This window comes from Promicromonospora sp. NPDC050262 (assembly GCF_040655935.1).
Taxonomy (GTDB): Bacteria; Actinomycetota; Actinomycetes; order Actinomycetales; family Cellulomonadaceae; genus Promicromonospora.
Map to the genome: position 1 here is coordinate 224,852 of NZ_JBFAKX010000003.1, position 56,067 is coordinate 280,918.

57 protein-coding genes (2 of these 57 only partly in view) are annotated in these 56,067 nt (G+C 72.9%); 43 read left to right on the top strand and 14 right to left on the bottom strand.

From position 1 onward, the window contains the following. The 3 genes in view from AB0I29_RS06470 to AB0I29_RS06480 are tightly spaced (each overlapping or abutting the next) and all read left to right on the top strand, a layout consistent with a single transcriptional unit that may run on beyond the window. Nucleotides 1-738 carry the 3' portion of an N-acyl homoserine lactonase family protein gene (locus tag AB0I29_RS06470; protein WP_285104590.1) on the top strand. The gene continues 141 nt to the left of window position 1, outside the view, so the window shows 738 of its 879 coding nt (coding positions 142-879); its start codon lies off the left edge, out of view; the stop codon is at nucleotides 736-738. Further along, the gene (locus AB0I29_RS06475) at nucleotides 735-1,205 is read left to right on the top strand and encodes a MarR family transcriptional regulator (protein WP_357479458.1); all 471 of its coding nucleotides are present in this window, start codon (nucleotides 735-737) and stop codon (nucleotides 1,203-1,205) included. The genes AB0I29_RS06470 and AB0I29_RS06475 overlap by 4 nt, the downstream gene beginning before the upstream one ends. After that, the gene (locus tag AB0I29_RS06480) at nucleotides 1,202-1,603 is read left to right on the top strand and encodes an SRPBCC family protein (protein ID WP_357479461.1); all 402 of its coding nucleotides are present in this window, start codon (nucleotides 1,202-1,204) and stop codon (nucleotides 1,601-1,603) included. The genes AB0I29_RS06475 and AB0I29_RS06480 overlap by 4 nt, the downstream gene beginning before the upstream one ends. A gap of 61 nt (nucleotides 1,604-1,664) precedes the next feature. On the opposite strand, the gene AB0I29_RS06485 is transcribed toward AB0I29_RS06480, so the two are convergent. Together AB0I29_RS06485 and AB0I29_RS06490 are read right to left on the bottom strand one after the other, a co-directional pair. Next, the gene (locus tag AB0I29_RS06485) at nucleotides 1,665-2,057 is read right to left on the bottom strand and encodes an ester cyclase (protein WP_285104595.1); all 393 of its coding nucleotides are present in this window, start codon (nucleotides 2,055-2,057) and stop codon (nucleotides 1,665-1,667) included. A 510-nt stretch (nucleotides 2,058-2,567) separates the two neighbouring features. Then, entirely contained in the window at nucleotides 2,568-3,506 is a 939-nt protein-coding gene (locus AB0I29_RS06490; protein WP_357479465.1) for an AraC family transcriptional regulator, read from the bottom strand. Nucleotides 3,507-3,645: 139 nt separating this feature from the next. Here AB0I29_RS06490 and AB0I29_RS06495 point away from each other — a divergent pair, with 139 nt between their 5' ends. Further along, complete coding sequence (locus AB0I29_RS06495) at nucleotides 3,646-4,398, top strand: SDR family oxidoreductase (protein WP_285104601.1); 753 nt, start codon at nucleotides 3,646-3,648, stop codon at nucleotides 4,396-4,398. 61 nt (nucleotides 4,399-4,459) lie between these two features. Here the strand turns inward: AB0I29_RS06495 and AB0I29_RS06500 are convergent, their stop codons facing one another. The 4 genes from AB0I29_RS06500 to AB0I29_RS06515 form a co-directional block, all read right to left on the bottom strand. After that, the gene (locus AB0I29_RS06500; protein WP_285104603.1) at nucleotides 4,460-5,014 is read right to left on the bottom strand and encodes a DinB family protein; all 555 of its coding nucleotides are present in this window, start codon (nucleotides 5,012-5,014) and stop codon (nucleotides 4,460-4,462) included. A 59-nt stretch (nucleotides 5,015-5,073) separates the two neighbouring features. Beyond that, the gene (locus AB0I29_RS06505; RefSeq protein ID WP_285104605.1) at nucleotides 5,074-5,829 is read right to left on the bottom strand and encodes a DUF2071 domain-containing protein; all 756 of its coding nucleotides are present in this window, start codon (nucleotides 5,827-5,829) and stop codon (nucleotides 5,074-5,076) included. 45 nt (nucleotides 5,830-5,874) lie between these two features. Then, a complete protein-coding gene (locus AB0I29_RS06510) occupies nucleotides 5,875-7,005 on the bottom strand; it encodes an SLC13 family permease (RefSeq protein ID WP_357479876.1) in 1,131 nt (376 codons plus the stop codon). Between the two features lie 138 nt (nucleotides 7,006-7,143). Then, nucleotides 7,144-8,184, bottom strand: coding sequence for an SGNH/GDSL hydrolase family protein (locus tag AB0I29_RS06515; protein WP_285104607.1), 1,041 nt, complete (start codon nucleotides 8,182-8,184; stop codon nucleotides 7,144-7,146). Nucleotides 8,185-8,573: 389 nt separating this feature from the next. On the opposite strand from AB0I29_RS06515, the gene AB0I29_RS06520 reads away from it, so the two are divergent. Then, nucleotides 8,574-9,224: a hypothetical protein gene (locus AB0I29_RS06520; RefSeq protein ID WP_357479470.1), complete on the top strand. Its 651-nt coding sequence runs from the start codon at nucleotides 8,574-8,576 to the stop codon at nucleotides 9,222-9,224. A gap of 82 nt (nucleotides 9,225-9,306) precedes the next feature. Here AB0I29_RS06520 and AB0I29_RS06525 read toward each other — a convergent pair whose 3' ends face one another. After that, nucleotides 9,307-10,068, bottom strand: a complete 762-nt coding sequence (locus AB0I29_RS06525) for a DUF427 domain-containing protein (RefSeq protein WP_357479473.1) — start codon at nucleotides 10,066-10,068, stop codon at nucleotides 9,307-9,309. Between the two features lie 295 nt (nucleotides 10,069-10,363). Between AB0I29_RS06525 and AB0I29_RS06530 the strand changes: the two genes are divergently transcribed. From AB0I29_RS06530 to AB0I29_RS06620, 19 genes are all read left to right on the top strand, one after another. Then, nucleotides 10,364-12,736: a hypothetical protein gene (locus AB0I29_RS06530; protein WP_357479476.1), complete on the top strand. Its 2,373-nt coding sequence runs from the start codon at nucleotides 10,364-10,366 to the stop codon at nucleotides 12,734-12,736. A 40-nt stretch (nucleotides 12,737-12,776) separates the two neighbouring features. After that, nucleotides 12,777-13,526 (top strand): hypothetical protein, encoded by a 750-nt coding sequence (locus AB0I29_RS06535; protein ID WP_357479478.1) that lies wholly within the window; start codon nucleotides 12,777-12,779, stop codon nucleotides 13,524-13,526. A 74-nt stretch (nucleotides 13,527-13,600) separates the two neighbouring features. Further along, on the top strand, nucleotides 13,601-14,872 hold the full coding sequence (locus AB0I29_RS06540) for an AI-2E family transporter (RefSeq protein WP_357479480.1): 1,272 nt from the start codon (nucleotides 13,601-13,603) through the stop codon (nucleotides 14,870-14,872). Next, entirely contained in the window at nucleotides 14,859-16,073 is a 1,215-nt protein-coding gene (locus AB0I29_RS06545; protein ID WP_357479482.1) for an AI-2E family transporter, read from the top strand. The genes AB0I29_RS06540 and AB0I29_RS06545 overlap by 14 nt, the downstream gene beginning before the upstream one ends. A gap of 87 nt (nucleotides 16,074-16,160) precedes the next feature. Next, nucleotides 16,161-16,802 carry a GNAT family protein gene (locus AB0I29_RS06550; RefSeq protein WP_357479484.1) on the top strand — a complete coding sequence of 214 codons (642 nt, stop codon included), beginning with the start codon at nucleotides 16,161-16,163 and terminating at the stop codon, nucleotides 16,800-16,802. 9 nt (nucleotides 16,803-16,811) lie between these two features. Then, nucleotides 16,812-18,254 carry a replication-associated recombination protein A gene (locus AB0I29_RS06555; protein ID WP_357479487.1) on the top strand — a complete coding sequence of 481 codons (1,443 nt, stop codon included), beginning with the start codon at nucleotides 16,812-16,814 and terminating at the stop codon, nucleotides 18,252-18,254. Nucleotides 18,255-18,453: 199 nt separating this feature from the next. Further along, complete coding sequence (gene rpsD, locus AB0I29_RS06560) at nucleotides 18,454-19,080, top strand: 30S ribosomal protein S4 (RefSeq protein WP_182615637.1); 627 nt, start codon at nucleotides 18,454-18,456, stop codon at nucleotides 19,078-19,080. A 213-nt stretch (nucleotides 19,081-19,293) separates the two neighbouring features. Continuing rightward, entirely contained in the window at nucleotides 19,294-19,710 is a 417-nt protein-coding gene (locus AB0I29_RS06565) for a DUF948 domain-containing protein (RefSeq protein ID WP_285104624.1), read from the top strand. After that, on the top strand, nucleotides 19,707-19,961 hold the full coding sequence (locus AB0I29_RS06570; RefSeq protein ID WP_285104626.1) for a hypothetical protein: 255 nt from the start codon (nucleotides 19,707-19,709) through the stop codon (nucleotides 19,959-19,961). Before AB0I29_RS06565 ends, AB0I29_RS06570 begins: the two co-directional genes overlap by 4 nt. A gap of 169 nt (nucleotides 19,962-20,130) precedes the next feature. Continuing rightward, nucleotides 20,131-22,824: an alanine--tRNA ligase gene (gene alaS / locus AB0I29_RS06575; RefSeq protein ID WP_285104628.1), complete on the top strand. Its 2,694-nt coding sequence runs from the start codon at nucleotides 20,131-20,133 to the stop codon at nucleotides 22,822-22,824. 4 nt (nucleotides 22,825-22,828) lie between these two features. Further along, nucleotides 22,829-23,389: a Holliday junction resolvase RuvX gene (ruvX, locus tag AB0I29_RS06580; RefSeq protein WP_357479492.1), complete on the top strand. Its 561-nt coding sequence runs from the start codon at nucleotides 22,829-22,831 to the stop codon at nucleotides 23,387-23,389. 165 nt (nucleotides 23,390-23,554) lie between these two features. Then, nucleotides 23,555-24,580, top strand: a complete 1,026-nt coding sequence (gene mltG / locus AB0I29_RS06585) for an endolytic transglycosylase MltG (RefSeq protein WP_357479495.1) — start codon at nucleotides 23,555-23,557, stop codon at nucleotides 24,578-24,580. A 316-nt stretch (nucleotides 24,581-24,896) separates the two neighbouring features. Next, entirely contained in the window at nucleotides 24,897-25,922 is a 1,026-nt protein-coding gene (locus AB0I29_RS06590; RefSeq protein ID WP_357479498.1) for an endolytic transglycosylase MltG, read from the top strand. 1 nt (nucleotide 25,923) lies between these two features. Further along, entirely contained in the window at nucleotides 25,924-26,886 is a 963-nt protein-coding gene (locus tag AB0I29_RS06595) for a shikimate dehydrogenase (protein WP_357479500.1), read from the top strand. Between the two features lie 119 nt (nucleotides 26,887-27,005). Beyond that, nucleotides 27,006-28,235 (top strand): chorismate synthase, encoded by a 1,230-nt coding sequence (gene aroC, locus AB0I29_RS06600; protein WP_285104638.1) that lies wholly within the window; start codon nucleotides 27,006-27,008, stop codon nucleotides 28,233-28,235. Continuing rightward, on the top strand, nucleotides 28,232-28,891 hold the full coding sequence (locus tag AB0I29_RS06605; RefSeq protein WP_357479503.1) for a shikimate kinase: 660 nt from the start codon (nucleotides 28,232-28,234) through the stop codon (nucleotides 28,889-28,891). Before aroC ends, AB0I29_RS06605 begins: the two co-directional genes overlap by 4 nt. Beyond that, entirely contained in the window at nucleotides 28,888-30,045 is a 1,158-nt protein-coding gene (gene aroB, locus AB0I29_RS06610; protein ID WP_285104640.1) for a 3-dehydroquinate synthase, read from the top strand. Before AB0I29_RS06605 ends, aroB begins: the two co-directional genes overlap by 4 nt. A 119-nt stretch (nucleotides 30,046-30,164) precedes the next feature. Next, the gene (locus AB0I29_RS06615; protein ID WP_357479506.1) at nucleotides 30,165-31,112 is read left to right on the top strand and encodes a hypothetical protein; all 948 of its coding nucleotides are present in this window, start codon (nucleotides 30,165-30,167) and stop codon (nucleotides 31,110-31,112) included. A 170-nt stretch (nucleotides 31,113-31,282) separates the two neighbouring features. Continuing rightward, nucleotides 31,283-32,053, top strand: coding sequence for an excalibur calcium-binding domain-containing protein (locus tag AB0I29_RS06620; protein ID WP_357479509.1), 771 nt, complete (start codon nucleotides 31,283-31,285; stop codon nucleotides 32,051-32,053). A 66-nt stretch (nucleotides 32,054-32,119) separates the two neighbouring features. Here the strand turns inward: AB0I29_RS06620 and AB0I29_RS06625 are convergent, their stop codons facing one another. The 3 genes from AB0I29_RS06625 to AB0I29_RS06635 all read right to left on the bottom strand — a co-directional run bounded on the left by AB0I29_RS06625 (nucleotide 32,120) and on the right by AB0I29_RS06635 (nucleotide 34,542). Beyond that, nucleotides 32,120-32,893, bottom strand: coding sequence for a glycerophosphodiester phosphodiesterase (locus AB0I29_RS06625; protein ID WP_357479512.1), 774 nt, complete (start codon nucleotides 32,891-32,893; stop codon nucleotides 32,120-32,122). A gap of 47 nt (nucleotides 32,894-32,940) precedes the next feature. Beyond that, entirely contained in the window at nucleotides 32,941-33,912 is a 972-nt protein-coding gene (locus AB0I29_RS06630; protein WP_357479515.1) for an alpha/beta hydrolase, read from the bottom strand. A gap of 90 nt (nucleotides 33,913-34,002) precedes the next feature. Next, nucleotides 34,003-34,542, bottom strand: coding sequence for a TetR/AcrR family transcriptional regulator (locus tag AB0I29_RS06635; protein WP_285104650.1), 540 nt, complete (start codon nucleotides 34,540-34,542; stop codon nucleotides 34,003-34,005). 112 nt (nucleotides 34,543-34,654) lie between these two features. Between AB0I29_RS06635 and AB0I29_RS06640 the strand changes: the two genes are divergently transcribed. The 3 genes from AB0I29_RS06640 (at nucleotide 34,655) to AB0I29_RS06650 (ending at nucleotide 38,749) form a co-directional block, all read left to right on the top strand. Next, a complete protein-coding gene (locus AB0I29_RS06640; protein WP_357479521.1) occupies nucleotides 34,655-35,713 on the top strand; it encodes an SDR family NAD(P)-dependent oxidoreductase in 1,059 nt (352 codons plus the stop codon). Between the two features lie 80 nt (nucleotides 35,714-35,793). Continuing rightward, nucleotides 35,794-37,185 carry an alpha-hydroxy-acid oxidizing protein gene (locus AB0I29_RS06645; RefSeq protein ID WP_357479525.1) on the top strand — a complete coding sequence of 464 codons (1,392 nt, stop codon included), beginning with the start codon at nucleotides 35,794-35,796 and terminating at the stop codon, nucleotides 37,183-37,185. 115 nt (nucleotides 37,186-37,300) lie between these two features. Then, on the top strand, nucleotides 37,301-38,749 hold the full coding sequence (locus AB0I29_RS06650) for an MFS transporter (protein ID WP_357479529.1): 1,449 nt from the start codon (nucleotides 37,301-37,303) through the stop codon (nucleotides 38,747-38,749). Here AB0I29_RS06650 and AB0I29_RS06655 read toward each other — a convergent pair. After that, a complete protein-coding gene (locus AB0I29_RS06655) occupies nucleotides 38,746-39,912 on the bottom strand; it encodes a sigma-70 family RNA polymerase sigma factor (protein ID WP_357479533.1) in 1,167 nt (388 codons plus the stop codon). The two genes, AB0I29_RS06650 and AB0I29_RS06655, sit on opposite strands and share 4 nt — an antisense overlap. Nucleotides 39,913-40,081: 169 nt before the next feature. On the opposite strand from AB0I29_RS06655, the gene AB0I29_RS06660 reads away from it, so the two are divergent. Continuing rightward, nucleotides 40,082-40,450 (top strand): DUF2568 domain-containing protein, encoded by a 369-nt coding sequence (locus tag AB0I29_RS06660; protein WP_357479536.1) that lies wholly within the window; start codon nucleotides 40,082-40,084, stop codon nucleotides 40,448-40,450. Nucleotides 40,451-40,464: 14 nt separating this feature from the next. Here AB0I29_RS06660 and AB0I29_RS06665 read toward each other — a convergent pair whose 3' ends face one another. The 3 genes from AB0I29_RS06665 to AB0I29_RS06675 form a co-directional block, all read right to left on the bottom strand. Then, nucleotides 40,465-40,821 carry a DUF1801 domain-containing protein gene (locus tag AB0I29_RS06665; protein WP_357479539.1) on the bottom strand — a complete coding sequence of 119 codons (357 nt, stop codon included), beginning with the start codon at nucleotides 40,819-40,821 and terminating at the stop codon, nucleotides 40,465-40,467. A gap of 354 nt (nucleotides 40,822-41,175) precedes the next feature. After that, nucleotides 41,176-42,573, bottom strand: a complete 1,398-nt coding sequence (locus AB0I29_RS06670; protein WP_357479542.1) for an MFS transporter — start codon at nucleotides 42,571-42,573, stop codon at nucleotides 41,176-41,178. Beyond that, a complete protein-coding gene (locus tag AB0I29_RS06675) occupies nucleotides 42,570-43,673 on the bottom strand; it encodes a zinc-binding dehydrogenase (RefSeq protein ID WP_357479545.1) in 1,104 nt (367 codons plus the stop codon). Before AB0I29_RS06675 ends, AB0I29_RS06670 begins: the two co-directional genes overlap by 4 nt. 112 nt (nucleotides 43,674-43,785) lie before the next feature. On the opposite strand from AB0I29_RS06675, the gene soxR reads away from it, so the two are divergent. The 15 genes from soxR to carA form a co-directional block, all read left to right on the top strand. Next, nucleotides 43,786-44,274: a redox-sensitive transcriptional activator SoxR gene (gene soxR / locus AB0I29_RS06680; protein WP_285104663.1), complete on the top strand. Its 489-nt coding sequence runs from the start codon at nucleotides 43,786-43,788 to the stop codon at nucleotides 44,272-44,274. 100 nt (nucleotides 44,275-44,374) lie between these two features. Then, the gene (locus AB0I29_RS06685; protein ID WP_357479552.1) at nucleotides 44,375-45,016 is read left to right on the top strand and encodes a hypothetical protein; all 642 of its coding nucleotides are present in this window, start codon (nucleotides 44,375-44,377) and stop codon (nucleotides 45,014-45,016) included. Between the two features lie 102 nt (nucleotides 45,017-45,118). Continuing rightward, nucleotides 45,119-45,577, top strand: a complete 459-nt coding sequence (locus AB0I29_RS06690) for a type II 3-dehydroquinate dehydratase (RefSeq protein WP_357479555.1) — start codon at nucleotides 45,119-45,121, stop codon at nucleotides 45,575-45,577. A gap of 173 nt (nucleotides 45,578-45,750) precedes the next feature. Next, complete coding sequence (locus tag AB0I29_RS06695; RefSeq protein ID WP_357479558.1) at nucleotides 45,751-46,503, top strand: hypothetical protein; 753 nt, start codon at nucleotides 45,751-45,753, stop codon at nucleotides 46,501-46,503. Nucleotides 46,504-46,609: 106 nt separating this feature from the next. Continuing rightward, complete coding sequence (locus AB0I29_RS06700) at nucleotides 46,610-47,329, top strand: hypothetical protein (RefSeq protein ID WP_357479561.1); 720 nt, start codon at nucleotides 46,610-46,612, stop codon at nucleotides 47,327-47,329. Nucleotides 47,330-47,443: 114 nt separating this feature from the next. After that, entirely contained in the window at nucleotides 47,444-48,007 is a 564-nt protein-coding gene (gene efp / locus AB0I29_RS06705; protein WP_285104671.1) for an elongation factor P, read from the top strand. A 148-nt stretch (nucleotides 48,008-48,155) separates the two neighbouring features. Then, on the top strand, nucleotides 48,156-48,572 hold the full coding sequence (gene nusB, locus AB0I29_RS06710; RefSeq protein ID WP_285104672.1) for a transcription antitermination factor NusB: 417 nt from the start codon (nucleotides 48,156-48,158) through the stop codon (nucleotides 48,570-48,572). A gap of 25 nt (nucleotides 48,573-48,597) precedes the next feature. Continuing rightward, the gene (locus AB0I29_RS06715; protein ID WP_357479564.1) at nucleotides 48,598-49,884 is read left to right on the top strand and encodes an MFS transporter; all 1,287 of its coding nucleotides are present in this window, start codon (nucleotides 48,598-48,600) and stop codon (nucleotides 49,882-49,884) included. Between the two features lie 143 nt (nucleotides 49,885-50,027). Further along, nucleotides 50,028-50,501, top strand: a complete 474-nt coding sequence (locus AB0I29_RS06720; protein WP_357479566.1) for an SRPBCC domain-containing protein — start codon at nucleotides 50,028-50,030, stop codon at nucleotides 50,499-50,501. Beyond that, entirely contained in the window at nucleotides 50,495-50,911 is a 417-nt protein-coding gene (locus AB0I29_RS06725) for a helix-turn-helix domain-containing protein (protein ID WP_357479569.1), read from the top strand. The genes AB0I29_RS06720 and AB0I29_RS06725 overlap by 7 nt, the downstream gene beginning before the upstream one ends. A gap of 208 nt (nucleotides 50,912-51,119) precedes the next feature. Then, nucleotides 51,120-51,773 carry a bifunctional pyr operon transcriptional regulator/uracil phosphoribosyltransferase PyrR gene (gene pyrR, locus AB0I29_RS06730; protein ID WP_285104859.1) on the top strand — a complete coding sequence of 218 codons (654 nt, stop codon included), beginning with the start codon at nucleotides 51,120-51,122 and terminating at the stop codon, nucleotides 51,771-51,773. Beyond that, nucleotides 51,770-52,807 carry an aspartate carbamoyltransferase catalytic subunit gene (locus AB0I29_RS06735; RefSeq protein WP_357479572.1) on the top strand — a complete coding sequence of 346 codons (1,038 nt, stop codon included), beginning with the start codon at nucleotides 51,770-51,772 and terminating at the stop codon, nucleotides 52,805-52,807. The genes pyrR and AB0I29_RS06735 overlap by 4 nt, the downstream gene beginning before the upstream one ends. Beyond that, the gene (locus tag AB0I29_RS06740) at nucleotides 52,804-54,174 is read left to right on the top strand and encodes a dihydroorotase (protein WP_357479575.1); all 1,371 of its coding nucleotides are present in this window, start codon (nucleotides 52,804-52,806) and stop codon (nucleotides 54,172-54,174) included. The genes AB0I29_RS06735 and AB0I29_RS06740 overlap by 4 nt, the downstream gene beginning before the upstream one ends. After that, a complete protein-coding gene (locus AB0I29_RS06745) occupies nucleotides 54,171-54,809 on the top strand; it encodes a hypothetical protein (RefSeq protein WP_357479577.1) in 639 nt (212 codons plus the stop codon). Before AB0I29_RS06740 ends, AB0I29_RS06745 begins: the two co-directional genes overlap by 4 nt. Before the next feature lie 23 nt (nucleotides 54,810-54,832). Further along, a protein-coding gene (carA, locus tag AB0I29_RS06750) for a glutamine-hydrolyzing carbamoyl-phosphate synthase small subunit (RefSeq protein WP_357479879.1) crosses the window boundary here: on the top strand, nucleotides 54,833-56,067 show its 5' portion. The gene runs 91 nt beyond the window's last position; 1,235 of the gene's 1,326 nt are visible here — the first part of the coding sequence; it begins with the start codon at nucleotides 54,833-54,835; its stop codon lies beyond the right edge, outside the window.

Here is a 56,067-nt window from a genome sequence, read left to right on the forward strand (position 1 = left end):
ATCAACGTCTACGTGATCGAGCACCGTGACGGCCTCGTGCTCTTCGACACCGGACAGGACCGGGCCTCCGTGACCGACCCCGACTACTTTCCCCGGGGCCTCAACGGGCTGATCTACTCCCGGCTCGCGAAGTTCGAGATCGGGCCCACCGACACTCTCGAGGCGGGCCTGTCAGGACTCGGGCACCGCCTGGAGGACGTGGACAAGGCAGTGATCTCACACCTGCACCAGGACCACATCGGCGGACTACCCGTCCTGGGCGGGGCCGAGATCCTCGTGAGCGACCAGGAATGGGACAGCCTGAGCGAACCACTACCTGAGGCGCGCGGCCTGCTGCGCTCCCACATCGACCTGCACGGGCTGCGCTGGAACCGGGTCGCCCCGGAACCGCTGACCGACCCCGCGCTCGCGCCGTTCACCCACGGACACGACCTGTTCGACGACGGCAGCCTCGTGCTGCTGCCCACCCCCGGCCACACGCCGGGCTCGCAGTCCCTCCTGGTCCGACGCCCGGGCCACGCACCGCTGCTGCTCGTGGGCGACCTCACCTATGACGCCCGACTGCTCGCCGCGGGCAAGCTCCCGGGTATCGGCGACAAGGGCCGGCTCCGCGACACCGTGGCCAAGGTCGACGCACTGCGCGAGACCCAGCCCGGCCTCGTGATCCTGGCAGCACACGACCCTCGCGCGGCGGACCTCCTCGCCGAGGCGCTCGCGGAGACGGCCGCGCGCTCATGAGGCCCGCCGAGGAGCTGCGCTACCTGATCCTGGCCGTTCAGCGTGAGGGCAACCGGATGCTTGCCGCGGACCTGCGTCCGCTGGGAGTCACCCCGTCACAGGCCGAGGTGTTGCGGGTTCTCGCCGACCATCAGCCCCTGACCATGGCAGGGCTGGGCGAGCTGCTCGTCTGCGAGACGGGCGGCAGCCCGAGCCGGCTCGTGGATCGCCTGGTCACCATGGGTCTGGTCGACCGCGGCGCGGGCGAGAACGACCGCCGGCGGGTCACCCTCGCCCTGACCGACGACGGCTCCCGGCTCGCGGCACGGATCGCCGAGGTCGAGGAGCGGCTGTACGGGTCGATCGACGACCTCACCCGGGGCACGCCGGTGCCCGAGGCGCTCACCCTTCTGCGCGCCTTCGCCGGGGCGTTCCCTTCGGGCCAGGCAGTCGTCCGCCGGGGTGGCGAGCCGGGGACCGCACCATGAGTGCCACCGGCAGCGCGAGCCTGCTCGTCGACGCTCCACGCCCGTCGGTGCGCGCCGTCCTGCTCGACGCGCTCTCGCTGCCCGCGTGGAACCCCGCGTTCGTCAGGATGGCCGGCCCGTCCGAGGCAGGGCTCGCGGCGCGGTACCGGATCACCGTCCGTCCCGGGCTGTCGGGCGCCTTCACCTACGAGACCATCGAGCCTGGACTCGTGCGGATGGCGTGGCGGGTGACGGGATTCGCCGAGACCGCCGACTGGTGGCTCGACGCCGAGGGCGAGCGCACCCTCGTGCGACACGACTTCACGCACCAGGGTCCGCTCGCCGCGGCCCTCCGGCCGGCCTACCAGGGCGTCGCCGGGCTCCGGCTCGACCGCCTGCGCCAGGTGCTGACCGGCTGACGTCGAGCACGGGACTCGCTGTCGACCGTCGGGTCCCGCCAGGTCACCGCACCACCGGACGTCAGTCCTGGAGCTGTGCCTGGACGGCCTGGGCGTCGATGAGGTAGTTCATCTCGTAGAACCGCCCGTCGCGGACCCTGTGGAAGGAGTACTCGGCGAACTCCAGGGTGGCGCCGGTCGGTGCCACGCCGAGCCACTCCTTGGTGTGGGTCCCCTTGTTGTACAGGCGGGCCGCGACGCGGTCTCCGTCGACGGCGACGTCCTGGACACGCCAGGTGAAGTCCGGCACGGAGTCACCGTGGGCCTTCAGCTCGGCGATGATGTGGTCGCGCGTGACCGGCTTGCCGTTCTCGACCAGCTCGTCGTGGACGAACTCGGTCATGCGGTCGAAGTCGTGGGCGTTGAGCGCCTCGATGTAGCGCTCGAAGACCTCGCGCACCTCGGACTCGGACATGGTGTTCCCTTCTCTCTCCCCGTTCCGGGGCTGTGCAGTGGAGCTTGCAGTGCATGGGAACCGGGGGCCGACGAGTTATATTCCGGTCGGTACAAAAGTGCCGGCCGCACCGGCCGCACCGGGCGTCCGGCAGGTCAGGCGGGGATGGCAGACCGGAGCGGCTCAGCGCAGAACGGCCGACAGCAGCTCCGTGCCCAGCGCCGTCATCGCGGACAGGTCGAGCGTGTAGTGCACGTAGCGACCGCGCCCTTGCCCCGCCCCATCTCCTGGGACGCGCCCTCGCGCGGTTCCAGCTCTCCACGGGCTTCGGCCTCGCCGTCTCCCCGGCGGTCATCACCGCTCTCGCATCCCACGGCCCGGCGGCACTCTGGGGCGGCCTGGCCGCTGCGACGCTCCTGTCCACCGCCGCCGTCGCCGGCGAGAAGGATCAGGGACCAGGTCGCCGTCCGGAGGTTGCCGCTCGCACCGTGCCTCCCGCGTCTGCCTCGCGAGGCGGGCTCGGCGGGAGGCTCAGGGGGCAGGCTCAGGCGACAGCGGCATCTCGTCCGGCTTCCGAGCCTGGTCGCGGAACGTGGAGGGTGACGACCCGACGACGCGGCGGAACGCCGTGCTGAACGCGCTCTCGGACTGGTAGCCCGTGGCCCGCGCGAGCTGGGAGATCGACAGCGTGTCGCGGGCGAGGGCGTTGCGCGCGAGGTTCATGCGCCATCGGATCAGGTAGTCCAGGGGCGGGACGCCGACGTGGCTCTTGAAGGCCTGGGCGAACGCGGACCGCGACATGTGGCTGATGTCGGCGAGCTCCTGGAGCGTCCAGGAGTGTGCGACGTCGGCGTGCACGGCGCGCAGGGCGGCGCCGATGCCGTCCTCGTTCAGGGCGCCCAGCCAGCCGGTGGGCCGGTCCGTCCGGCCGGCGTGCGCACGCAGCATGTGCACGAGCAGGATCTGCGCGAGGTGGTTCTCCACCAGCGGGCCGCCGGCGGCGGTGGCCTCGACCTCGGTGGCCAGGAGCGTGATGAGCTGGCCCAGCTCCAGGCCGCGCGGGTCGGCCGCGCGGACGATCACGAGCGGCGGCAGGAGATCGGTCAGGAGGGACGCGTTGCCGTCGTCGAACCCGATGTGCCCGACGCAGAGGTAGAGGTTCTCCTCGGCCTCCGGGCCGATCCGCACGGACCCGTCCTCGGCACGGGCCCACACCTCTTCCGCGGGACGCGTCCGGGCGCCGGGCGTGCTGGCCAGCACGTAGGGCGGCGGGTCGCCCAGCATGAAGGTGTCGCCCTCCTGCAGGAGCACCGGCTCGTGCCCGTCGAGGACCAGCCAGCACGTGCCGCGCACGAGGCCGCCGATCCGCACGTGCGGGAACCGGTCGAAGCGCAACGCCCACTCGCCTGCGGCGTGCAGGCTCGGTCCGACCACCGTGCGGGGCCGGAGCAGGCTGATCGCGTCAGCCACCGGATCGCTGAAACCGAGCAAACCCAACTCCTGGACTATCGGTAACGAATTCTGGACTATCCGTTATGGATGATACCTCTGCGGTCCCGCAGGATCGATGCCGGAACAGATCCGCGACGGAAGGTAGGGAGAGATCCACATGGGACAGCTCGAGGGCAGGACGGCGGTCGTGACCGGCGGTAGCTCCGGCATCGGCCTGGCGACCGCGGTGCGGCTGGCGGAGGAGGGCGCGTACGTGTTCGTCACGGGGCGGCGCGAGGCCGAGCTGGAGGCGGCCGTCAAGACCATCGGGGAGGACCGGGCCACAGCGGTCGTCGGCGACATCTCGGTGCCGGGGGACCTGGACCGGCTCTACGCCGCGGTCCGGGCCCGGGGCAAGGGGCTGGACGTGCTCGTGGCGAACGCGGCGGTCGCCGCGTTCGTGACGCTGGAGGAGACCACCGAGGAGCACTTCGACCAGACCTTCGCGGTCAACGTCCGGGGCACGCTGTTCACGGTGCGGAAGGCGCTGCCGCTGCTCAACGAGGGCGCCTCGGTGATCCTGACCGGATCCACGGCCGCCGACCGGGGGATGGAGGCGTTCGGCGCGTACTCGGCGTCGAAGGCCGCGGTCCGGTCGTTCGCGCGGACCTGGTCCAACGAGCTCAAGGGCCGCGGCATCCGGGTCAACGTCGTCTCGCCGGCCTGGATCGAGACGCCCGGCGGTACCGCCGCCTTCGGTGACGAGGAGACCGCCCGGGCCATCAAGGAGCAGGTGGCCGCGACCGTGCCCAAGGGCCGGATGGGGCAGCCCGAGGAGGCCGCCGCGGCCGTGGTGTTCCTGGCCTCGGATCAGAGCAGCTACGTCGTCGGCAACAACCTCTTCGTCGACGGCGGCGCCAACCAGGTCTGAGCGACGAGGCCCGCGACAGCGACGAGGCCTGTGATCGGGGCCGACCTCCGGTGGGTGTCGCTCAGACGCCTTCGCGCAGGTACAGGTCGCGCAGCAGGCCGATCTCGCCGCCGTGGTGCGAGACCTCGACCAGTGCGTGCAGCGCGAGCTTCAGGTAGGTCTCGTCGGCCCAGCCGCCGGGGCCCCGGCCGATCGGCGCCAGCAGGCGCTCGTCGTCGAGGGCGGCGATGCGGGAGATGAAGTGCTCCCAGTCGTCGGCGAGCGCCTGGATGCCCTCTTTTGCGGTGCCCGGCCACTCGTGGCGGTCGCCGAACCCGGGGGCGTCGTCGAAGAAGTGGATCACGTAGCCGCGCAGGCAGAGGCTGCCGATGTGCCAGATGCGCCAGGCGATCGTCGTGACGGGGTCCGGCTCGTCCGGACCTGACTCCGGGAACAGGGTGGCGACGCGGAAGACGCCGTCGTCGCCGGGGCGGATGCTGAAGCAGTCGCTGACCGGCTCCCAGTGGTACTCGGCGTCGGTCAGGCCCTCGAGGCGTGCGAACAGCCGGGTTCGCTCGCGCTCGAAGATCGCGACGACGTCTCGCGTGGCGAGGTCGGGCGCGGTCAGGTCGGTCATGTCGGCTCCAGGGCTCGGTGGTCTCGGATTGGTCGGGACGGGCGCGGGGCGCCGGTACCTCAGAGGACGGCGCCCCGCCGGACGACGACGGGCGAGCCGTCCGCGACGAAGGCAGAGAACGGTTCGGCGGCCAGGCTCTCGGCGAACGGCCGGCCGTAGACCCGCTCGACGTCGCACTCCAGGGCGGCGTCGCGGGCCTGCCGGACCTGCCAGCTCGGGTGCTCCACGCGGTACTCGACGGTGCCGCCGCCGCGCTGCGCGGCGTACCCCCAGTAGTGCTCGGTGACGAACTCCTCCTGCGAGCCCTCGACGAGCGGGCGCGCGGGGCCGTCGGTCGTGGCGCGCAGGCGGTGCCAGTCCCCGGCGTCGTGCCACGAGTACTCGACCAGGCCGCCCGGGGTGACCTCGTCGTCGTGCAGGTCGATGCGGTGCCGCATCGGGCGTGCGACGTACTTCTCGCCGTAGACCACGCGGGCGACCGTGGCCAGGGCCCACCGGGGCACGATCTCCTTGACGAAGACCACGCCGCGCCGCCAGCCGTCGTCCGCCCGGCGGCGCACGTAGAACCGCAGGTTGATCTCGTCGAAGTCGCGGTGGAAGGGGACCGGGACGCCGAGCAGGCGGGTGTCGAGGAACTGGAAGCCGACCATGCTCACGAGGTGCCGGCCGTCCCACGTGTCGAGCTCGACGCCGCGCGGGACGAGCGGGCGCAGCACGTCCGGGTCGATCTCGTGGCTGAGCATCACCAGCCGGCGCCACTCGGCGGAGAGGAACATGCCGGTCCGCGGCTCCGGGCGTGCGTTCTCCGAGGTCACGCCGAGGAACCTATCAACCATGACCGGCCGGTGGCGGCGAAGTCCCTATCCGCCGACGACGGCCAGCGCCACGGCGGCCAGACCCACGGTCGGCACCGCCGCGACCAGGCCCCAGGCGGCGAAGCGGCGCCACGGGAACGTGACACCGAGTGCGACGAGGCGCTGGTGCCACAACAGCGTCGCCAGCGACGCCCACGGCGTGACCAGCGGGCCGAGGTTCACGCCGATCAGCAGCGCCATCAGCACGACGGGGTCGCCCGCGGCGACCGGCTCGAGCACCAGGTAGGCGGGCAGGTTGTTGATGCCGTTGGCGGCCAGCGCGCCGAGCGTCGCGACGCGCAGCAGCTCGCCCGGGCCGTGGCCGGCGCCGGTCACCGAGGTCAGCAGAGCTGTGAGGCCGTGGGCGTGCGCCGTCTCGACCAGGACGAACAGCGACGCGGCGATCCCGAGGGCCTGCCACGGCACCAGCGCGGGCCGCAGCGCGCTCCGCCGTCGGACGAGGAACAGGACGGCGAGCACGACGGCGGCCGCCGTCGCGGGGACCCACACGTGCGGCGTGAGCGCGAGCAGCGGCAGCAGCACCAGGAGTGCCAGCGCCGCGCCCCAGAACAGCACGGGGTCGGCGGGGACGCGCTGCGCGGGGACCCGGTAGGTCGAGAACAGGACGCCCCGGTACCGGACCGTGAGGATCGCGACGGGCACGACGACGCCCACGAGGGCCGGTGCCCAGCTCAGCGCCACGAACGCGGAGGGGTGGTCGCCGAACGCCGGTGCGGCGAGCAGGTTGGTCAGGTTGGAGACCGGCAGCAGCAGCGAGGCCGTGTTCGCCAGCCAGATGGTCGCCAGCGCGAACGGCAGGGGTGAGATCCCGACGCTCTGCGCGAGCAGCACGACGAGCGGCGTCAGGATGACCGCGGTGGTGTCGAGCGAGAGGAACACGGTGCTGACCACGGCCAGCAGCACCACCCACACCCACAGCACCACCATCCGTCGCCGGCCCCAGCGGCCGAGGAGCTGCGCGAGCACCTCGAACACCGAGGCGTCGCGCGCGAGCTCGGCGACGATCGTGATGGCGACCACGAACCCGAGCACGGGGGCGGTACGCGCGCCGACGGCCCGGGCGTCCTGCGCGGGCAGCAGGCCGCTCAGCACGCAGGCGGCCGCGACGACGACCATCACCAGAACGATCCACGTGCTCGGACGAGGTCTGGTGCGCGCGCCGTTCACGCGCTGAGCATACGGATCCGCAGGAGGGCGGCCGGCCACGGGGTGCGGCCGCCCTCCTGCGGGCTGCGAACGGTCAGTCGCCTTCTCTCAGTGCGTCAGGTCGGTGGCCCGGTCCGAACGCCGGACCTCGGCCCACCACGTGTCGAAGTCGACGCCCCTCTCCTTCGCCAGCTCTTCCAGCCTGGCCTTGGTCGGCGGCTGGAAGAGCTTCGGCTTGATCCTGCGGTCGGCCGCGGCGTACTTCTGCTGGAGCTTCGCCTGCTCCGCGGCCCCCGCCTCAGCCTCGGCCAGCACCGCGCTGGTCGCCGCGACGCTCGTGCCGGTCAGGACGCCACTGACCAGCGGCAGGTAGCCGTTGGCGTGACCGAGGCGGTTGGGGTGGTAGGACTCCTGCACGGGGTTGGAGAAGCCGTTGATCCACTCGGTCGAGTCGCACACGGCGTGGCCCGTGAACCGGCTGACCGGGTTGACGAAGGTGTATCCCTTGGCGGAGGCGGCCGTCGAGGTGACCGAGTTGATGAGCACGACGGCGTTGTTGAGCGCCGTCTCGTCCTCCGGGCTGAAGAAGGTCGCCACGTTGCAGTCCTCGCCCATGAAGATCTTCGGGTAGCCGACGACGACCACCTTCGCGTTCGGCGCCCTCGTCCTGATCGCGGCATAGAGGGTGTTGAGCCGGCCCGGCAGGGTGCCGGAGATGAACGCCCGCGCCGCGGCGACCGTACCGGCGCAGTCGCTGGCCCACGCCGGGAGGGCGCACTCTGTGAGCACGTCGGCGAACCCGGCGTCGTTGCCGCCGACCGAGATGGTGACGTACCTCGTGCCTGTGCCCAGTGCACTGATCTGGCTGCTCGTCACGTCGGCCACGACCGCTCCCGAGCAGGCCCGGAAGTTGAGCGTGTAGCCCTTGGCCGCCGCGGTCAGGCTGGCGTAGGCGTAGGTCGAGCGCAGGCACTCGGTGCCGTCGTTGATGTAGGTCCTGGTGCCGGTGCCCGAGGAGTAGGAGTCGCCCAGGGCGACGTAGGACTCGCCGGCGGCGTACGACGGCAGGGCCGGCGTCGTCACCAGCCCGACCGTGACAAGACTCGTCGCCGCCAGGGCGGCGAGGACGCGCAAGAGACGTTGCTTCATTGGGCAGCTCCCCCGAAGGTCCGTCGAGCCACGCCAGTTGTGGCTCGATCGCTACCTTTATAGGAGATTTCACCCAACTTACACAATATCTGGCAAATGAATACTTCAAGTTCGGTCAGTAGTTGGCCACCGATCTCCGCCGGTTGACGGCTGGTGATCACGTGGCAGGCGGAGGCTCCTGACCGCGAGCCACTGCACCACCCGGCTGACCTGGCGTCCTTGCGTTGCCGAGTCAGCTAGTCGGTCAGACCAAGTAACTGACTCGGCGATTCGGCGTGCGTGAGGATCCGCCCGGTCGTGGGCGCTGGTCGTAGCGCCACCCGCGATCGGCCTCGACCATCCCGAAAATGTGGCGTCCGCGGGCTCTCGCTGTGTCTACGCTGCGGCACGTGAACTGGTTCGAGTCCCTGCGCGACCTGTCGCACCGCGAAGCGGCCGGCCGGCTCCTCGCCGACGGGTGGAACGTGTGCGGCCTGGGGGACTGGGCCACGGTCTGGCGTTCGCCCGACGGCGCTCTGGTCGCCAGGGTCAGTCCGTTCGAGCCGGCCTACGAGGTCTTCGTCGAGCTGTGCCGAACCCTGGACGGCCATCCGCTGCTGCCACGCATCGAGTTCGACGGCCCTCTGATGGGTGGGGGCCGCCTCACCGTGATGGAGTTCCTGATGCCGGTCGAGCCGGCCGTGGCGGACGCCGTCGTGGTGCGCTGGGCCGCAGCAGCGGACGGTGACCCGATCACGGTGGTTCGCCGGGAGGCCGAGCGGCTCGACGCCGAGGCGGCCCGGTCGATCCCGTTCTGGGGCGGGCTGGACCACAACCCGGGCAACGTGCTGCAGAACGCCGCCGGGGAACCGAAGCTGGTCGACCTGTTCTATGCCGCCGGCCTGGAGATCTATCGGGTCCTGCGGGACGACCCGGCAAGGATCGCCGAGGCCGTCCCGGCCGACCGTCGCCGGTTCATCTGTGACATCGCCGCCCTGGCCCGCTTGTCGAGCCCGGACGAGCTGGCGGCGCTCCGAGCGGCGGCGGACAGCCTCGACTGAGGGCGCGCCGCCGGCGCGCCCCGGGACGGAGGCTCGGTCGCCGGAGCGCCCCGGCATGACCTCGGCGCACGGCCCCGGGGACCTACGGCTGCCCGATCCGCTCGCCGTCCACCCAGACCTCCAGGTCGGCGCTTTTCTCGGGCCAGAAGCAGACCAGCCCGGCGACTCCCGCCGCCTCGCGCAGCGGGGTCTCGTACCCCCAGACGGCGTCGTGCACCTTGAGGTCGCCCGCGGTCACGGACCAGTACCGCGCGGTTCCCTTGTACGGGCAGTAGCTCACGGCGTCGGTCGGGCTCAGGAGGTCCATGCGGACGTCGACCCGCGGCAGGTAGTACCGGGGCGTCAGCCCGGTCTCGGTCAGGATCACGGGCCGGTGCGACTCGGCGACGACCTCGCCGTTCAGCACCACCCGCACGTGGCGGCTGGAGTGCAGGGTGTCGACCCGGACGTACGGGCTGCGGGCATGGAAGTGGATCACCTCGTCCTCCTCGAGCCAGGTGTCCATGGCCGTCCAGGTCAGCGTGTACGCGCTGCGCATGCCTTCGGTCGGCGCCTCGGGAAACCGCTGGGCGGCGCGCTGGACGACGCGGTCGCCGAGCACGACGTCGAACTGCTCGCTCGGCCCGAGCGCGCGTGACCGCTCGCCCTGTCCGGCCGGACGGAGCTCCGCCCGGAGGTCCTCGGGCGCGAAGAAGTACCGGGGCGCGTACGAGTACTCCCACACCAGCAGGGGTGCGGCGGCGTCGGCGACCACCTCGCCCTCGCTCAGGGCCCGGATCCGGGTCAGCCCCTGCTGGACCGTTCCCGGCTGGATCGCGAACGGGTTCTGCACGATGTCGGTCACTGCTCACCTCTCGTTGTCGGCCGCGCCCTCGCGATCGCGTACGAGCACGTCCGCGGGCACCTCACCCGGAGGCCAACCCCGCGAGCGGCGGCAATATTTCACCCGAAATCGCCCGTCACCTGTCGTGGTGTCCTCGACTCGGCCCGCACACCGCGGGGTCCTGGACCGTGGGGGCCGCATCCCGGGCACGATCCCCGGTTTCCCGGGTGATCTTCGGGTGTTCTCAGGTGCCGGGCCATCAGCGCCGTCCCGCCGTCTCTCTTTCCTGTCGGCGGCCGCGTCCGCGGTCGGGGGAGTGAGCACGACCATGGACCACGACTGCGGCTGCGGCGACGAGGCTCCAGCTGCGCACCACACCGGGCACGGAACCGGGCACCACACCGCGCCCCTCACGTTCGACGCCGACGGCCAGCTCGTCGTCGGTCCCGTCATCCGGCCGGAGCTGCTCACCCGGCCGTGTCCCATCGGCACGCTGGACGGTTCGTGGCTGCTCGAGCTGGAACGTCGCACGGTGTTCGGCCCCGAGGCGCGCGGTGCGATGCGCATCGAGGTCGGCAACTCGTCGCTGCGCGTCTCGGGCGACATGTACTCCCGACGGGTCTTCCCGCCGGTCCTCGAGCCCCGCCTGCCGATCCCGAGCCCGTTCCCGATCCCCGACCCGGGGCCCCTCGCGGGCGCCGTCGCCGGAGGAGTGCGACCTGTCGCCGGAGGGCCGGACGCCGACACCGTCGAGCACGGCGCCGAGGCCGGCGGGGCCGGCGAGGCCGGCGCCGCGGGCGACGACCCGGCGGCCCTGGCCTTCCCGCTGCTCGGGTTCCGCTGGTACCCCGCATTCCCTGCCTCGGAGTACTCGTGGTACTTCCGGTCGAACGGCGCCACCTATGCCGGCGGCACCCTGACCGTGCAGATCGTGCGGCACCTCTGGAACCGCAGCACGCAGGAGTTCGTCTCGACCGACACGGGCACGCTGACGCTGAGGTGCCGTCGGCCGCTCGTCGTGGCGGCGTCGGCAGCCACGGTCCTCGGCCCGTCGCAGCAGATGACGGGCACGCTGTCGATCGGCGGCACCGTCACCGACGTCACGGCCCGCAAGACGTCGCCGATGTACCGCGGCTGCCGCATCGAGGTCGACGCCATGGTCAACCGCGTGTTCCCGGCGTCCGCCACCATCGGCTCGGGCGCGACCGCGACGGTGCGCTCGGTCTACGCGACCGCGGGCTGGGACGTCACGGTCGTCACGGACGAGATCAACGTGCCGAACGACGCCGATCTCACCAACGCCGAGCTCGCGACCCTCATGACGGGGCACCGCCAGGCGGTCCCGGGCGAGGGATGGCGGCTGTGGCTCTTCGTCGGCTCGTCCCAGGGCGGCCTGTTCGGGATCATGTTCGACGACGACACCGTGCCACGCGAGGGTGCTGCCGGCTTCGCCGACGTGCGGCTCGGCAACGACTCCTTCATCGCGGCGGCGGCGCGCGGCCGGCCCCTCGACGAGGTGCCCGCGGCGTTCCTGCGCACGCTCGTGCACGAGGCGGGGCACGCGTTCAACCTGTGGCACCCGAAGCACGACGTGCACAACCCGGGCATCGGCATCGAGATCATGAACCAGACCGGCGACGTCATGGGCTTCGCCACCGCGGCCAACCCGTACCCGGGCAACGCGGGGTTCGTGTTCTCGGACCACGACCGCACCTCGCTCATCCACTCGCCCGACCCGCAGGTACGCCCGGGCTGGAAGAACTTCGGGTGGGGGCACGGCGACCTGTCGGCGGGACTCCCGGCGCCGGTCGACGTCGCCGGGCTCGGCGGCGACACGGGCGACGAGGGCCTGGAGCTCACGGTCGCGATGCCGGCCCAGGCATTCGTGGGGGAGTACGTCACGGCCGAGGTCGCGCTGACCAACGTGTCGGACCAGCCGCGCACGGTCACGACGCTGATCAACCTGTCGGAGGGCGACCTCGTCTTCCTGCACACGCCCCCCGACCACTCGCTGCAGCACCTCGTGGACGTCGCGATCGGCTGCGGCCCGCGTCCGACGGTCGTGCTGCAGCCGGGGGAGTCGGTCCGCAACCACGTCCAGGTGTTCTTCACGAACCAGGGCGTCACGTTCACGGAACCGGGCCGCCACACGGTCGCCGCGCAGCTCGAGGTGGACCCGCTGACCACGGTGCGTTCCGCGCCCGTCACGGTCGACGTCCGCGGCCCGGCCAGCGACGCCGAGGTCGACATCAGCGCGAAGACGCTGACGCCGGGCGTCGGCCGTGCCATGGCCCTGGGCGACTTCGCCACGGACGTCTCGGCCCGGGCGGTCCTCACCGACCTGGCCGAGCAGCACAGCGACACCGACACCGGCGCGGCGGGGGCGCTCGTCCTCGCGAACGCGCTCACCCGTACGTTCTCGGACGTCCGTGCCCAGGACGTGCGGGCGGCGGCACCGGACGAGGCGGCGCACTTCCTCGACCTGGCGCTGTCGGGGCGGTCGGCGCAGCGCGCGGCAGAGCTCGCGGTCACCGTCGCGAGCCCGACCGAGAAGGACGCCCCGGTCGTGGCCGGCACGATCGCGGCACTGAAGCCGCGCGCGAAGGGCGGCGCCCGCTCGGCCGCGGGGAAGGACTTCGCGGCCGCGCAGCGCGTCGCGGCGGACTTCACCGAGCCGCAGGGGCGGTGAACGGGCGACAGGAGGACCGCACGGGGGAAGGATCGACACCGTGACAGACACAGCGGCAGACACCGTGCGGGGCGGCGGGCTGGAGCTCCGGCTCCGGCCCGCCGCGGCCTCCGTCCCCCTCGACCGCGTCGTGTTCGCCGACGTCGAGCTGGTCGCGACGGGCGGCCCCGCCACCGTCAGCGCCCGGCTGAACCTGGTCGAGGGCGACCTGGAGATCGAGGTCGCCGGCGCCGGGGGCACACCGGTGCGGGCCACGTGGCCGTGGCCCGTCGACTCGGCGCCGAGATCCGTCGACCTGCCCGCCGGCGGGCGCCTGGTCGCCGCGGTGCCGCTGATCTCGTCCGGGAGCGTGCCGCTGTTCGCCGCACCGGGCAGGTACGAGCTGACGGCACGGTTCGCCGCGCGCCGGGGTGAGAGCGTCGCGGCGCGACCCGTCGCCCTCGTGCGTACCGCACCCGATGACGCGGCGCTGGCCGCCCGGCTCGGCGACCGCGACGTGCTGCAGTCCCTGCTCGGCGCCGGCGTCATCGGCGCCGCGGCGCCGTCGCTGGAGCTGCTGGCCGCCTCGGCCGACGCCGGTACGGCGGCCGCCGCGAACCTCGCCCTCGGCCGCACGGGCGTCCTCGCCGACGCGGCGGCCGACCCGGCCGTGGTGCGCGCCGTCGCAGCCCTGCTGCCGCCCGGCGCCACCGGGCAGGACGACCGGCGCGACGCCGTCGCCTCCCGTGTCACAGCGCAGGCCGCCGCTCGCGACGCCGCCGCGCTCACCGGGCGGCCGCTCGCGGAGTGAGGGGGAGTTGTCGAGAGAAGCACCACGCCGCTAGGGTCCGCCCTGGACAATTCGCCCATAACAAAATTGGGAGCATGGCGATGACGGCTGACGCGCCGACGGTAGCGCCGACGACAGCGGCGGAGCCGCCGACCACCCCGAGGCCCGCCGCTCCGGAACAGGTCCCGGCGCAGGTCGCAGGGCAGGCCCCGGAGCGGACCCCGCCCCCCGCCACCTTCGGCGCACCGTGGATCCGGACCACCGGCGAGCTGGCCTGGAAGCTGGTCGGCATCGTGGCGGCCGTGGCCATCGTGTTCTACGTGGTGGGCCTGGTCCAGGTCGTGTTCGTCGCCCTGTTCCTCGCGCTGGTCTTCACCACCGTGCTGCTCCCGCTCGGCGACCTCTACGACCGCGTCATGCCGCGCGGCCTGGCCATGGCGGCCTCCCTGCTCACGGCGGTCCTCGCCGTCGGCGCGCTCGTGACCTACGTGGTCACGTCCGTGGTGAGCCGGTGGGAGGACCTCGCCACCGAGTTCGGCAGCGGCCTGACCGACCTCGCCGGGCTGCTCACCGGCATCCCGATGCTGGCGGGGCTCGGCACCCCCGGCGAGTGGCTGGCCGACGGCGGCGCCTGGCTCCAGGCCAACGCCGGCGACTACGCGGGTACCGCCGCCGAGAGCGCCGGATCGATCGCGGAGGGCGCGACCGCCGTCGTCCTCGCGATCTTCTGCACGGTGTTCTTCCTGACCCAGGGCAGCCGCATGTGGCGCTGGGCGCTCGACTTCGTCCCCGCGGACCGGCACGACCGCTGGGAGGCCGCCGCCACCGCGGGCTGGACCGCCTTCTCCGGCTTCACCCGCGGCATGTTCTTCGTCGCGCTGTCCGACGGCATCCTGGCCGGGATCTTCCTGTCCGTCGTCGGGGTGCCGCTGGCGCTCCCGCTGTCCGTCGTGGTGTTCCTCGGCGCGTTCATCCCCATGATCGGCCCCGTCGCCGCCATCGTGATCAGCGTGCTCGTCGCGCTGGCCGCCAAGGGCCCGGTGCTCGCCCTGGTCGTGCTGATCGGCATGGTCGTGGTCGCCCAGATCGACGCCAACGTGCTCCAGCCGCTGATCACCGGGAAGCAGGTCTCGCTGCACCCCGTGGTGATGGCGCTCGTGGTGGCCGCCGGCTCGGTCCTCGGCGGCCTGCTGGGCGCCGTCGTCGCCGTGCCGCTCGCCGGCGTGACCTGGGCGGTGTTCAGCACGCTGCGCCGGACGGCCGAGGAGGCGGCGCCCGCGGCGGCGCACGGGGTGACGCGGGGGACCGCGCCGGAGGCCGTCCCCGACCCCGCACCCGGCACGGCGGCCCCCCATGAGGCAGACTGACTCGGTGCCCGACCCCGCACCACGACCCGCCCCACGACCTGCCGCGCCGCAGGCCGGCGTCCCGTACCGGGACCCGGCGCGGCGCGACTCCGCGCCGCCGCCGTGGCTGCGCACCTCCGCGGGCTGGTCGTGGCGCCTGATCCTGGTCGTCGCAGGGATCGCCCTGGTGTTCTGGGCGGTCACCCAGGTGCTGCTCGTCTTCGTGGCGGTGTTCCTGGCCCTGGTCTTCACCGCGGTGCTCAACCCGCTCACCGACCTCTACGCCCGGGTCATGCCCCGGGCCCTGGCGACCGCGGCCGCCATCCTGTCCGGCGTGCTCGTGGTCGGCGGCCTCGTGACCTACGTCGTCGTGTCCGTCGCCGGCCAGTGGGAACGGCTCGCGGGGGAGTTCAACACCGGCATCGACCAGATCGTCAGCCTGATCGAGAACAGCCCGTTCCCGGTCGACGTCGAGCTGGACACGCGCGACCAGTGGCTCGACGACGCCGCGAGCTGGATCCAGGAGAACGCCCAGACCCTCGTGGGCCGGGCGGCCGAGAGCGCCGGCTCGATCGTCGAGGGCATCGCCGTGCTGGCGCTCGCGATCTTCTGCACGGTCTTCTTCCTCGCCTCCGGCGGCGCCATGTGGCGCTGGTTCATGCAGCAGGTCCCCGCCCGCACCCGCGGTCGCTGGAACGACGCCGCGGGCGCCGGCTGGTACACCTTCTCCGGCTACACCCGCGGCACGGTGCTCGTCGCGATCACCAACGGCATCCTCGCGGGCATCTTCCTGACCATCCTCGGCGTGCCGCTCTCGGCACCCCTGGCGGTGCTGGTCTTCATCGGCACGTTCATCCCGCTCATCGGCGCCCCGCTCGCCATGATCATCGCGGCCGTGGTCGCGCTCGCGGCCGACGGGCTGCTGACCGCCCTGATCGTCGTGATCGGCATCGCTGGCATCGGCCAGCTCGAGGGGCACGTGCTGCAGCCGCTGATCATGGGCAAGCAGGTCTCGCTGCACCCCGTCGTGGTCGCCCTGGGTGTCACGAGCGGCACGGTGGTCGGTGGCATCCTGGGTGCGATCGTCGCCGTCCCACTCATCGCCGTGGCCTGGGCGGTCTACAGCACGCTGCGCAAGCCGGTCGACGACGGCGTCGACGAGGCCGGTGACGCGCCCGCCGACGCGGCCCACGACGCGGACGACGACGTCGGCGAGTCGTGACCGACGTCACGCGCCCGACCCTCGTGAGGCCGGGTCGGGAACTGTAAACCTGCAGGTGGGGGCCTATTTTTGTGGCACCATCGACGGATGGAACCGTTCGTCCTGGCCTCGGAGCACGTCCGCCTGTCCGTCCCGACGTACGCGGACGTGGACGCGATCACCGCGGCCTGCCAGGACCCCGCCGTCGCCGAGTGGACGGTGGTGCCGGTCCCGTACGAGCGCAGGCACGCCGAGAGCTTCGTGCGCTACCACGTGGCCGAAGGGTGGGCCAAGGGCTCCGTCTGCACGTGGGCGGTGCGCGCGCCGGGCGACGCCGACGGACCGCTGATCGGCATGGTCGGCCTCACCTGTGAGGGCACCCCGGCCGAGGAGCGCGCGGGGGAGCTCGGCTTCTGGATGACGCCGGACGCGCGCGGGAAGGGGCTGTGCACGGAGGCGTCCCGCCTGGTGCTCGACTGGGCGCTGGACCCCGACGGGCTCGGCCTGTCCGTGGTGACCTGGGTCGCCTACGTCGGCAACTGGGCCTCCCGCCGCGTCGCCTGGCGCCTCGGCTTCCGGCACGAGGCGACCCTGCGCCGGCACGGGCTGCAGCGCGGCGTGCGTCGGGACGCCTGGGTCGGCACGATCCTGCCCGAGGACCCCCGCGAGCCCAACGAGCCGTGGCCCGCCCGGGCGCCGGCCCGGCACCGGGGTGTCGGTGAGCACGTGAGTGTCAGTGAGCATCCGTAGGCTGGGGCGGTGTTCGACGACTTGTTCAGTACGGTGACGACCGACAGCGCGGGTACCCCGACCGCGCGGGCGTCGTCTCCCCTCGCCGTGCGGATGCGCCCGGCCTCGATCGACGAGATAGCGGGGCAGGAGCACCTCCTGGTCCCCGGGTCGCCGCTGCGGCGGCTCATAGAACCAGCAGAGGGCGCCGGCTCCACCCGATCCGCGCCGTCGTCGGTCATTCTCTGGGGGCCGCCCGGTACGGGCAAGACGACGCTCGCCTACCTCGTGGCCACCGTGTCTGGACGCCGCTTCGTGGAGCTGAGCGCCGTCACCGCGGGCGTCAAGGACGTGCGCCAGGTGGTCGAGGACGCGCGACGCCGGCTCGCCACCGGCGGCGACGAGACGGTGCTGTTCGTCGACGAGGTGCACCGCTTCTCCAAGTCGCAGCAGGACGCCCTGCTACCCAGCGTCGAGAACCGCTGGGTCACCCTCGTGGCCGCGACCACCGAGAACCCCAGCTTCTCCGTCAACTCCCCGCTGCTGTCCCGCTCGCTGCTGCTCACGCTCAAGCCGCTGGAGACCGACGACGTGCGCGCGCTCGTGCTGCGCGCGGTCACCGACGAGCGCGGCCTGGACGGATCCGTCGAGCTCGACGAGGAGGCCACCGAGCACCTGCTGCGGCTCGCGGGCGGGGACGCACGCAAGGCGCTCACCATCCTGGAGGCGGCCGCCGGCGCGGTGCTCTCGGACGACGACCCGGCGACCGGTGCCGACGGCACCACCCCGCGCATCGGCCTGGCCGACGTCGAGCGCGCCGTCGACGTCGCCGCCGTCCGCTACGACCGCGACGGCGACCAGCACTACGACGTCATCTCCGCGTTCATCAAGTCCATCCGCGGCTCGGACGTCGACGCCGCCCTGCACTACCTGGCCCGCATGGTCGCCGCGGGGGAGGACCCGCGGTTCATCGCGCGGCGCCTGGTCATCTCCGCGGCCGAGGACGTCGGCATGGCCGACCCCTCCGCCCTCCAGACCGCCGTCGCCGCGGCCCAGGCGGTGCAGCTCATCGGCATGCCCGAGGGGCGCATCGTGCTCGCCGAGGCCGTGGTGCACCTGGCCACCGCCCCCAAGTCGAACGCCGCCTACCTCGGCGTCGACGCCGCGCTCGCCGACGTGCGCGCGGGCAAGGTCGGCACGGTGCCGCCGCACCTGCGCGACGCGCACTACGCGGGCGCCAAGCAGATGGGGCACGGCGACGGCTACCGGTACGCGCACGACTGGCCGCACGGCGTCGCGCCGCAGCAGTACCTGCCGGACGTGCTCGCGGGCTCGCGCTACTACGACCCGAGCGACCGCGGGTACGAACGGCAGGTGGCGGAACGCCTGGAGCGCATCCGGGGGATCCTCGGGAGCGACGGCGGCAGCGGCGGCACCGGCAAGCGACAGGGCCGGGAAGCGGCAGGGACGTGAGCAGTCCCACGGCGAGCCGGAACGCCGACGTGCGGTAAGATCTTCAGGTTGCCCATGGCAACGCCCTGGGACCTCGGCCCCGCGAGCATGGTGCTCAAGCACCCCGCTCCATCGGCTGGTCCCGCACCCGGTGTGGTTCCCCTCGTGGGGGAGCCGTGTCCGGGTGTGACCTTCAATATCTACAGGACAGGACATCACAGTGACTTCTGTGACCCGTGCGCGCCGTCAGGTGCGCCTGAGCCGCAAGCTGGGCCTCGCGCTCACGCCCAAGGCCGTCAAGCACTTCGAGAAGCGTCCGTACCCGCCCGGTGAGCACGGTCGTGCCCGCCGTCGGACCGAGTCGGACTACGCGGTGCGGCTGCGCGAGAAGCAGCGTCTGCGTGCGCAGTACATGCTTCGCGAGAAGCAGCTGCTCAAGGTCTACGAGAACGCCCGCAAGCAGGCCGGCCTGACCGGTGAGGTCATGGTCGAGGACCTGGAGACCCGTCTGGACTCCGTGGTGCTGCGTGCCGGCTTCGGCCGCACCATCCTGCAGGCCCGCCAGCACGTGACCCACCGTCACATCCTGGTGGACGGCAAGATCGTGGACCGCCCGTCGTTCCGCGTGAAGCCCGGCCAGACCATCCAGGTCAAGCCGAAGAGCCAGACCACGGTGCCGTTCCAGGTCGCCGCCGCGGGCGCGCACCGCGACGTGCTGCCGACGCTCCCGGGCTACCTGGACGTGCAGCTCGAGAAGCTGACCGCCACGCTGACCCGTGCACCGAAGCGCGCCGAGGTCCCCGTGACCTGCGACGTGCAGATGGTCGTCGAGTTCTACGCTCGCTGATTGCACCCAGCAGTACCGGACGGCCCCGTCCGCGCCTCGGCGCGGACGGGGCCGTCCGCGCTCTGGGCCCGGGTGACGTTCGACGCCGGGCCGGGCACGACACGGGCACAACGGGGCGACGGGCGAGGGTGGCCGGGGGCGGGATAGGGTGATCGTCGTCCCCCGGCAGAGAGCGTGCCGGACATCTGCGAACCTTCAGGCAGGAGCTGGCGCATGACCCTCGGCGACATCGGAGACGTGGCGGGACTGATCGCGGCGATCGCGTTCGTGCTCCTCGTGGGCTTTCTCGCCGTCCCGTTGTGGAAGCTGGGAAAGCTCCTGGACGAGGCGCGGCTGAGCGTCCGTGACGTCACCGAGCACTCGGTGCCGATCCTCGACGAGGCCGCCAGCACCGTCGCCTCCGCGAACACGCAGCTCGTCAAGGTCGACACGATCACCACGTCCGCGGCGTCGGTCAGCGAGAACGTGTCCGCGCTGACGGGCCTGTACGCGGCGACGCTGGGCAAGCCGCTCGTCAAGGTCGCGGCCTTCTCCTACGGCGTGCGGCAGGCCTTCGGGCAGGCCAAGGGTGGCGGCGGCCGGCACACCGACGGCGACACGAGCGCCGGCGCGAGCGGGGCCGGCGCATGATCCGCCGGCTGTTCTGGGTGGGCGTCGGTGTGGCCGTCACCGTCGTCGTGATCCGCAAGGGCCGCCAGGTGGTCGCGCGGTACACGCCCGAGGCCGTCAGCGAGCGCGCCGCGGCCGCGGTGGACGACGCCGGTGTGCGCCTGGGCCAGATGGCGCGCACGTTCCGGTCGGAGTTCACCACGGCGCGCGCCGAGCGCGAGGCCGAGCTGATGGCCTCCCTCCGCGGCGAGCTGCAGAACCACCAGCGGTAGGCGTCGGCGACAGACGACGCCGACCGGCGGCCGCCCGATCATTCAGTTTCCGTCTGCCGCGCTACCAGCGGCAGAATAGGTACGTGCCCGGACAAGCGTCCCGCACCAGAATTTGTGCACCCTCCAGTTCGACCCATCAGTACGACCGAGAAGAAGGACCACTGACCTCATGCGCACCGCCGAGATCCGCAAGCGTTGGCTCGACTACTTCGAAGCTCAGGGCCACGCGGTGGTGCCGTCGGCGTCGCTGATCTCGCCGGACCCGTCGACGCTGTTCACCATCGCGGGCATGGTGCCGTTCATCCCCTACATGACGGCCCAGCAGACCCCGCCGTGGACGCGCGCCACGAGCGTGCAGAAGTGCGTGCGCACGCTCGACATCGACGACGTCGGCAAAACCACGCGGCACGGCACGTTCTTCCAGATGAACGGCAACTTCTCGTTCGGCGACTACTTCAAGGCCGACGCCATCCGCATGGCCTGGGACTTCCTCACGGGCTCGCTGGAGGACGGCAAGCTGGGCATCGACCCGGACAAGCTGTGGGTCACCGTCTACTACGAGGACGACGAGGCCCGCCAGCTCTGGAAGGACATCGTCGGCCTGCCCGACGAGCGCATCCAGGGCCTCGGCAAGAAGGACAACTACTGGTCGACCGGCCAGCCCGGCCCGGCCGGCCCCTGCTCGGAGATCTTCTACGACCGGGGCGCAGCCTACGGCCCGGACGGCGGCCCCTTGGTCGACGAGGGCGGAGACCGCTTCGTCGAGATCTGGAACCTCGTGTTCATGCAGTACGCCATCGACGACGTGAAGTCCAAGGAGGACTTCCGCATCGTCGGCGAGCTGGCCAAGAAGAACATCGACACCGGCATGGGTCTGGAGCGTGTTGCCTTCCTGCTGCAGGGCAAGGACAACATGTACGAGATCGACGAGGTGTTCCCCGTCATCGAGGCCGCCGAGAAGCTCAGCGGCAAGAAGTACGGCGAGAACCACGACGACGACGTGCGGATGCGCGTCGTGGCCGACCACGTCCGCTCGGCCCTGATGATCATCGGCGACGGCGTGCGCCCCTCGAACGAGGGCCGTGGCTACGTGCTGCGCCGGCTGCTGCGCCGCTCCGTGCGCGCGATGCGCCTGCTCGGCGTCGACGGCGTCGCCCTGCCGTCGCTGCTGCCGGTCTCGAAGGACGCCATGGCCCCCTCCTACCCGGAGCTGGGCACCAACTTCGAGCAGATCTCGGCCGTCGCCTACGCCGAGGAGGAGGCCTTCCGGCGGACGCTCGCCTCGGGCACCACGATCCTCGACAGTGCCGTGGCCGGCCTCAAGAAGCAGGGCGGCGAGCACCTGGTGCTGCCGGGCGAGGCCGCCTTCCAGCTGCACGACACCTACGGCTTCCCGATCGACCTCACCCTCGAGATGGCCGCCGAGCAGGGTGTGCAGGTGGACGAGCAGGCCTTCCGCTCGCTCATGCAGGAGCAGCGCACCCGCGCCCGTGCCGACGCGCTGGCCAAGCGCACCGGCGGGGCCGACGTCGCCGCCTACGAGGCCCTGGAGAAGGAGCTCACGGCCCCGGTCGAGTTCCTCGGGTACACGCAGACGGACGCCTCGGTCCGCGTCGCCGGCCTGCTCACCGGCGGCGTGCCCGCCCCGGCCGTCACGGCCCCGGCCGAGATCGAGGTCGTCCTGGACCGCACCCCGTTCTACGCCGAGGCCGGCGGCCAGCTCGCCGACCACGGCACGATCGTGCTCGACGGCGGCGCCACCATCGAGGTGGACGACGTGCAGCGCCCCATCAAGGGCCTGAACGTGCACCGCGGCCGCCTGATCGAGGGCACGGTGGCGCTCGGCGACCCGGGCACCGCGCAGATCGACACGGCCCGCCGCAAGGCCATCAGCCGGGCCCACTCGGCCACGCACATGATCCACAAGGCCCTGCACGAGCTCGTCGGCCCGGACCGCACCCAGGCCGGCTCGGAGAACGCCCCGAGCCGGATCCGGTTCGACTTCCGTTCGCCGTCCGCCGTCTCGGCCTCGGCCCTGACGGAGATCGAGGAGCGCGTCAACGTGCGCCTCGCCGACAACCTCGAGGTGACCGACCAGCTCATGCCGATCGCGAAGGCTCGCGAGGCCGGCGCCATGGCGCTGTTCGGCGAGAAGTACGGCGACGTCGTCCGCGTGGTCTCGATCGGCGACGACTGGTCGCGCGAGCTGTGCGCCGGCACGCACGTCAAGCAGACCGGTCAGCTCGGCCGGGTCACGCTGCTGGGCGAGTCGTCGATCGGCTCCGGCGTGCGCCGCGTCGACGCCCTGGTGGGTGACGGCGCCTACGGTTTCCAGGCCAAGGAGCACGCGCTGGTGGGCCAGCTCACCGGCCTGCTCAACACGCGCCCCGAGGACCTGCACGAGCGGGTCGGCTCGCTCGTCGCGCGCCTCAAGGAGGCCGAGAAGGAGCTCGCCACGCTGCGGCAGGGCCAGCTCCTGGCCGTCGCCGGCAAGCTCGCCGCCGAGGCCCCGCGCGTGGGCGACGTCCGCGTCGTCACGCACGACGCCGGCGAGGCCCAGGCCGACGACCTGCGCGCCCTCGTGCTCGACGTGCGCGGCCGTCTCGGCGAGGCCGAGCCCGTCGTGGCCGCCGCCGGCGGTGTGTCGGGCGGACGCCCCGTCGTGGTCGTCGTGACCAACGCCGCCGCCCGTGCCGCTGGCTACAAGGCCGGTGACCTGGTGCGCTCCGCCGCCCAGACCCTCGGTGGCGGTGGCGGCGGCAAGCCGGACATGGCCCAGGGCGGCGGCACCGACCCGGCCAAGCTGGGCGAGGCCCTGGCGGGCATCGCCGAGGGCGTGCGCCTGGCCGCAGTGGGTGCCTGACGTCGTGACGGACACCGGTACCGAGCCGGGCCTCCCGCGGGGGGCCCGGCTCGGGGTCGACGTCGGCATGGCCCGGATCGGGCTGGCCGCGAGCGACCCCGACGGGCTGGTCGCCACCCCCGTGGAGACTGTGCCGCGGGTGCTGGCGGGCTCGGGGAAGCAGGGGTCACCGAGCGCGGAGGGCACCACGGCCGACGTGAAGCGGATCGTGGCCGAGGTGGTCGAGCGGTTCGCCGTCGTCGTCTACGTGGGGCTGCCCCGGCACCTGTCCGGCAAGGAGGGCGCGGCCACAGCCGACGCCCGCAGGTTCGCGGCCCGGCTGACCGTGGCCCTGGCCGCCGTCGGCGAGCGCGCCGAGGTGCGCCTCGTGGACGAGCGGATGACGACCGTGTCGGCGCACCAGGCGCTCCACGCGGCGGGCAGAAAAACAAAGAAGCACAGGTCCGTGATCGATCAGGCCGCAGCCGTTATCATTCTGCAATCTGCACTAGACGCGGAGCGGGCGAAGGGGGAGCGCGCCGGCGAGCTCGTCGAGGTGCGGACCGTGCACGACACGCACGAATGAGCTCAGCGCCACCCCCATGGACACCCCCCGACGAAGGACAGTGAGTCTCCGGTGACGGACCTCTTCACGGCGCCCCCGCGCTCCCAGGCAGATCCCTCGTTCCCCGGGCCGAGATCAGGCCGGAGAGCCCAGCGGCGGCGTCGGCGCAACAAGCGTGGCCGCGCGGTGATCGTGCTGCTCGTGGCCCTCGTGCTGGTCGGCGGATCGGGCTACGCGATCTGGAGCAACCTCGATTCCCTGATGGGGCTGACCAACCCGCTGGAGTCCAAGGACTTCCCGGGTCCGGGCGGCGAGCAGGTCGACGTCGAGATCCCCGAGGGCGCGACGGGCACGGTCATGGGCCAGGAGCTGTACAAGGCCGGTGTGGTCGCCAGCGTGTCGGCGTTCACCGCCGCCTTCGAGGCGAACCCGGACTCGGTGTCGATCCGCCCCGGCACGCACGCCATGCTCGAGGAGATGCCCGCGCGGGACGCCGTCGCCCTGCTCGTGAAGAACGAGATGGTGGACCTGCAGCTCACCATCCCCGAGGGCTACACGGTGGACCAGATCGTGGAGCGCGCGGTGCAGGTCACGGGCCTGCCCGCCGAGGACTTCGAGGCCGCGCTGAAGAAGCCGGCCACGTTCGGCCTGCCGAAGCAGGCCGACGGCGACGCCGAGGGGTGGCTCTACGCCGGCACCTACGCGCTCAAGCCCGACAAGGACACCGCTGCCGGGCTGCTGACGCAGATGGTCGACCGCACCGAGCAGGCCCTGCGGAAGAAGGACATCCCGGGCGGCGACTGGGAGGACGTGCTGACCAAGGCCTCGCTGGTGGAGCGGGAGGGCCTGCACGCCGAGGACAAGCCGAAGATCGCCCGCGCGATCGAGAACCGGCTCGAGGACGGCATGATCCTCCAGATCGACGCCGCGGTCGCCTACGGCGCCGGCAAGCCCGGTACCGAGCTGACCAAGGAGGACCTGCGCAACGAGAAGAACCCGTACAACACGTACGAGCACACGGGGCTGCCGCCGGGGCCGATCGCGAGCCCGGGGGAGACCTCGATCGACGCCGTGCTCCACCCCACGCCGGGCGACTGGAAGTACTGGATCACGGTCAACCTGGACACGGGCGAGACCAAGTTCTCGGAGACCTACGAGCAGCACCTCGCCTACCAGCAGGAGCTCCGCGACTGGCAGGCGGCCAACGGCTGAGGGTGACGAATCCCCGGAGTTGGCCGGGAATGTACCGATCGGGGTAGCGTTCGCGGCACCCGGGCTGTGATGCGATCGTGACGTGCGGTTGCAGTGTCGTGTTCCCGGTTGGTGACCAGCGTGGTTCGTCCAGTGATCCGCGCACCGTAGAGGATGGAGCGAGCGCGTGACCCAGGCCCTTCCGGGAGTGAATTATCAGGGGCCACCGAGGCACGCCAGCGGCTCGCGCGGTGGCCGGGGGGACCGCGACGGCAGCCACCGCCAAGGACGTCGGAGCGGGAGCCGGGGCGGCGGCGGGCGCGGCCCGCTGCGCCCGGTGCTGATCGCCGTCGTCGCCGCGGTGGTCGTCGTGGGCGGCCTGGGCGCGTGGACGGTGAAGAACGACGGCTACCTCTTCGGGATCGAGACGCCGTTCGCCGCCGCCGACTACGAGGGCACCGGCGGCGATCCGGTCGCCGTCGACATCCCCGAGGCGGCCAACGGTTACACGATCGGCGCGGAGCTCGAGGCGAAGGACGTGGTGGCGAGCGCCGAGGCGTTCGTCCGGGCGTTCAACGCCAACCCGGACGCCGGGGGGATCCAGCCGGGCACGCACCAGATGAAGCTGCAGATGAGCGCGGAGTCGGCCGTGGCTCTGCTCGCGGAGAACAAGGTCGACCGTGGCGGGCTGACCGTCGTCGAGGGCCACACCGTGGCGCAGATCAAGGACACGATGGTCGAGCAGGGCTGGCCCGAGGCGGACGTGGACGCGGCCCTCGCGGACCCGGCGGCACTCGGCCTGCCGACGGAGGCCGGGGGAGAGCTGGAGGGCTGGCTGGCGGCGAGCACGTACGACGCCAAGCCCGACACGGTGAGCGCGGCGGACGTGCTGGGGCAGATGGTCGCCCTGACCGTGCAGGAGCTCGGCGCGCTCAAGGTGCCGGCCGACCAGCGCAACGACCTGATCATCAAGGCCTCCCTGGTCGAGCGCGAGGCGCCGGACAACTACCGGGGCGAGGTGGCCCGGGTGATCGACAACCGGCTCGCCGCGAACGAGCCGCTCGGCCTGGACGCCATCGACTCCTACGGGCGCAAGAAGCCGTCGCACCTGATCACCTCCGAGGAGTTCCAGGACAAGTCGTTCCCGTACGCCTCGCGCGTGGTCGCGGGGCTGCCGCCGACCGCGATCGGCGCGCCCAGCAACGCCTCCCTGGAGGCGGTCATGAACCCGCCCGAGGGTCCCTGGCGGTGGTACGTGACGGTGAACCTCGAGACGCAGGAGACCAAGTTCACCGACAACTACGACGAGTTCCTCGTCTTCAAGGACGAATACCAGGCCTGGGCAGCGGAGAACGGCTACTGACATGAGCACCACCCCCTCGCGCCGGGCGGCCGTGCTCGGCCACCCCGTCGCGCACTCCCTGTCCCCGGTGCTGCACACCGCCGCCTACCGGGCCCTCGGCCTGGCCGGCTGGGACTACGGCGTGCACGACGTCACCGAGGACGCCCTGGCGGGCTTCCTGGACGACACCGAGCGGGACCCGGCGCAGGCCTGGGCCGGGCTGAGCCTGACGATGCCGCTGAAGCAGGCGGTCATCCCGCTGCTCGACCACGTCGAGCCGCTCGCCGAGGCGGTCGGCGCCGTGAACACGGTGCTGTTCACGGCGGTCGGCGGCGTGATCACCACGACCGGCACCAACACCGACGTGCACGGCATCGTCGCGGCGCTGCGCGAGGGGCTGGGCACGGGCGCGGGCGTGGCCGCGGGTCCCGGTAACCGTCCGGTCGCCGAGGCCGTGGTCCTGGGCGGGGGCGCCACAGCGGCGTCCGCCCTGGCGGCGCTGGCCGAGCTGGGCTGCACGTCGGCGCAGGTCTTCGTGCGCTCCCTGGACCGCATCGGCCCGCTGCGCGAGGCCGTGGCCCGGATGGGCGTGACCCCGTCGTTCGAGGTGTTCGACGACAAGGCGACGACGTCGGCCCTGGCGAGCGCGGACGCCGTCGTCTCCACGACGCCCAAGTACGCCGCCGACACCTGGGCGAAGCTGCTGACCGACGGCGCGCGCGGCGCCGCGCGCGACGGTGGCGCGGGCGGCGGCGATGAGGGCGGCGGCAGCGACGCGCCCCGCGGCGTCCTGCTCGACGTCGTCTACGACCCCCGGCCGACCGCCCTGCAGTCCGCGTGGACGGCGCTCGGCGCACGCGCGGTGGGTGGCGAGCGCATGCTGCTGCACCAGGCCGCGGAGCAGGTGCGCCTGATGACAGGGCAGGTGGCGCCGCTGGCGGCCATGAACGAGGCACTCCGCGCGGCCCTGGCCGTCCCGGCCTGACCTCGACTGCCCCCTGGCCCGTCGGGAGCGACACGCCGACGGCAGATCCTCGCGACCGTCGGTGTGTCGCCCACCGGACCGGTGCGCGGACCCCGTCACGCGCGTGAAACAATCCGACCATGCTGCGTTGGTTGACATCGGGTGAGTCGCACGGTCCCGCACTCGTGGGCATGATGGAGGGTCTGCCCGCCGGGGTGGAGCTGACGACGTCGGACATCCAGGGCGCCCTGGCGCGCCGCCGCCTCGGCTACGGCCGCGGCGCCCGGATGAAGTTCGAGCAGGACCAGGTGCGCGTCCTCGGCGGGCTGCGCCACGGCCTCACGCAGGGCGGGCCGCTCGCGATCGAGATCGCCAACACGGAGTGGCCCAAGTGGACCGACGTCATGTCGGCCGACCCGGTGCCCGCCGAGGCGCTCCTGGTCGACGCCGGGACCGGCGACGAGCGCGAGGTGGCCCGCAACCGGCCGCTGACCCGCCCGCGTCCCGGGCACGCCGACCTCATCGGCATGCGCAAGTACGGCTTCGAGGACGCCCGGCCCGTGCTGGAGCGCGCCTCCGCCCGCGAGACCGCGGCGCGCGTGGCGCTCGGCGTGGCCGCCGCGAAGTTCCTCGAGCAGGCGCTCGGCATCCGCCTCGTGTCGCACGTGGTCGCCATCGGCGAGGCCGAGGCGCCCGACGACGCCGCGCTGCCGACCCCGGACGACGTCGCGGCGCTCGACGCCGACCCGGTGCGCTGCTTCGACGCCGCCTCCTCCAAGCTCATGGTCGAGGAGATCGACCTCGCCAAGAAGGACGGCGACACGCTCGGCGGCGTCGTCGAGGTGCTCGCCTACGGCGTGCCCTCCGGCCTGGGCACCTACGTGCAGGGCGACCGCCGGCTCGACGCGCGGCTGGCCGCCGCCCTCATGGGCATCCAGGCGATCAAGGGCGTCGAGGTCGGCGACGGCTTCCGCACCGCCCGTCGTCGCGGCAGCGCCGCGCACGACGAGATCGTCCGGGGAACCGCCCCCGACGGCCGCCCCGGCATCGAGCGCACCACCAACCGTGCCGGCGGCATCGAGGGCGGCATGTCGAACGGGGAGATCGTGCGCGTGCGCGCCGCGATGAAGCCCATCTCGACCGTCCCGCGGGCGCTGCCGACCGTGGACACCGCCACGGGCGAGCCCGTCACGGCCCACCACCAGCGGTCCGACGTCTGCGCGGTGCCGCCCGCCGCCGTCGTCGCCGAGGCGATGGTGGCCCTCACCCTGGCCGAGGCCGCCGTCGAGAAGTTCGGCGGGGACTCCGTGGCCGAGGTGCGGCGCAACCTCGAGTCCTACGTGGCCGCCATCCCGGAGCTGCTGCAGTGACGCGCTCCGCCGACGCGACCCGCCCGGTCGCCGTCATGATCGGACCGCCCGGCTCCGGCAAGTCGAAGGTGGGCCGCACGCTCGCCGCGGGCCTGGGCGTCACGATCCGGGACACCGACGCGGACATCGAGGAGCGGGCCGGCAAGCCCGTCAGCGAGATCTTCGTGGACGACGGCGAGCCCCACTTCCGCGAGCTGGAGTCGGCGGCGGTGCTCGCCGCGCTCGCGGAGCACGACGGCGTGCTGTCGCTCGGCGGCGGCGCCGTCATGAGCCTGGCCACCCAGGCTGCCCTGACCCGGTACGCGGCCGACGGCGGGCACGTCGTCTTCCTCGACGTGCCGCTGGCGATCGCGGCCCAGCGGGTCGGCATGAACCAGGCCCGGCCGCTGCTGCTCGGCAACCCGCGCGCGCAGTGGCAGAAGCTGATGACCGAGCGGCGTCCCACGTACGAGCGCCTGGCGACGCTGACGATCGTGTCGAGCGACCGGCCGGGCGAGCAGGTCGCGGCGGAGATCATCGAGGCCCTCGGCCTGGAGCTGCGCGTGCCGGAGCTGACGGACCCCAAGCGGGCCGAGGCCGAGCAGAACGCCGCGGCGCAGAACACCGCGGAGCAGAACGCCGCCGAGGAGAACAAGACGGAGGAGAACGTCACGTGAGCACCGACAGCGCCCCCACCCGGATCACCGTCCGGGGAGACGCCCCCTACGACGTCGTCATCGGTCGGCACCTGCTGGGTGAGCTGCCGGGGCTGGTGGGCAAGGCCGCCAAGGTGATGGTGATCCACCCCGCCGCGCTGTCGGCGACGGCGGACGCGATCGCCGAGGACCTCAAGGCGGCGGGCTACGAGGCGTTCGTCGCGGAGGTGCCGGACGCCGAGTCGGCCAAGACGCCGCAGGTGGCCGCGTTCCTCTGGGGTCTGCTCGGGCAGCTGGACTTCACGCGCTCGGACGCGATCGTCGGCGTCGGCGGGGGAGCGACCACCGACCTCGCCGGCTTCGTGGCGGCGACCTGGCTGCGCGGCATCCGCGTGGTGCACGTGCCGACGACGCTGCTCGCGATGGTCGACGCGGCCGTGGGCGGCAAGACTGGTATCAACACGGCCGAGGGCAAGAACCTCGTGGGCGCGTTCCACCCGCCGGCAGGCGTGCTGTGCGACCTCGCGGCGCTCGGCTCGTTGGACAAGTGGGACCTCGTCGCGGGCATGGCCGAGGTAGTCAAGACGGGCTTCATCGCCGACCCGGTGATCCTCGACCTGGTCGAGGCGCACGTCGACGAGCTGCGGAACTGGGCCGGCGCCGATGCCACGGACGAGACCTGGGCCGTGATCGCCGAGCTCGTGGAGCGGTCGGTGCGGGTCAAGGCCGAGGTGGTGGGAGAGGACCTCAAGGAGGCCGGTCTGCGCGAGATCCTCAACTACGGGCACACGCTGGGGCACGCGATCGAGCTGGTCGAGCGCTACCAGTGGCGCCACGGCGCCGCGGTGAGCGTGGGCATGATCTTCGCCGCCGAGCTCGCCCGGATGGCCGGCAAGCTGCCCGACGACGTCGCCGACCGGCACCGCTCGCTGCTGGACTCGCTGGGGCTCCCGGTGCACTACCGCGGCGACCGCTGGGACCAGCTGCTCGCCGCGATGCGCCGCGACAAGAAGGCTCGCGGCGACCTGCTGCGGTTCGTGGTGCTGGACGACGTCGCCAAGCCGGTGCGGCTGGAGGGTCCCGACCCGACGCTGCTGGCCGCCGCCTACGCCGAGGTGGCCAAGGAGCCGCCGACGAAGGGCCCGGGCACCCCGGTCACGCTGACCTTGGGCTGAACTCTCACCTTTGAGGCCTGTGTTTCTTCGCTTTGAGCCCCCTCAAAGCGAAGAAACACCGGGCCTCGAAAGGGCTACTTTGCCAGCGCGCGGTGCGAAGCGGACATTAGCCTCAGGGCATGAGCTTCGATCCTGGTTTCCGGGCCGCGCGCAAGGCCGGCTCACCCGGCATGTTCGGGTTGCTCTTCCCGCTGGTGTTCCTGGGCTTGCTGGTCCTCCTCGCGGGCCCGTTCTCGCTCGCGGGCCCGTTCTCGTCCGCCGACGGTTTCGGCGCGCCGACGCCGTTCCTCGTGGTCGCCGGGATCGCGGCCCTGATCGTGCTGTGGATCTTCGTCAAGGGGGTCCGGCGCTGGGCCCGCAACCGTGCCGCCTGGTCCGGGGCCGCGCGGGGTGCGGTCTCCCTGACCCTGAACGGCGAGGCGGTGGCCGCGCAGCGTGAGGTGTCCGGCCGGCCGATGCGGACGGTGGTGGTCGAGCACCGCGGGCACCAGCAGTACCTGCACCTGCTGTTCCCGAAGGACGCGTCGGCCGACACCATGGTTCCGGGTCGGGTGACGGTCGAGTTCTTCGCCGGGGACACCGTCGAGGGCCCGGCGCGGCTGCTGCTGGCCGACGGCCGGACGCTGTGGGCCTTCACCTCGCAGCTCGGGACGCGGGCACAACCGAAGCCCCGAGCGACCCGGTCGTCCGGCGCGACGTCCGCCACGACGACCGGCACCGCGTCCGACGGGAGCGCAGCCCTGCTGGTGCCCGGGACGTTCGGCCCGGCCGCGCCCGGCGACCGGGGACGGGGCGACGACGGAGTCGGTGACGGATCTGGCGACGGGCTCGGTGACGCCGTGCCCTCGCCGGACCCGTCGGCGAACGCGACATGGTCCGGCGGCGACGGCTGGACCGGCGGCAGCACCTGGGGCGGAGACTCGACCTGGACGGGCTCGGACGGCGGCGGCTCCGGTCACGCCGGGGGCGGCGGTGACGGTGGCGGGTGGTTCGGCGGCGGCGACTCGGGCGGCTGGTCCGGGGGCGACTCCGGCGGCGGCGGTGGCGACTCGGGCGGCGGTTCCTGACGCCGGCGCTCCCGGCGTCGTCCGTTCTGCCGGCCTCGGCGTGGCGGGCGAACCTTGGGTGATCTTGTCCTGTTTTCTGTGTAATGCGCGGCTCGGGCGCCTAGCGTCCGAAGAGCAGGGGAGATGAGCGCGCGTGGTACGGCCGCGTGCCGACCGAGAGGTGCCCCGTCATGCGCAAGGTCTACAACCTTCCACCAGGCTGGCCGGTCCCGCCCGCGGGCTGGAGCCCGGATCCTGAGTGGCAACCGAATCCCGAGTGGTCGACCCCTGCCGGCTGGCAGCTGTGGGTCGACGTCCCCGACACGGCTCTGATCGGCACCGACGCGGTCGTCGTGGACGTGCCGGACGAGCAGGCGGATGCAGCGCGAAACCGGAGGCGTTGGATCGTGACCGGCTGGGCGGCAGCGGCCGTTCTGATCTTCTTCGTGGGCGTCGGTATCGGCAGCGCAGGTGGGGGTCAGGACGACACCGCGGTCGCGGAGGCCGAGGCCTCGGCGTCCGCCTCCGCGGCAGCGGCCTTCGCGGCCGTGGACGAGGAGCGCGCGCAGCTCGAGAGCGAGCAGGCCGACCTCGCCGAGGCCCAGGCGGCTCTCGAGACCGGCGAGGCCGCGCTGGCCGACGACCGGAAGAGCCTGGACAGCCGTGCCGACGAGGTGGCGAAGAAGGAGAAGAAGCTCCGGACGCGAGAGTCCGACGTCAAGGCGGCCGAGGCCGAGGTCGGCACGCGAGAGTCCGACGTGGCCGAGCGCGAGGCGGCCGTCGAGGCCTCCGAGGCAGCCGGGCTGGTGGGCGGTGACACCGGGCCGGCCGACTCCGGCGGCACGACCTACTACGAGAACTGCGACGCCGCGCGGGCCGCGGGCGCCGCGCCGGTGTACAGCGGCGACCCTGGCTACGGCTCCCACCTGGACCGGGACGGCGACGGGGTCGGCTGCGAATAGCGCGAGACGTCGTCGGCATCGAGATCGGCAGCAGTGTGTCGATCTCGATGCCGCCTGCCGTTCGCGCTACTGCCAGAGCCCCCGCTCGATCAGCACGTCCTTGAGCAGGTCGGCGCGGTCGGTGATCAGGCCGTCCACGCCGTCGTCGATGAGCTGCCGCATCTCGTCCGGGTCGTCGATGGTCCAGACGTGCACCTTCTTGCCCGATGCGTGCGCCGCGGCGATCGACGCGGGATCCACGACCGTGATCGAGCCTTCCCGCACCGGGACCTGCAAGGCGTCGACGTCGCGCAGCGCCCGCCGGGACAGGGCCGGGACGTGGACGCGCACCCCGGTCAGGAAGCTCGCGATCTCCTTGCGTCCGGCCGACGTCGCGACCGGGCGGGACAGCTTGGTGAGCGTCGCCCGCCGTCGGGCCACCTCGAAGGAGGTGACGCACACGCGGTCCCAGGCGGAGGTCCGCTCGATTGCCCGGGCGACCGGCCCGACGCTGGAGGAGTGCTTGACGTCGATGTTCACGCGTAGGTCGGGCCACCCGCCCAGCAGGTCCTCCAGCAGCGGCACGGGCTCCACGCCGCCGATGCGGGCCTCGCTCACCTCGGACCACGGCAGCTCGGCGACCAGGCCCGTGCCGTCCGTGGTGCGGTCGAGCGACTCGTCGTGCAGCGCGACGGCGACGCCGTCCACCGTCCCGTGCGCGTCCGTCTCCACGTAGCGGTAGCCGAGGTCGACGGCGGCGCCGAACGCCGCCAGGGAGTTCTCCAGCCCCTCGGTGCCGGCTGACGCGTGCGCGAACCCGCGGTGGGCGAGGGCCTGGAAGGGCCCCTCGAAGTAGGTCACTGGCAGTCCCTCACGAATCGAACCTCACGAACCTCATGCATCGGGTCTCAAGCATCGATGCTGCTGTCGGTCCATTTCAACATGCCGTCGAGGTAGGCCTCACGCGGGTCGCGGGCCGACAGCGACAGGTCGTGCACGCCGCCCGGCACGACCAGCTCGGTGACGTCCAGCCCCAGGCCGGGCGCGAGCGCGGCCATCTGCCGGACGTCGAGCACGGTGTCCTGGGCGTCGAGCAGCGGGTTGTCGAGCGAGTCCGGTCCGGACGAGTCGGACCGGGCGAGTAGCACGGGGCACGCGATCTCCAGCCCGGTGGCGACGCGCGCCTGCCCGCGCCGGATCGCGACGAACCATCCCACGCGGCCGGGCTGGCCCTCGGGACGCTTGAGGGTCGTGTCGAACTCCCAGCGCCCGCCGTTCGCGGCGAGCAGGTGCTCGGCGTACCGGGACGGGCCGTCGCTGATGATCGCGGTGCTCGCGAGCCGCCCCACCGTGTCCAGCACGCGGGTCCCGACGGTGCGCTGCCAGTGCGGGGCGCGCAGGTCGAGGAACGGCGAGTTCAGCACCAGGGAGTCGGGCCCGGCGTCGGCACCCGTGGCGTTGCGGTGCGCGTGCGCCCACAGGGAGGCGGTGAGCCCGCCGGTCGAGTGGGCGTGCACCACGAGCGGCAGCCCCGGCTCCAGGCCGCGCACCGCCCGGGCCGCTGCCGCGATGTCGCTCGCCTGTTCACGCAGGTCGAGCACGAAGTGGGGGATCTGGTCGGGCCGCAGGGACCGTCCGGCGGCCCGGAGGTCGACGGCGTAGAACGCGTAACCGGCCGCCGTGAACGTGCGGGCCAGGTGCTCCTGGAAGAAGTAGTCGTTGTAGCCGTGCACGTGGATCACGGCCGCCCGGGGCGCCGGCCGGTCGGCCGGGTACGGGTAACGCACCAGGGTCGCAGGGCCGAGCGGAGCCTCCTGGAACGGCTCGCCGAGCAGGTGGTCGGTGCGCCAGTCGAGCGCGTCTTCCGTGGAACCAGGCACCTGGGGATCGTATGTCGTGGACGGCACCTGTCGCAGGTCGCAGGTCGCGGGTCGCGCGCGCTCGGGCTCGCCCTGGTCGGGCGGTCGTGCTCAGGCGGGACGCAGCCCCGCCAGCAGGATCTCCAGGTACGGCCCGCGGTCCGACGCCGCTCCCAGCCGCACCGCGTGCTCCATCCCGCACACCAGGTGCTCCACCTGCTCGGTGGACAGGTCCGGCCGGACGACGCCGGCGGCGCGGGCCCGGACCAGGATCTGCTCGAAGCCCGTGCCGATCTCCTGCTTGGCGGCGCGCACCTCGTCGTCCTCGTCCTCGGCGGACAGGAGCACGGGCTGCAGGCCGCCCTCCTCGAGCTGGAGGTCCAGCGCGGCGTGCAGGAGGTTCCTGATCGCCGTGGTGGGGTCGGGCTCCGCGACGGCCTCGCGGACCAGGACGCGCAGCCGTTCCAGCGTGTCGAGGGTGAGCGCCTCCACGAGCGCGTGCGTGGTGGGGAAGTGCCGGTAGACGGTGCCGACCCCCACGCCGGCCTCGCGCGCCAGGTCGTTGAGCCGGAGCGCGCCGGGATCGTGGCGCCGGGCGACCTCGAGGATGCGCGCGCGGCTGCGGGCGGCGTCGGACCGGAGAGCGGGCATGGGGTGAGTCTACCGCAGAAGCGGATGGATGATCCGCTTCGGGTGCTACGCTCAAACGGATACATCATCCGGATGTGTGCCCCGAGGCATGCCCAGAGACATGAGGGCCGTCATGACCGCCAAGTCCGCCTGCAGCTCCGCCCGTAACCACGCCCGCGGCGACGCCGCCGAGCACGCCACCGGCTCGACCGCCGACCCGACCGCCGACCCGACCTGGGACCCCGCCCACCTCCCCGACCAGACCGGCCGCACGCTCGTCGTGACCGGCGCTACCGCCGGCATCGGCTACTTCGCCGCCGAGCAGCTCGCCGCGGCCGGTGCGCACGTCGTGCTCGCCTCCCGGTCGGCGGCCAAGCTCGAGACCGCCGTTGCCTCGATCGGGCGGGAGGTGCCCGGCGCGCGCCTCGACACCGTCGTCGTGGACCTCGCCTCCCTGGCGTCCGTGGCCGACGCCGCCGCGCGGATCGCCGCCCTGCCCCGCGTCGACGGGCTGCTGCTCAACGGCGGGGCCATGGCCCTGAAGGGGAGCGCGACGACCGCGGACGGGCTGCCCCTGCTGCTCGGCACCCACGTGGTCGCGAACGCCGTGCTCCTGGCGGGCGTGCTCCCGGCGCTCGCGGCCACGGGCGAGCGGACCGGTACGCCGTCGCGGGTTGTGCACACCTCCACGGGGTTCGTCACGCAGTTCCCGGTGGCCGTCGACGACGTCCGGCGGGTGCCGCGCGTCGCCGTCGGCGCCTACACGAAGGCGAAGACCGTGACCGAGGTGCTCGCGTTCGAGCTGGCCCGCCGGCTGGAGGCCGCCGGGACGCCGGTCGTCTCGCTGGTCACGCGCCCTGGTGTGGGCGTGGACGCCCGGACGCCGCACCGCCCCGGGATCCGCGACGCGACCACGCCGTACCAGCGCAACCCCTACACGCTCTGGGCCCAGGGCAAGGACGCCGCCGCCTGGTCGGCGGTGCGCGCCCTGACCGACCCGCAGGCGCGCAACGGCGACTACTACGCCCCGGCCGGACGCCTGCGCGGCGTCCCGGTGCGCGTGGACCCGACCGCCCGGACGGCGTCGCCCGAGGGTGACCTCGCGGCGCGCGTGTGGGACCAGGTCGAGGTGCTCGCGGGGACGGCGCTGCGGATTCCCGCCGGGGCGGGCGAGGAGCAGGCTCGGGGGTAGGTGCTCGCCGTTGTCGGCCCGGCCGACAGCGGCCCGGCCGACAGCGGCCCAGCCGATAACGACATGGCAAGATGTCCGGCATGCCTACCAATGGCGGGATCAGTATCGGCCGGACGGTGCAGTCGGCGATCTACCGCAACGGTGTCTACGGCCACCGGCCCACGGTGCCCACCGACCCCGACGCGCTCGCCGCCGCCGCCCGCCGCCGCATGACCCGCACCGGCTGGTCCTACGTGGCCGGCGGCGCCGGCGCGCAGCGCACCGTGGCGGCCAACCGCGAGGCGTTCGGCGGGTACCGGATCGTGCCCCGCCAGATGGTCGACGTCGGCGAGCGGTCGCCGGCCACGACCCTGCTCGGTCGCGAGCTGCCCGCCCCCGTGCTGTTCGGGCCGGTCGGGGCCCTGGAGCTCGCCGTGCAGCACCAGCGCGGGGGCCGGGCCGCCGCACCACGCAACGCCGAGCCCGCCCTGGCCCGCGCCGCCCGGGACCTCGGCCTGCCCGTCGTCATCTCGTCCCAGGCGTCGACCCCCATGGAGGACACGGCCGCCGTCCTCGGCGACAGCCCGCGCTGGTTCCAGCTCTACTGGTCGTCCGACGACGCCCTGGTCGAGTCCTTCGTCTCCCGCGCCGAGGCGAGCGGCTGCGAGGCGATCGTCGTCACCCTGGACACCCACGTGCTCGGCTGGCGCACCGCCGACCTCGACCTGGGCTACCTCCCGTTCGCCCGTGCCGAGGGCATCGCCCAGTACCTGAGCGACCCCGTGTTCCGCGCTCTCGTCGAGGCCCGGGTCCAGGCGACGGCGTCGTCCGGCTCCGGAGGCGACGCGCCGTCGTCCAACCGGCCCACCGCCGCCGCCGTCCGCTCGCTGCTGTCCATGGCGCGCCACCACCCGGGCCCCACCCTGCGCAACCTGACCCAGCCCCACGCCCGCGCCGCCGTGGAGACCTTCCTGGAGGTGTTCTCCCGCTCGACCCTCACCTGGGCCGACCTCGCCTGGCTGCGCGAGCGCACCACCCTGCCGATCCTCGTCAAGGGCATCCAGCACCCCGACGACGCCCGCGCCGCCCTCGACCACGGCGCCGACGGCATCGTGGTCTCCAACCACGGCGGCCGGCAGATCGACAACGCCGTCGCCTCGATCGACGCCCTCGGGCCCGTGGTCGACGCCGTGCGCACGTGGTCCGGGGCGTCCGGTTCGGGAGCGGGCGCTCGTGCGGACGACGCCGGCGCTGCCTCCGTCCCCGTGCTGTTCGACTCCGGCGTCCGTACCGGGGCCGACGTCTTCACAGCCCTTGCCCTCGGCGCCGACGCCGTCCTCCTGGGCCGCCCCTGGGTCTACGGCCTCGCGCTCGCCGGGTCCGACGGCGTCCGCGCCGTCGCCGAGCACGTCCTGGCCGAGCTCGACCTCACCATGGCGCTCGCGGGCGTCTCCGGCACGGAGCAGATCGGCCGGCACAACCTGGCGCTCTGACCTGCACGCCTGACCTGTACGTCTGACAGGTGGGCCGACGCCTGACAGGTGGGTCGGTATGAGATCGTGACCGCTCCAGCACCCACGATTCATGCGACGCGGGCAGACTGCGGCCATGACCGACGCCGTACCCGGACCCGACTCGCAGGCGCCCTCTGCCGGCGAGACACCGACGCCCCCGAAGATGGGCCTCGAGCTGCAGGAGGGGGTGCGGGTCCCGCGCCGTCAGGTGTTCTCCTGGGCGCTGTGGGACTGGGGTACCCAGCCCTTCAACACGGTGATCCTCACGTTCGTGTTCACCGCGCTGTACCTGACCACGGAGGCGTTCCTGGACCCGGCCGTCGCGGCGCTGGGCAAGGGCGACCCCGCCTACCAGCACGGCCTCGCCGAGCTGAGCAGCGGTGTGGGTCTGTGGAACACCCTCGCGGGTCTGCTCATCCTCTTCCTCGCACCCGTGCTCGGGCAGCGCGCCGACGCCACCGGGCGGCGCAAGGCGTGGCTCGCCGGCGGGACGGCCGGCATGGTGCTGTGCATGCTCGCGCTGTGGTTCGTCGAGGCCGACCCGGCCTACTTCGTGCTCGGTGCCGCGCTCATCGGCCTGGGCAGCGTGCTCAACGAGATCGCGGGCGTGAACTACAACGCCATGATGGTGTCGGTCGCCACGCCGAGGACGGTCGGCAAGGTGTCCGGGCTCGGCTGGGGACTCGGCTACGTCGGCGGCATCCTGGCACTCCTGTTCGTGGTGATCGCGAACGGGGCGGAATGGTGGGGCATGCCCACCGACAACGGCCTCGCCTTCCGGGTGATCGCCGTGGGCTGTGCGCTCTGGGCGCTGGCGTTCGCCTGGCCGATCCTGGCCTTCGTGCCGGAGCTTCCGCCCACCAAGGGCCGCGCCACGGTCGGGTTCTTCGCCAGCTACGTGGTGCTGTTCCACGACATCAAGGGCCTGTGGCACACCTCGCGCCGCACCTTCTGGTTCCTGCTGGCCAGCGCCGTCTTCCGCGACGGCCTGAGCGGCGTCTTCGCCTTCGGCGCGATCATCGGCGGCGTCAGCTTCGGGTTCTCCGCCGACCAGGTCATCATCTTCGGCATCGCCGCCAACCTCGTGGCCGGGGCGAGCACGGTGCTCGTGGGCTTCGCCGACGACCGCTTCGGCCCGCGCTCCGTCATCCTCAGCACGCTCAGCGTCATCGTCGTGGCCGGGCTCGCCGTCGTGTTCCTGCGCGACCTCGGCCCCGTCGTCTACTGGGTGGGCGGCCTGATCCTCTCGGCCTGCGTCGGCCCGGCACAGGCCGCGTCCCGGTCCTACCTGGCCCGGGTGGCGCCGGCGGGCAAGGAGTCGGAGATCTTCGGCCTCTACGCCACGACCGGCCGCGCCACGTCCTGGATGTCGAGCGCCCTGTGGACGATCACCATCGCCGCGACGGGCGCGACCATCTGGGGCACCCTCGGCATCGTCGCGGTGGTGCTCATCGGCCTCGTGATGATGTGGTTCGTGCGGGAGGCACCCCTGGCCGACGCCGGTACCACGGCGGAACCGACAGGCGACCGGTCGGTGGCCTAGTTTTCGGTGGGCTGCTGGTCGGCGGTCTGGCGCGCTGCGGTGCGCCGGGCCGCCGTCCGCGCCTCCAGGGCGCTCCGGAGGGCGGCCTGGAGCCGGTCGAGATCCGCGAGCTGCCCCAGGTGCCCGAGCTTCTCCGGGTTGATCACGCCGCGGATACCCGCGAGCAGACCATCGGAGACCTCGAACGACCAGGTGCCGATCAGGCCGCCGCCCACGACGTCGTCCGCCACGATGAGCAGGCCCGGCTCGCCGCCCACGAGCGCACGCTCGAAGTGGAGCGGCGCGCCCCGGCCGACGAAGGACGCCAGCATCCGGGCGACCGTCACCCGGCCCGCGACCGGCCGGGCGATCGACATGCCCAGCGGCACCTTCCCACCGCCGTCGCCCGCGAGCACCACGTCCTCGGCCAGCAGCTCCAGGAACGAGTCGACCGCACCCTCCTCGCACGCGGCGAGGAAGCGGGACACGAGCTCCTCGGCGCGGGCCCGGTCGCTCGCGGTGCGCGGCCGGGAGGTCAGGGCGTCGGGCGCGGGGTCGTCCTGCCCCGGGTGCTGGGGCGCTGCATGCTGGGGTGCTTCGTGCTGCGTTGCTACCTGCTGCGGCGCTACGTGCCGGGCGATCCGCCGTCGGGCGCGGGAGGCCAGCTGCCGGGCCGCCACCTCGCTGGTGCCGATCACGTCGGCGGCCTCGCTGTGCGGAAAGCCGAGCACGTCGTGCAGCAGGAACGCCGCGCGCTCGGTCGGGGTGAGGGTCTCCAGGAGCACCAGGAACGCGGTGGAGAGATCGTCGGCCAGCTCGGCGTGCCGCGCGACGTCGGGCGACGGCGCGGCCATCGCGACCGGCAACGACGAGCCGGGGCCGACCAGCGGCTCCGGCAGCCACTCGCCCACGTACTGCTCCCGCCGGACCCGCGCCGAGCGCAGCACGTCGATGGCGATGCGCGTCGTGACCGTGGTGACGAACGCGTCGGGATTGCGCACGTCAGGCGACTGCGAGACGCGCGTCAACGCCTCCTGCACCACGTCCTCCGCCTCGGCCACGCTGCCCAGCATCCGGTAGGCGACCGCGAACGAGAGCGGGCGCAGCCGGCCGAGCGCGGCGTCGTCCAGGAAGGCGCCGGCGGTGGGGGCGGTGCCGGACGGCGAGGTCGGGGACTCGGTCATGCGGACATGCTCTCGCGTCATACCACTATGACGGGACAGGGACGGCAGACGTGACACTTCCGCGAGAACTGGTCCGGATCGAAGGGCGCTCCCGCAGCTCGCAGCCCGACTCCCAGGGAACCTGGAAAAGGTGCGTGAGCTCTGCTTTCGTGGTCATAGTCTTGCGCGCGTGAGAACAACCGCCCTCGTCCTGCGCTTCCTGCTCGAGCTCGCACTCGCCGCGGGCGCGGGCTACGCCGCGTGGAACCTCGCCGACGGCGGATGGCGCCTCGCCGCCGTCCTGCTCGCGCCGGCCGTCGTGATCGCGCTCTGGGCGACGTTCCTCTCGCCGAAGGCACCGGTGGCCGTCCCGGCCTGGGCGCAGGTCGCCATGGAAGCGGCCCTCTTCGGCGGCATCGGATACCTGTGCTGGCGCGCGGGAGCTCCCGCCGCTGGCATGGCGCTCGCGGCGGTGTGGGCGGTCGACCGGCTGGTGCTGTGGCTGACCCGAGACCGGCCCAGTGCCCTCGAGCCCGAGCGTGGCACCGGGCCGCAGTGAGGCGGCGTGACTGGTCAGCGTGACCGCATGGCGTCGATCTCGTCGCGGCGAAACAGGACGAGGCGGTCCAGGACGTCGTCGGGCAACGGCCGGTCCGGCGTGAACCGCACGGTGCCCTTGGACGTCGAGAAGCCCGCCAGGTCGGGTGCGAGCGCGTCGATCGCGGGTGGGCTGAACGGGTACAGCCCGATGTGCTTCGCGGTCGCGCGCGCCGAGACCAGCGGGCTGCCCCGGTAGCGCAGTGCGGCCATGCCGTAGCTCATGCCCTCCTCGGCGTCCGGCACGAGCTCCAGCGCCCGTAACCGCACGTGTTCGACGGCGTCCTTGGCCGGCCCGTCCAAGCCGGCGATGTACTCGGTGAACTCGCCCATGAGCACAGCCTCGCGAGGTCCGGTGCGTTCCGCGAGGGCTGGGGCGGCGGACGGCGGTCGGTCGACCCAGCACCCGCACCCGTCGAGGCTGCCGACCCCGACGACCCGTCCGCCATGCCACCCGCAACGGCGGCATGACGGATGAGATCCGGCGGACCTGGTCCGACAGCTTTGGTCCCCCATGGGCATGCTTGCCGGGCACCGCCATGCCCGGCCGGGCGATCTGCCGCCTCACAGGCCACGGCTGCTCCTACCTACGGCAGCCGTGGCCCGATCAGGCGCGCCGGGGACCGGAGGCGTGTCCCCGCTGGCCGAGTTCGCCCACCTCGGCTGTTCCCCGTGGCCCTCCCGCGATCACGCCGCACCCTGCGGAACCGCGGCGCGGGTCCTGTCCGCGAGCGCGAGCGCGGCCGCCGCCAGCAGCCCAGTGAGTCCCAGCACGACGGCGTAGGCGGGCAGCCCGGCGACGTCGTAGAGGGCCCAGAGCAGGGCGCCGGTCGCGGACGACGCGATCGCGGCCGCGACGGCGTCGGCCACCTGGAGGGCGGACGACGCCGAACCGTGCTCGTGCGGTGGTGCCAGCTCCAGCGTGAGGACCGACAGCGTCGGGTAGACCAGGCCCATCCCGCTGCCCGAGAGCACCCAGAACGCCATCCCGACCCCGGCCGGCACGTCCGGGAGCACGAGCATCGCCGCGCCGACCATCCCGAGGGCGAGCAGGGCGCCGCCCAGACGCACGTACCCGGCGTGGCTCAGGTGCAGCAGGTCGCGCCCACGCACCCAGGACGCCGCGGACCAGCCCAGCGCCCCGACCGTCAGGATCAGCCCGGCACCGCCGGGGCTCAGGTGCCGTTCGTGCACCAGGAGCAGCGGCAGCAGCACCTCGGCACCCGTGAACGCCGCCGAGACCAGTGCCCGCACCGACACGACGGCGGGCAGCCCGCGTCCCGCACGCAGCACGGACAGGGCCAGGCGCAGCGCGTGCATCAGCGGTCGATCGGGTTGTCCGACGTCGGACGTGTGTCCCCGGGCGGCGCCCTCGCCGGCGTCGCCGAGCAGGCCGACGTCGAGGCCGTCGTCCGACACGACTGCCTCCACGGAGTTGTCGTCCGGCTCCCGCCCGTCGTCCGGCTCCTGCCCCGCGCCCTGGGCCGCCGTCAGGCCGGGGCGCATCAGGATCGCTGCCGGGACGGTGAGTGCGGCCGCGCCGAGGAAGACCCAGCGCCAGCCCACGTGGTCCACGACGAGACCGGCCAGCCCCGGCCCCACGATCGCGGGCACCACCCATGCGGCGGCGAACGCCGAGAAGACCGCCGGACGCCGTTCCGCGACGAAGACACGCGCCACCAGGACGTACAGCGCGACGCCGAAGAGCCCGCTGCCGACTCCCTGGACCGCACGCCCGGCGATGAGCGCGCCCATCCCGGTGGCGGTCCCCGCGACCACGAGACCGATCACGAAGAGCGCCACGCCGGTCCACATCGCCGGTGCCGGACCGGTGCGGTCGCACCAGCGTCCCGCCGTGAGCATGCCCACCACGCTGGTGGCGAAGACCACCGCGAAGGCGAACGTGTAGTGCCGCAGCCCGTCCAGGTCGACGGCGATGGTGGGCATCGCGGTCGCCACGGCGAGGGCCTCGAACGCCCCGAGCGAGCAGAGCGCGACCATCCCGATCAGGACGAGGCGCTGCGCACCGGGGCTCAGGGCGCCGGGGGCGGCGACCGTCGGTTCGGTGGAGACTGCCGCGGTCACACCAGCACCACCTTGCCGGTCGTGCGGCGCTCCTCGAGCTCGCGGTGAGCGCGTGCGGCCTCCGCGAACGGCACGCGGTGCGTGGCCACCCGCCAGCGGCCCGACGCCGCGTGCGCCAGCGCGCGCTCCTGGTACGGCCGCTGGTCGCCCATCGGGGGAGCCTCCGGTCCGACGGCGTAGCGCACCTCGATCGTCGACTCGATCCGGTCGGCCTCCGCCCACGACGTGTAGCGGTTGGCCGTCCCGGACGCCCAGCCGTACGCGACGAGCCGGCCGGGCAGATTGGTGTTGCCCGGCTCGGCGGCCAGGGCGCCGTCGTCCGCTCCGCCGCCCTGGCCCGCGCCGTCGAACGATTCGCCGCCCGCTCCGCGCAGCAGACCCGTGGCGGCCGTGCCGAGATCGCCACCCACGCCGTCGAGCACGAGGGTCGCGGGGGAGCCGCCGAGCGCCGCGCGTGCCGCGTCGGGCCAGCCGGGGACCGAGTAGTCCACCAGGGCGAGCCGGTCCGTGTCCGGCAGAAGGTCGCGCAGGACCTGCAGCTTCGCGGCGCCGCCGGCGAGCGCGACGACGTGCGCCCCTGCATGCAGCGCCTCCTGGACGAAGAGCGTGCCGAGCCCGCCGGCCGCGCCCGTCACGACGACGACGTCGTCTGCCGTCACCCCGGCGAGGTCGAGGGTGTACACGGCCATCCGGCCGGTGCCGATCATGGTGATCGCGTCCGCCGGGTCGAGCGGGGAGCCGTCGGCGCCGTCGGGTACGGCGTGCAGCTTCTCCGCGCCGACGACGACGCGCCGGGCGTACCCACCGCCGTCGGGCACCGGGCCGAGGTGTGCCGCCACGGGCCGTCCGATCCACGAGGGGTCGACGCCGGGCCCGACGGCGGCCACGGTGCCCGCGATCTCGCGGCCCGGCACCGTCGGCAGGCTGGGCAGCGGGAGCGGCGGGCCGGCCTCGCCGCGCCGGAGGCTGGTGTCCAGGAGGTGCACCCCGTGCGCGACGGCGTCCACGAGCACGTCGCCGGGGCCGGGAACGGGGTCCGGGACCTGCTCGAGCACGAGGACCTCAGGAGGTCCGAAGGAGTGGTGTCTGATCGCGTCCATGCGCTCATCCTTTAACCTGAACCAAAGTTGAGGTCAATATCGGTCCGAGTCGGCTGGCAGAGCCCCTCTGACCGGAGTTCCCGAGTTTCTCGTGAGTCGTTGGAGGCCACGCATGGAAGCGCCCAACCCCGCCGTCCCCTGGGATCGTGACGAGCTTACCGTCGGCGATCTCGCCGCCCGCAGCGGTGTGGCGGTGTCCGCGCTGCACTTCTACGAGCGCAAGGGCCTGATCACGAGCCGGCGGACGTCGGGCAACCAGCGGCGCTACCGGCGCGAGACACTGCGCCGGGTCGCGTTCATCCGGGTGTCCCAGCGGGTCGGGATCCCGCTCGCCGACATCGGCGCGGCGCTCGACACCCTGCCGGGGGACCGGACGCCCACGGCGAAGGACTGGCGCCGCATCTCGCAGGCCTGGCACGACGACCTCGACGCGCGGATCGAGCAGCTCTCCCGGCTGCGCGACCACCTCACCGACTGCATCGGCTGCGGCTGTCTCTCGCTGCGCCGGTGCGCGCTGACCAACCCGCACGACGCCCTCGCCGAGGCCGGGCCCGGCCCGCGGACGCTGCTGGTCGACGGGCTGGGGCCTGACGGGGCGTGAGACCGGCAGGGCGTGTCAGTGGTCGGGGGTAGCGTGCGCGACGCCGGGCACTGAGATCGGGTGCCGGCGGTATGGACAACAGTCAGGCGAGGGGGATGCCGTGGGTACGTACTTCGAGTGGGTCGCCGATCTGGACGCGACCGAGGCCGACGCCCGTGAGCTGGGGCAACGGGTCGTGGACGCGCTCGTCGCGCGCGGAGTGCTGTTGCCGGAGGTATCCCAGGACGCGGCACTGGGCGGCGTCGGGCACCCGCCGGGTCCGGCGTGGGCGGACACCCTGGCCGTGTCTGTGGCCGGGGCCGTCTCCGGGGAGGCCCCGTGGGGCATGGCGGTCGGGGTGGGGCGTGAGGTGTACGACGGAGGGCGGGGCGGCGTCGACGCGGTGACCTGTCCCCGGTGCTCGGTCCGCAGGTCGTTCTTCGGGCCGCCCGAGGAGTTCGGCCCCACCTGCTCCGACGAGGACGGGCTGCGCTGGTTCTACGACGCGGCGGCCGCCTGGCGCGAGGGCGGCGTCGGCGGCGGTGATGGTGACGGTGACGGTGACGGTGACGGAGCAGTCGACCTGGTGTGCCGGGAGTGCGGCGCCGCGTCCCCGGTCACGCAGTGGTCGGCCGACGATGCTGCGCTGGCCTGCCTCGGCTTCACCTTCTGGAGCTGGGGCGAGCTGCGCCCGGAGGTGACCGACTGGATCGCCGAGGCGACGGGTGGTCACCGGATCGTGCACGGCAGCGGCAAGGTGTGAGGTCCCGCGTCCGAGGCCGGTGAGTCCGAGGCCGACCCGTCCGAGGCCGGCGGGTCTGAGATCCGGCGACGTCAGCCGTGGCGGGCCACTAGGCTCGCGGCCATGGCTTCTGCACTGCCCAGCGTCCTGGTGCTCAACGGTCCCAACCTCGGCCGGCTCGGCGTCCGCGAGCCCGAGATCTACGGGCACGCCTCGATGGCGGACCTCAAGGTCGCTGCGGCGAGGTGGGGCGACGAGCTCGGCCTGGCAGTCGAGGTGCGGCAGACCGACGGCGAGTCCGAGATCGTGGGCTGGCTGCACGAGGCCGTGGACGCCGATGCCCACGTCGTGCTCAACCCCGCCGCGTTCACGCACTACTCGTACGCGCTGCGCGACGCCGCCGCGCAGGTCACCACGGCGGGGCTGTTGCTGGTCGAGGTGCACCTGTCGAACCCTGCGACGCGGGAGTCGTTCCGCCACTACTCGGTCGTCGCCGGCATCGCGACCGGGACGGTCGCGGGATTCGGGTTCGACTCGTACCGGCTCGCCCTCTCAGCGATCGCGACGCGGCTGGGGGAGTAGCTCGGTGCTGCGGAGGTCGCGTCCGGTGTCGGCGTTGGCACCGGAGGTGGGATCGCGGCCGGCGTCAGAGTTCGGCAGGTGTCCGTTATCTCCATAACAAGCCTCAAGGCTTGACATGGCCTCCGCAAGGCTTAACCCTTGATAGCGAGACATTAAGGCTCTAGGCTTAAGTGATGATCGTACTGACCGTCGACCAGCGGGGCTCGACCTTCGCGGCCGACCGTGTTCCCGAGGTCCTCGCGGAGCTTGCGCGACTGACGCGCTTCCGCGAGGGGGTCGTCGTGGGGTTCGAACGCACGGTGGGCGACGAGGTGCAGGGCATCCTGGCGTCGGGCCGGGCGGGCGCCGAGCTCGCCGTCGACCTGTCCCTGCACCTGCTGCGGGACCAGGGCTGGAGCATCGGAATCGGCGTCGGCCAGGTCGAGGGGCCGCTGCCCACGGTGTCCCGGGAGGCCCGCGGGTTCGCTTTCTACCGCGCCCGTGACGCCGTCGAGCGGGCCAAGACGCGTGGCAGGGGCACGTCGGTCGCGGTGGAGGGGCCGCCGCCGGGCGCGCCCGACCTGAGGACCACCGTCTCGGATGCGACGGGCCCTGCCCCGGACCCCGACGCGGCGCCGCCCGACCTTGCCGCCGAGGTCGAGGCGCTGCTGCGGCTCCTCGCGGCGATTCGCGCGCGCCGTACCCCCCAAGGGTGGGAGGTCGCCGATACGCTCGCCTCGCTGGCGGACAAACCGGGACGACAGAAGATCGTCGCCCAGTCCTTGCACGTCAGCGAACAGGCGGTGAGCCAGCGGATCCGGGCGGCGCTCTGGCAGGAGGAGGAGGCCGTGCGGCCGGTGGTGGTGCGGTTGCTCGCCGAGCTGAGCAGCTCGGTGGGCCCGGACCTGGTGCCCGGGCCCGACTCCATCGCCACGGAAGGGCCGTAGCGAAGAACGTGCCTGGTCAGAGGCGGGCTCGTCGTCGAGCCGAGGCCGTCGCCAAGGAAGAACCACGCCAAGAGCTGGCGCGAAGAGCTGAGGGGAACGTCACGCCGTGACCTGGGAGATGCTGGACTACCTCGACGGACTGCAGTGGGTCGCCGCTGTCGCGACCTGGCTGATCACATTGGCGCTGAGCGTCATCGTGGGCTCGTGGGTGGTGCCGTGGGTGCTGCGCCGCGCGGGCCGCGGCGACCTGCCCTGGGCGCGCTACAAGCCGCCCGTGTACCCGCAGGCCCTGGAGCCGGGCGAGGGCACTACAGGCGAAGGTGCCGCAGGCGAAGGCGTCGCAGGTCAGGGCGCGCCAGGCGAAGGCGCGACAGGTGCAGCCGCGACAGGCGCAGCCGCAGAAGGCGCCACCGGCGAGGGCACCGAGTCCGCCACGGGTGAGAAGGCCACGGGTGAGAAGGTCGCTGGCGAGAACGTGGCGAAGGGCTCAGGCTCCGGCGCCGACGGCGGGTCCGGCGTGGTGAAGGGCGGGCACACCGGCGAGGAGTCGCCCACCGGCACGATGCACCCGGACGCCGTCGCGATCCTCCGGGGTGGCGCGTGGCTCGGCGTGCTGGAGCGCCTGGCGATCACGGGCTCCCTCCTGGCCGGCTACCCGTACGGCATCGCGATCGTCGTCGCGATCAAGGGCCTGGGGCGGTATGCGGAGCTGCGCGACCAGCCCGTCGCGTCGGAGCGGTTCGTCGTGGGTACGCTCGCCTCGTTGATCTGGTCGGTCGCCACCGGACTCCTGGGACTCGTCGTGCTGAATGCGCTCGTCCTCTGACCGGTCCGGTAGACTTGACCGCTGCTGCTTGACACCTCGCTTGATCACCCCAGCCGCCGGCCTCTCGTCGGCGTGCCCCGGGGTACACCCTTCACCCGACACAGGAAGACGAACGTGGCTACCTCCAACGACATCAAGAACGGCACCGTGCTCCGCATCGACGGCAACCTCTGGTCCGTCATCGAGTTCCAGCATGTCAAGCCGGGCAAGGGTGGAGCGTTCGTCCGCACGAAGATGAAGAACGTGCTGTCCGGCAAGGTCGTCGACAAGACGTTCAACGCGGGCATCAAGGTCGAGACGGCCAACGTGGACCGTCGCGACTTCCAGTACCTGTACATGGACGGCGAGGACTTCGTCTTCATGGACAACGACACGTACGACCAGATCAACGTGTCGGCCGCGACCGTCGGCGACGCGAAGGACTACATGCTCGAGGGCATGAGCGTCATGCTCGCCTCGAACGACGGCACCCCGCTGTACATCGAGCTGCCGGCGTCCGTCGTGCTGGAGATCACCTACACGGAGCCGGGCCTGCAGGGCGACCGCTCCACCGGTGGTACCAAGCCGGCGACGCTCGAGACGGGCGCCGAGATCCAGGTCCCGCTGTTCCTCGAGCAGGGCGTCAAGGTCAAGGTCGACACCCGCACGGGCGACTACCTCGGTCGCGTCACCGAGTGACCCACCGGCGGCCGGCCCGTACCGGGTCGGCCGCAGTTCGTGTCGCACGGCTCGTGGTCGAGCCGCGCGACACGAGTTCCCCAGCTGGGTTCCTGGCTGAGCAACCCAGCCGAGCTACCCGCCGAGTTTTCCGCAACAGAGAGAGACCATGGGCGCACGCACCAAGGCGCGCAAGCGCGCCGCCGACATCCTCTTCGAGGCGGAGCAGCGCGGCATCGACCCGCTGACGCTCCTCGCCGACCGCGTGGCCGTGCCGCACACCGAGGCGGCAGTTCCGCAGTACGCCGTCGACATCGTGGAGGGCGTGGTCGCCCACCGCGACCGCATCGACGAGGTGCTGGAGACCTACTCGCAGGGCTGGACGCTCGACCGCATGCCCGCCGTCGACCGCGCGCTGCTGCGGATCGGCTCGTGGGAGGTCCTCTTCAACGACGACGTGCCCGACGCCGTCGCGCTGGACGAGGCGGTCGACCTTGCCGGCGACCTGTCCACGGACGACTCCCCGGCCTTCGTGAACGGCCTGCTCGGCCGGGTCAAGGACCTGAAGCCGACCCTGCTGGCCTGAGCCGGCACGCAAGCCGGCACGCACTGTGAGCACTGGTCCCGGCGCTGGACGGTTCGACGAGCGACGTCTGCTCGTCGCCCTGTTCGGCGCCGGGACCGCTGCGTTCGCCCAGCTCTACGCACCGCAGTCCGTCCTGCCCGACGCCGCCCGCGAGCTCGCGACGTCGGCGTCCGCGACCTCGCTCCTCGTCTCCGCCGCCACCCTCGGCCTGGCCGTGGGGGTGCTGCCCTGGGCGTGGGTGGCCGACCGCGTCGGGCGGGTGCGGGCGATGACCGTCGCGATGCTCGGCGCCACCGCCGTCGGCCTCGCGGTCCCGTTCGCGCCGTCCTTCGAGCTGCTCGTGGCCGGGCGCGCCGTCCAGGGGCTGTTCGTCGCGGGCGCGCCCGCCGTCGCGATGGCCTACCTGACGGAGATGCTGATCGAGTCGGGCGCGGCGGCCGCGGTCCCGCGCGCCGCCGGGACGTACGTGGCGGGCACGTCGATGGGCGGGCTGCTGGGGCGGCTCGTGTCCGGCGGCGTCGCCGAGCTGTTCGGCTGGCGCGCGGGCGTAGGCGCAGTCGCCGTGGCGTGCCTGGTCGCCACGGGCGCGTTCATCTGGCTCGCCCCCCGCGACCGAGGGCCGCGCGCCGCGTCCGTGGCCGAGTGCGCGGGTTTGCCCGACGGTGGTGACGCTGTCCCCGACCCCGACCCCGACCCCGACCCCGACCCCGCGCCCGCCGCCGCCCCCGACCGCAGGGCTCCCCGCGGCCGGCTCGGGCGGTTCCGCGCGCTGCTGAACCCGCGCCTGCTCGTGCTCGACGCGCAGGGGCTGCTGCTCATGGGCGGGTTCGTCGCCGTCTACAACTACCTGGGCTTCCGCCTCGCAGCCGCGCCCTTCGACCTCTCGCCCGGCGTGGTGAGCCTCGTGTTCCTCGCCTACCTGGCCGGGACCTGGTCGTCGGCGCGGACGGGACGGCTCGTGCTCCGGCACGGCCGGCGCCGGGTGCTGATCGTGTCGGCCGGCGTGATGGCGCTCGGGGTGACGGCCACGCTGTCGGGCTGGCTGCCGCTGGTGCTGGCCGGGCTCGTCGTGCTGACCGCCGGCTTCTTCGGCGCGCACGCCGTGGCGAGCGGGTGGACGCCGGTCGCGGCGCCCCAGGCGCGGACCCAGGCTGCCGCCGTCTACAACCTGGCCTACTACGCGGGATCCAGCCTGTTCGGCTGGCTCGGCGGGATCGGGTTCGCGCTGGCGGGCTGGCCCGGGACGGTCGGGATGGTGCTCGCGCTGGTCGCGGTCGCGGCAGGACTGGCGGCGGCGGTGCTGCGGGACTAGGCGCGGATCGAGCGAAGCGGGGGACCGGTGTTACCAGTACGCAATGCAACCAAAGGGTTGCGCATTGGCCAGCCCGGGTGCATCGTAGAGGTGCAACCAGATGGTTGCGTTCGCCACCCGATCGAGCCGCTCCCGGAGGAACCATGACCACCACCCAGCCCCGCGCCAGCATCGACCTCGCCGCACGCTCGGTCACACGCACCGTCCGGGTCGCCGCCGGACCTGACGCGGTCTGGCGCGCCCTCTCCGAGCCCGAGCACGTCGCCGGCTGGTTCGGCGACGGCTGCGAGACCGACGACGGCGGCCCGCTCGCCGCCGGAACCCGGGGCCGGCTGCACTTCGAGGGCTACGGCTGGTTCGCCTTCGAGGTCACCCGGGCGGAGGCAGGCCGCCTGCTCGCCTACCGCTGGGGCCAGTCGGCCGACGAGCCCGAGCGCATGACCGAGGCCACGTTCACCCTGGAGCCCGACGGTGCCGGCACCTACCTCACGGTGCACGAGACCGGCTTCACCGGCGACACCGACGACGCGGTGCGCGCCGCGCTGGACGGCAACCGCGAGGGCTGGGACGGCGAGCTGGACGAGCTCGTCGAGTACGTCGAGTCCCGCACGTGGTGACGTCGGCAGCCTCGCCGGTCGCCGCGTTCGCGGCGCTCGGCGACGAGACCCGCTGGGCCGTGCTCCAGGCGCTGTCGGGCGGCGAGCACTCAGGGGAGCACCCGGAGGAGCGCCTGGAGGCGCACCTGGAGCAGCGTGCCGCCGAAGGCGCCTTCGACCCCGCGTCGGGCCTGACCGCCTCCGCTCTCGCCGCGCGACTGCCGGTGACGCGGCAGGCGATCGCCAAGCACCTCGCGGTGCTGGAGGCCGCGGGGCTGGCGGAGTCCTGGGTCGTCGGTCGTGAGCGCCGGTATCGCGCGCTCGGCGCGGAGCTGACGGCGCTGGGGCGTCGGCTCGAGCGCATCGGGGACGCGTGGGAGGCACGGCTGGGTCGCATCGCCGGGATCGCGGAACGCCTGGAGCGCGGCTGACGCCTCGCACGCGGCCGACGCCTGGCGCGCGGCTGACGACGGGCGCCCGCGCCGCGCCCGCCCGGGATGTGAGCAACGCCCCTCCCGGCGGGCGCGGACGTCGGCATCCGGCACAGGTACGGCGCGTTATGGTGGTGGCTGTCAGACTCCCTTTAATCCCGTCCAGTGAGGCGGAGAAGGAGGTCGCCAGATGAACCCTGGCACCCGCATGCCCGAATCCAGCGAGTCCCCGAACAGCACCCCCGGCACCGCCGCCGAGAGGACGGTGCTCGGCGAGGCCGACATCGCCCGGGCGCTGACCCGCATCGCCCACGAGATCGTGGAGCGCAACAAGGGCGCCGCCGACCTGCTCCTGCTCGGTATCCCGACGCGCGGCGTGCAGCTCGCCCGCCGGCTCGCCGAGCGCCTCGCGCAGATCGAGCCCACCTTCAGCGGCGAGCACGGCACGCTCGACGTGACCATGTACCGCGACGACCTGCGTCGTCAGCCCACGCGCGCCGTCGGGCAGACGGTGCTCCCGGGCAGCCTGGACGGCACGATCGACGACAAGGTGGTCGTCCTCGTGGACGACGTCCTCTTCTCCGGCCGCACCATCCGCGCCGCGCTCGACGCCCTGAACGACCTCGGCCGCCCCCGCGTGGTGCAGCTCGCCGCCCTCGTGGACCGCGGGCACCGCGAGCTCCCGATCCGCGCGGACTACGTGGGCAAGAACCTGCCCACGTCGCGCAGCGAGCGTGTCCGGGTCCGGCTGGCCGACGTCGACGGCGGGGCGGACGCCGTGGTGATCAGCGAGGCGGCCCCGACCACCAGCGCCCCGACCACCAGCCCCGCCCCCGCGAGCACCGAGAGGGGCGCCCGATGAAGCACCTCCTGACCACCCAGGACATGTCCAAGGACGACGCGATCCTGCTCCTGGACACCTCCGCGCAGATGGCCGCGACCCAGTCGCGCGAGAACAAGAAGCTGCCCACGCTGCGCGGCCGCACCGTGGTGAACCTGTTCTACGAGGACTCCACGCGCACCCGGATCTCGTTCGAGACCGCGGCCAAGCGGCTGTCGGCGGACGTCATCAACTTCTCGGCCAAGGGGTCGAGCGTGTCCAAGGGCGAGTCGCTCAAGGACACCGCGCTGACGCTGCACGCCATGGGGGCCGACGCCGTGGTCGTGCGGCACTCGGCCTCCGGCGCGGCGCACCAGCTCGCGCACGCCGGCTGGCTCGACGCGGGCGTGCTCAACGCGGGCGACGGCATGCACCAGCACCCCACGCAGGCCCTGCTGGACGCGTTCACGATCCGCAGGCACCTGGTGGGCCACGTGGGTGAAGACGGTCGCGGCACCGACACCTCCGTCGGCGCCGACCTGGCCGGCCTGCGCATCGCGATCGTCGGCGACGTGCTGCACTCCCGGGTCGCGCGCTCGAACGTCTACCTGCTGCACACGCTGGGCGCCGAGGTGACCCTGGTCGCGCCGCCCACGCTCGTGCCGGTGGGCGTGGAGACCTGGCCGTGCCGCGTCTCTTACCACCTGGACGAGACGCTCGAGCGGTGGCAGCCGGATGCGGTCATGATGCTTCGGGTGCAGCGTGAGCGGATGTCGGGCGGTTCGGGGGCGTTCTTCCCGAGCCCGATGGAGTACAGCCGCAAGTTCGGGTTCGACGCCCGCCGTCTCGCGGTCCTGCCGGACCACGCGATCGTGATGCACCCCGGGCCGATGAACCGCGGCCTGGAGATCTCGGCGGCCGCCGCCGACCACCCCCGCTCCGTGATCGTGGAGCAGGTGGCCAACGGCGTCGCCGTCCGGATGGCCGCCCTGTACCTGCTGCTGTCCGGCACCGACAGCAGCGACTCGGGTTCCAGCACCCAGCAGACCAGCACCGACGAGAGGAACGTCCTGTGAGCACCGCGAGACCGCAGACCTTTGTCCTGCGAGGGGTCCGTCCCTACGGCACGGACCCGGTCGACGTCGTGCTGGCGGACGGCGTGATCGCCGCCCTCGGGGCGCCCGGCACGGTCGAGGTGCCGGACGGCGCGCACGAGATCACCTCGACGGGCACGGACGAGGACGGCCTGGTCCTTCTTCCCGGCCTCGTCGACCTGCACACCCACCTGCGCGAGCCGGGCCGGGAGGACGCCGAGACGGTGTTCTCCGGCACCCGCGCCGCCGCCGCAGGCGGGTTCACGGCCGTGCACGCCATGGCCAACACGACGCCGACGCAGGACACCGCGGGCGTCGTCGAGCAGGTGCACCGGCTGGGCGAGCAGGCCGGCTGGGTGGACGTGCACCCCGTGGGCGCCGTCACCGTGGGCCTGGGCGGCGAGAAGCTCGCCGAGCTGGGCGCCATGGCCGACTCCGCCGCCCGCGTGCGCGTCTTCTCCGACGACGGCAAGTGCGTGCACGACCCGGTCCTGATGCGCCGCGCGCTGGAGTACGTCAAGGCGTTCGACGGCGTCGTGGCCCAGCACGCGCAGGAGCCGCGCCTGACCGAGGGCGCGCAGATGAACGAGGGCGTCGTCTCCGCGCAGATCGGGCTGACCGGCTGGCCCGCCGTGGCCGAGGAGTCGATCATCGCCCGCGACGTGCTGCTGGCCGAGCACGTGGGCTCGCGCCTGCACGTCTGCCACCTGTCCACCGCGGGCTCCGTGGAGATCATCCGCTGGGCCAAGGGTCGCGGCATCGACGTCACCGCCGAGGTGACGCCGCACCACCTCGTGCTCACGGACGAGCTGGCCCGTGACTACGACCCGGTGTTCAAGGTGAACCCGCCGCTGCGCACGGCCAAGGACGTCGAGGCGGTCCGCGAGGGCCTGGCCGACGGCACGATCGACATCGTCGCCACGGACCACGCGCCGCACCCGGTCGAGGACAAGGACTGCGAGTGGTCCTCGGCCGCTTTCGGCATGACCGGCCTGGAGACGGCGCTGTCCGTGGTGCAGCAGACCATGGTCGACACCGGCCGCCTGACCTGGGCCGACGTCGCCCGTGTGCTGTCGGAGAACCCCGCGCGGATCGGCCGGATCGGCGAGACCCAGGGCCGCCGGATCGCCGTCGGCGAGCCCGCCAACCTGGTCCTGGTGGACCCCGCCGCGACCCGCGCGATCGACGGCCGCAGCCAGGTCACCGCGAGCGACAACACCCCGTTCCAGGGCATGGAGCTCCCCGGCCGCGTGGTCGCCACGTTCCTCCGGGGCCGCGCGACGGTCCTGGACGGCGCGCCCGTCGACGGCACTCCTGTCGGCGGCACTCTCGAAGGAGCCACCCGATGACGGTCCTGTCCGTCGCCGTGCTGGTCGCACTGGCGATCTTCCTCGTGCTGTACGTGACGCTCATCGGCCGGCGCCGGCTCGCGCAGCGCACCACCACGGTCGTGCCGGTGCCGCCGTCGCCGCCCGCGGATTCCCCGGGCGCCGTGCGCTTCGGACCCGTGGAGGCGATCTACGTCTCCACGACCCTGCACGGCGACTGGCTCGCCCGGGTGGGCGCACACGGGCTGGGCGACCGCTCGCACGCGGTCGTCACGGTGCACCGGACGGGCGTTCTCATCGAGCGCGACGGCACCGACGACCTGTGGCTCCCCGTGAGCACCATCCGCAGCGCGGGCCTGGCCCCGGGCATGGCGGGCAAGTACGTCGGCGCGGACGGCCTCGTCGTCCTCACCTGGGCCGTCCCGGAGGCCGACGGCGTCCCGGCGGCCCTGGTCGACACGGGGCTGCGCCCGCGTCGCGCGCAGGACCGCGGCGGCCTGGTGGACGCCGTCCGCCACCTGCTCGCCGACCGGCAGCAGCCGGGTCAGCAGGACCAGCGGCAGACCGGCCACCAGGCTCAGCACCCGCAGGCCCAGCAGCATCCCGAACAGCAGTACCCGCACCAGCAGTACCCGCACCAGCAGGAGGCCCGGTGACCATCCCGACGACGTCCGCAGAGATGTCCGCAGAGGCGGCAGCACAGCCGTCCGTAACTACCGCAGCGCTGGTCCTCGAGGACGGCACCACCTACCGCGGCCGCGCCTACGGCGCCACCGGCACGACGTTCGGCGAGATCGTCTTCTCCACCGGCATGACCGGTTACCAGGAGACGCTGACCGACCCGTCCTACCACCGCCAGATCGTCGTCATGACGGCGCCGCACGTCGGCAACACCGGCGTCAACGACGAGGACCCCGAGTCGGGCCGGATCTGGGTCTCCGGCTACGTGGTGCGCGACCCCGCGCGCCGGGTCTCGAACTGGCGCGCGCAGCGCTCGCTCGGTGAGGAGCTCGCCGCGCAGGGCGTCGTCGGCATCTCTGACATCGACACCCGCGCCCTGACGCGCCGCCTGCGCGAGGAGGGCGTGATGCGCGCCGGGATCTTCTCCGGCGACGACCTGGTGCGCGGCGGCTACCCGCGCCCCGTCGAGGAGCTCGTGGCCGAGGTGCAGGCCTCGCCGCAGATGGCGGGCGCGAACCTCGCCCCGGAGGTCTCCACGAAGGAGGCCTACACGGTGGACCCGGCCGGCGAGCACGCCGGGCGCACCCCGGTCGCGACCGTCGTCGCCGTGGACCTCGGCATCAAGTCCATGACGCCGGCGCGGCTGGCCGAGCGCGGCGTGCGCGTCGTCGTCGTGCCCCAGTCCTCGACGATCGACGACGTCCTGGGCGCGTTCGCGGACCTGCCCGACGACGCGCCCCGCGGCGTGTTCTTCTCCAACGGCCCGGGCGACCCCGGCGCCGCCGGCCACGAGATCGAGCTGCTGCGTGCCGTCCTGGACCGGCGCATCCCGTTCTTCGGCATCTGCTTCGGCAACCAGCTCCTCGGCCGGGCACTCGGCTACGGCACGTACAAGCTCGGCTACGGGCACCGGGGCATCAACCAGCCCGTGCTCGACCGGACGACCGGCAAGGTCGAGGTCACCGCGCACAACCACGGCTTCGCGGTCGACGCGCCCGTGGTGGACGACGCCGGCGCCCCCGCCGTCTCGCAGGCGCCGCACGACGGCGGCCGCTACGGCCGCGTCGTGGTCTCCCACGTGGGCCTCAACGACCAGGTCGTGGAGGGGCTGACCTGCCTCGACCTGCCCGCCTTCTCGGTGCAGTACCACCCCGAGGCAGCCGCCGGCCCGCACGACGCCGCGTACCTGTTCGACCGGTTCGTCGGCCTGCTGACGAACCCGGCGGCGTGGCC

Excerpts from the sequence above, each read along its gene's own strand:
- AB0I29_RS06735 (WP_357479572.1), top strand. The coding sequence starts at position 51,770 with ATGAAGCACCTCCTGACCACCCAGGACATGTCCAAGGACGACGCGATC.
- AB0I29_RS06650 (WP_357479529.1), top strand. The coding sequence starts at position 37,301 with ATGACCGACGCCGTACCCGGACCCGACTCGCAGGCGCCCTCTGCCGGC.
- AB0I29_RS06690 (WP_357479555.1), top strand. The coding sequence starts at position 45,119 with ATGGCTTCTGCACTGCCCAGCGTCCTGGTGCTCAACGGTCCCAACCTC.
- AB0I29_RS06620 (WP_357479509.1), top strand. The coding sequence starts at position 31,283 with ATGCGCAAGGTCTACAACCTTCCACCAGGCTGGCCGGTCCCGCCCGCG.
- aroC (WP_285104638.1), top strand. The coding sequence starts at position 27,006 with ATGCTGCGTTGGTTGACATCGGGTGAGTCGCACGGTCCCGCACTCGTG.
- AB0I29_RS06540 (WP_357479480.1), top strand. The coding sequence starts at position 13,601 with ATGGCGATGACGGCTGACGCGCCGACGGTAGCGCCGACGACAGCGGCG.
- AB0I29_RS06500 (WP_285104603.1), bottom strand. The coding sequence starts at position 5,014 with ATGACCGACCTGACCGCGCCCGACCTCGCCACGCGAGACGTCGTCGCG.
- AB0I29_RS06675 (WP_357479545.1), bottom strand. The coding sequence starts at position 43,673 with ATGGACGCGATCAGACACCACTCCTTCGGACCTCCTGAGGTCCTCGTG.
- AB0I29_RS06665 (WP_357479539.1), bottom strand. The coding sequence starts at position 40,821 with ATGGGCGAGTTCACCGAGTACATCGCCGGCTTGGACGGGCCGGCCAAG.
- AB0I29_RS06695 (WP_357479558.1), top strand. The coding sequence starts at position 45,751 with ATGATCGTACTGACCGTCGACCAGCGGGGCTCGACCTTCGCGGCCGAC.
- AB0I29_RS06510 (WP_357479876.1), bottom strand. The coding sequence starts at position 7,005 with ATGGTCGTCGTCGCGGCCGCCTGCGTGCTGAGCGGCCTGCTGCCCGCG.
- AB0I29_RS06475 (WP_357479458.1), top strand. The coding sequence starts at position 735 with ATGAGGCCCGCCGAGGAGCTGCGCTACCTGATCCTGGCCGTTCAGCGT.
- alaS (WP_285104628.1), top strand. The coding sequence starts at position 20,131 with ATGCGCACCGCCGAGATCCGCAAGCGTTGGCTCGACTACTTCGAAGCT.
- AB0I29_RS06640 (WP_357479521.1), top strand. The coding sequence starts at position 34,655 with ATGACCGCCAAGTCCGCCTGCAGCTCCGCCCGTAACCACGCCCGCGGC.
- AB0I29_RS06515 (WP_285104607.1), bottom strand. The coding sequence starts at position 8,184 with ATGAAGCAACGTCTCTTGCGCGTCCTCGCCGCCCTGGCGGCGACGAGT.
- AB0I29_RS06595 (WP_357479500.1), top strand. The coding sequence starts at position 25,924 with ATGAGCACCACCCCCTCGCGCCGGGCGGCCGTGCTCGGCCACCCCGTC.
- AB0I29_RS06635 (WP_285104650.1), bottom strand. The coding sequence starts at position 34,542 with ATGCCCGCTCTCCGGTCCGACGCCGCCCGCAGCCGCGCGCGCATCCTC.
- AB0I29_RS06720 (WP_357479566.1), top strand. The coding sequence starts at position 50,028 with ATGACCACCACCCAGCCCCGCGCCAGCATCGACCTCGCCGCACGCTCG.
- AB0I29_RS06495 (WP_285104601.1), top strand. The coding sequence starts at position 3,646 with ATGGGACAGCTCGAGGGCAGGACGGCGGTCGTGACCGGCGGTAGCTCC.
- AB0I29_RS06485 (WP_285104595.1), bottom strand. The coding sequence starts at position 2,057 with ATGTCCGAGTCCGAGGTGCGCGAGGTCTTCGAGCGCTACATCGAGGCG.
- AB0I29_RS06645 (WP_357479525.1), top strand. The coding sequence starts at position 35,794 with ATGCCTACCAATGGCGGGATCAGTATCGGCCGGACGGTGCAGTCGGCG.
- AB0I29_RS06655 (WP_357479533.1), bottom strand. The coding sequence starts at position 39,912 with ATGACCGAGTCCCCGACCTCGCCGTCCGGCACCGCCCCCACCGCCGGC.
- AB0I29_RS06565 (WP_285104624.1), top strand. The coding sequence starts at position 19,294 with ATGACCCTCGGCGACATCGGAGACGTGGCGGGACTGATCGCGGCGATC.
- AB0I29_RS06550 (WP_357479484.1), top strand. The coding sequence starts at position 16,161 with ATGGAACCGTTCGTCCTGGCCTCGGAGCACGTCCGCCTGTCCGTCCCG.
- AB0I29_RS06545 (WP_357479482.1), top strand. The coding sequence starts at position 14,859 with ATGAGGCAGACTGACTCGGTGCCCGACCCCGCACCACGACCCGCCCCA.
- AB0I29_RS06745 (WP_357479577.1), top strand. The coding sequence starts at position 54,171 with ATGACGGTCCTGTCCGTCGCCGTGCTGGTCGCACTGGCGATCTTCCTC.
- AB0I29_RS06570 (WP_285104626.1), top strand. The coding sequence starts at position 19,707 with ATGATCCGCCGGCTGTTCTGGGTGGGCGTCGGTGTGGCCGTCACCGTC.
- nusB (WP_285104672.1), top strand. The coding sequence starts at position 48,156 with ATGGGCGCACGCACCAAGGCGCGCAAGCGCGCCGCCGACATCCTCTTC.
- AB0I29_RS06615 (WP_357479506.1), top strand. The coding sequence starts at position 30,165 with ATGAGCTTCGATCCTGGTTTCCGGGCCGCGCGCAAGGCCGGCTCACCC.
- AB0I29_RS06480 (WP_357479461.1), top strand. The coding sequence starts at position 1,202 with ATGAGTGCCACCGGCAGCGCGAGCCTGCTCGTCGACGCTCCACGCCCG.
- pyrR (WP_285104859.1), top strand. The coding sequence starts at position 51,120 with ATGCCCGAATCCAGCGAGTCCCCGAACAGCACCCCCGGCACCGCCGCC.
- soxR (WP_285104663.1), top strand. The coding sequence starts at position 43,786 with ATGGAAGCGCCCAACCCCGCCGTCCCCTGGGATCGTGACGAGCTTACC.